The organism is Streptomyces sp. NPDC059718 (assembly GCF_042733315.1).
In the GTDB taxonomy this organism is placed as follows: domain Bacteria; phylum Actinomycetota; class Actinomycetes; order Streptomycetales; family Streptomycetaceae; genus Actinacidiphila.
In genome coordinates this window covers 166,068-214,786 of record NZ_JBHWGA010000012.1, presented here as the reverse complement: position 1 = coordinate 214,786, position 48,719 = coordinate 166,068, and the positions used below count along the sequence as shown (strand labels likewise).

General features: G+C 73.1%; 30 protein-coding genes and 1 rRNA gene. 14 read left to right on the top strand and 17 right to left on the bottom strand.

Annotated features, from left to right (window positions below):
* The first annotated feature begins 162 nt into the window (after positions 1 to 162).
* Positions 163 to 279 (top strand): 5S ribosomal RNA (gene rrf, locus ACFV3E_RS16625).
* 139 nt (positions 280 to 418) lie between these two features.
* Here the strand turns inward: rrf and ACFV3E_RS16620 are convergent.
* Genes ACFV3E_RS16620 through ACFV3E_RS16600 form a run of 5 tightly spaced genes read right to left on the bottom strand, consistent with a single transcriptional unit; the run spans position 419 to position 5,851 of the window.
* Positions 419 to 1,729, bottom strand: a complete 1,311-nt coding sequence (locus ACFV3E_RS16620; RefSeq protein ID WP_500535303.1) for a DUF58 domain-containing protein — start codon at positions 1,727 to 1,729, stop codon at positions 419 to 421.
* Between the two features lie 18 nt (positions 1,730 to 1,747).
* Positions 1,748 to 2,716, bottom strand: a complete 969-nt coding sequence (locus tag ACFV3E_RS16615) for an AAA family ATPase (protein ID WP_500369114.1) — start codon at positions 2,714 to 2,716, stop codon at positions 1,748 to 1,750.
* Entirely contained in the window at positions 2,713 to 3,939 is a 1,227-nt protein-coding gene (locus ACFV3E_RS16610) for a DUF4350 domain-containing protein (protein ID WP_500535302.1), read from the bottom strand. The genes ACFV3E_RS16615 and ACFV3E_RS16610 overlap by 4 nt, the downstream gene beginning before the upstream one ends.
* Positions 3,936 to 4,598 (bottom strand): DUF4129 domain-containing protein, encoded by a 663-nt coding sequence (locus ACFV3E_RS16605; RefSeq protein ID WP_500535301.1) that lies wholly within the window; start codon positions 4,596 to 4,598, stop codon positions 3,936 to 3,938. The genes ACFV3E_RS16610 and ACFV3E_RS16605 overlap by 4 nt, the downstream gene beginning before the upstream one ends.
* Positions 4,598 to 5,851 carry a DUF7847 domain-containing protein gene (locus ACFV3E_RS16600; protein WP_500535300.1) on the bottom strand — a complete coding sequence of 418 codons (1,254 nt, stop codon included), beginning with the start codon at positions 5,849 to 5,851 and terminating at the stop codon, positions 4,598 to 4,600. Before ACFV3E_RS16600 ends, ACFV3E_RS16605 begins: the two co-directional genes overlap by 1 nt.
* Before the next feature lie 143 nt (positions 5,852 to 5,994).
* Here ACFV3E_RS16600 and mtnA point away from each other — a divergent pair, with 143 nt between their 5' ends.
* From mtnA to ACFV3E_RS16565, 7 genes are all read left to right on the top strand, one after another.
* Complete coding sequence (gene mtnA, locus ACFV3E_RS16595) at positions 5,995 to 7,131, top strand: S-methyl-5-thioribose-1-phosphate isomerase (protein WP_500535299.1); 1,137 nt, start codon at positions 5,995 to 5,997, stop codon at positions 7,129 to 7,131.
* Entirely contained in the window at positions 7,128 to 7,817 is a 690-nt protein-coding gene (gene mtrA / locus ACFV3E_RS16590; protein WP_078620260.1) for a two-component system response regulator MtrA, read from the top strand. The genes mtnA and mtrA overlap by 4 nt, the downstream gene beginning before the upstream one ends.
* A 28-nt stretch (positions 7,818 to 7,845) precedes the next feature.
* Entirely contained in the window at positions 7,846 to 9,789 is a 1,944-nt protein-coding gene (gene mtrB / locus ACFV3E_RS16585; RefSeq protein WP_500535298.1) for an MtrAB system histidine kinase MtrB, read from the top strand.
* The gene (locus ACFV3E_RS16580) at positions 9,789 to 11,615 is read left to right on the top strand and encodes an LpqB family beta-propeller domain-containing protein (protein WP_500535297.1); all 1,827 of its coding nucleotides are present in this window, start codon (positions 9,789 to 9,791) and stop codon (positions 11,613 to 11,615) included. The genes mtrB and ACFV3E_RS16580 overlap by 1 nt, the downstream gene beginning before the upstream one ends.
* Before the next feature lie 198 nt (positions 11,616 to 11,813).
* On the top strand, positions 11,814 to 12,698 hold the full coding sequence (locus ACFV3E_RS16575; protein ID WP_500535296.1) for a ComF family protein: 885 nt from the start codon (positions 11,814 to 11,816) through the stop codon (positions 12,696 to 12,698).
* Positions 12,699 to 12,993: 295 nt separating this feature from the next.
* A complete protein-coding gene (gene hpf / locus ACFV3E_RS16570; RefSeq protein WP_500330120.1) occupies positions 12,994 to 13,677 on the top strand; it encodes a ribosome hibernation-promoting factor, HPF/YfiA family in 684 nt (227 codons plus the stop codon).
* A 171-nt stretch (positions 13,678 to 13,848) separates the two neighbouring features.
* Positions 13,849 to 14,601, top strand: coding sequence for a transcriptional regulator (locus tag ACFV3E_RS16565; protein WP_499512145.1), 753 nt, complete (start codon positions 13,849 to 13,851; stop codon positions 14,599 to 14,601).
* Positions 14,602 to 14,611: 10 nt separating this feature from the next.
* Here ACFV3E_RS16565 and ACFV3E_RS16560 read toward each other — a convergent pair whose 3' ends face one another.
* A complete protein-coding gene (locus ACFV3E_RS16560) occupies positions 14,612 to 15,775 on the bottom strand; it encodes a winged helix-turn-helix domain-containing protein (protein ID WP_500535295.1) in 1,164 nt (387 codons plus the stop codon).
* A 92-nt stretch (positions 15,776 to 15,867) separates the two neighbouring features.
* Complete coding sequence (locus ACFV3E_RS16555) at positions 15,868 to 16,458, bottom strand: GNAT family N-acetyltransferase (protein ID WP_500535294.1); 591 nt, start codon at positions 16,456 to 16,458, stop codon at positions 15,868 to 15,870.
* A gap of 207 nt (positions 16,459 to 16,665) precedes the next feature.
* Here ACFV3E_RS16555 and secA point away from each other — a divergent pair, with 207 nt between their 5' ends.
* Positions 16,666 to 19,458: a preprotein translocase subunit SecA gene (gene secA / locus ACFV3E_RS16550; protein WP_500535293.1), complete on the top strand. Its 2,793-nt coding sequence runs from the start codon at positions 16,666 to 16,668 to the stop codon at positions 19,456 to 19,458.
* A 65-nt stretch (positions 19,459 to 19,523) separates the two neighbouring features.
* Here the strand turns inward: secA and ACFV3E_RS16545 are convergent, their stop codons facing one another.
* Positions 19,524 to 19,943, bottom strand: a complete 420-nt coding sequence (locus ACFV3E_RS16545; RefSeq protein WP_500535292.1) for an Rv3235 family protein — start codon at positions 19,941 to 19,943, stop codon at positions 19,524 to 19,526.
* A 156-nt stretch (positions 19,944 to 20,099) separates the two neighbouring features.
* Here ACFV3E_RS16545 and ACFV3E_RS16540 point away from each other — a divergent pair, with 156 nt between their 5' ends.
* Both ACFV3E_RS16540 and ACFV3E_RS16535 read left to right on the top strand, forming a co-directional pair.
* Positions 20,100 to 20,606 carry a DUF6912 family protein gene (locus ACFV3E_RS16540; RefSeq protein ID WP_500535291.1) on the top strand — a complete coding sequence of 169 codons (507 nt, stop codon included), beginning with the start codon at positions 20,100 to 20,102 and terminating at the stop codon, positions 20,604 to 20,606.
* Positions 20,607 to 20,687: 81 nt separating this feature from the next.
* Complete coding sequence (locus ACFV3E_RS16535; RefSeq protein WP_500535290.1) at positions 20,688 to 21,341, top strand: HAD family hydrolase; 654 nt, start codon at positions 20,688 to 20,690, stop codon at positions 21,339 to 21,341.
* A gap of 113 nt (positions 21,342 to 21,454) precedes the next feature.
* Here the strand turns inward: ACFV3E_RS16535 and ACFV3E_RS16530 are convergent, their stop codons facing one another.
* Positions 21,455 to 22,021: a DJ-1/PfpI family protein gene (locus tag ACFV3E_RS16530; RefSeq protein WP_500369132.1), complete on the bottom strand. Its 567-nt coding sequence runs from the start codon at positions 22,019 to 22,021 to the stop codon at positions 21,455 to 21,457.
* A 357-nt stretch (positions 22,022 to 22,378) separates the two neighbouring features.
* Between ACFV3E_RS16530 and ACFV3E_RS16525 the strand changes: the two genes are divergently transcribed.
* Entirely contained in the window at positions 22,379 to 27,307 is a 4,929-nt protein-coding gene (locus ACFV3E_RS16525; protein ID WP_500535289.1) for an NAD-glutamate dehydrogenase, read from the top strand.
* Between the two features lie 69 nt (positions 27,308 to 27,376).
* On the opposite strand, the gene ACFV3E_RS16520 is transcribed toward ACFV3E_RS16525, so the two are convergent.
* The 3 genes from ACFV3E_RS16520 to ACFV3E_RS16510 all read right to left on the bottom strand — a co-directional run bounded on the left by ACFV3E_RS16520 (position 27,377) and on the right by ACFV3E_RS16510 (position 34,990).
* Positions 27,377 to 28,900, bottom strand: a complete 1,524-nt coding sequence (locus ACFV3E_RS16520) for a hypothetical protein (RefSeq protein WP_500535288.1) — start codon at positions 28,898 to 28,900, stop codon at positions 27,377 to 27,379.
* 100 nt (positions 28,901 to 29,000) lie between these two features.
* On the bottom strand, positions 29,001 to 31,283 hold the full coding sequence (locus tag ACFV3E_RS16515) for a bifunctional glycosyltransferase/CDP-glycerol:glycerophosphate glycerophosphotransferase (protein ID WP_500535287.1): 2,283 nt from the start codon (positions 31,281 to 31,283) through the stop codon (positions 29,001 to 29,003).
* Between the two features lie 17 nt (positions 31,284 to 31,300).
* Complete coding sequence (locus tag ACFV3E_RS16510) at positions 31,301 to 34,990, bottom strand: bifunctional glycosyltransferase/CDP-glycerol:glycerophosphate glycerophosphotransferase (protein ID WP_500535286.1); 3,690 nt, start codon at positions 34,988 to 34,990, stop codon at positions 31,301 to 31,303.
* A gap of 136 nt (positions 34,991 to 35,126) precedes the next feature.
* On the opposite strand from ACFV3E_RS16510, the gene ACFV3E_RS16505 reads away from it, so the two are divergent.
* Positions 35,127 to 37,223 (top strand): bifunctional glycosyltransferase/CDP-glycerol:glycerophosphate glycerophosphotransferase, encoded by a 2,097-nt coding sequence (locus ACFV3E_RS16505; protein ID WP_500535285.1) that lies wholly within the window; start codon positions 35,127 to 35,129, stop codon positions 37,221 to 37,223.
* Between the two features lie 4 nt (positions 37,224 to 37,227).
* Here ACFV3E_RS16505 and ACFV3E_RS16500 read toward each other — a convergent pair whose 3' ends face one another.
* The 5 genes from ACFV3E_RS16500 to ACFV3E_RS16480 form a co-directional block, all read right to left on the bottom strand.
* Positions 37,228 to 39,441, bottom strand: a complete 2,214-nt coding sequence (locus ACFV3E_RS16500; RefSeq protein ID WP_500535284.1) for a bifunctional glycosyltransferase/CDP-glycerol:glycerophosphate glycerophosphotransferase — start codon at positions 39,439 to 39,441, stop codon at positions 37,228 to 37,230.
* A 122-nt stretch (positions 39,442 to 39,563) separates the two neighbouring features.
* On the bottom strand, positions 39,564 to 40,484 hold the full coding sequence (locus ACFV3E_RS16495) for a carbohydrate ABC transporter permease (RefSeq protein WP_500535283.1): 921 nt from the start codon (positions 40,482 to 40,484) through the stop codon (positions 39,564 to 39,566).
* Entirely contained in the window at positions 40,481 to 41,758 is a 1,278-nt protein-coding gene (locus ACFV3E_RS16490; protein WP_500535282.1) for a carbohydrate ABC transporter permease, read from the bottom strand. The genes ACFV3E_RS16495 and ACFV3E_RS16490 overlap by 4 nt, the downstream gene beginning before the upstream one ends.
* 81 nt (positions 41,759 to 41,839) lie before the next feature.
* Positions 41,840 to 43,225, bottom strand: a complete 1,386-nt coding sequence (locus tag ACFV3E_RS16485) for an ABC transporter substrate-binding protein (protein WP_500535281.1) — start codon at positions 43,223 to 43,225, stop codon at positions 41,840 to 41,842.
* A 219-nt stretch (positions 43,226 to 43,444) separates the two neighbouring features.
* On the bottom strand, positions 43,445 to 46,531 hold the full coding sequence (locus ACFV3E_RS16480) for an FtsK/SpoIIIE domain-containing protein (RefSeq protein WP_500535280.1): 3,087 nt from the start codon (positions 46,529 to 46,531) through the stop codon (positions 43,445 to 43,447).
* 367 nt (positions 46,532 to 46,898) lie between these two features.
* Here ACFV3E_RS16480 and ACFV3E_RS16475 point away from each other — a divergent pair, with 367 nt between their 5' ends.
* The gene (locus tag ACFV3E_RS16475) at positions 46,899 to 48,680 is read left to right on the top strand and encodes a serine/threonine-protein kinase (RefSeq protein ID WP_500535279.1); all 1,782 of its coding nucleotides are present in this window, start codon (positions 46,899 to 46,901) and stop codon (positions 48,678 to 48,680) included.
* Positions 48,681 to 48,719 lie beyond the last annotated feature (39 nt).

Below are 48,719 nucleotides of genomic sequence, written 5' to 3'. Positions count from 1 at the left end.
TTAAGGCTCCCAGTAGACGACTGGGTTGATAGGCCGGATGTGGAAGCCCAGTAATGGGTGGAGCTGACCGGTACTAATAAGCCGAGGGCTTGTCCATAGGTTGCTCGCGTCCACTGTGTAGTTCTGAAACAACGAACCGTTGGTTCGATGGTTTCATAGTGTTTCGGTGGTTATAGCGTTAGGGAAACGCCCGGTTACATTTCGAACCCGGAAGCTAAGCCTTTCAGCGCCGATGGTACTGCAGGGGGGACCCTGTGGGAGAGTAGGACGCCGCCGAACAATTATTAGCCTCAGCCCCTGAGTTTCGACTCGGGGGCTGAGGCTTTTCTGCGTTGTCCCCCCAAAAGCAGAGAAGGCAGGAGACAGGAGAGAGCAGCCGTCCCCTCCTGTCTCCTGCAGAGCCCCTCGTCTTCGTCTCCTACAGTCGGCCGGCGGCCTTGAGGGCGAGGTAGGTGTCCGCCAGCGCCGGGGCGATGTCGGAGGGCGGGGCGTCGAGGACGGTGATGTTGTGCCGGGAAAGGCGCTGGGCGACGCGGCGGCGTTCAGCGCGTGCCTGCTCGGCGGCCGCGGCCGCGTACACGGCGTCGACGCTGTGACGGCCCTGCGCCATCTCTTCGATGCGGGGGTCCGCCACGGAGGCGATGAGGACCTCGTGGCGGTGGGTGAGCTGGGGGAGGACGGGCAGCAGGCCCTCTTCCATCGGCGCGGCGTCGAGCCCGGTGAGGAACACGACGAGTGAGCGCTGGGTGGCCCGTTGGAGGACCGTGGCGACCAGACCGCGGGCGTCGGACTCGACGAGTTCGGCCTCGAGCGGTGCCATGGCGTCGACCAGGGCGGGGAGCATGTCCCGGGCGGCACGGCCCTGGACGGAGGCGCGTACGCGGCGGTCGTAGGCCAGCAGGTCGACGCGGTCGCCGGCACGGCCCGCGAGGACGGCGAGCAGCAGGGCGGCGTCCATGGCGGCGTCGAGTCGGGGGGCGTCGCCGACGCGGCCGGCGGCTGTACGGCCGGTGTCGAGGACGATGAGGATGTGGCGGTCGCGTTCGGGGCGCCAGGTGCGGACGGCGACGGTGGCCCGGCGTGCGGTGGCCCGCCAGTCGATGGAGCGGGTGTCGTCGCCGGGGATGTATTCGCGGAGAGAGTCGAACTCGGTGCCCTGGCCCCGGATGAGCACGGACGTGCGTCCGTCGAGCTCTCGGAGGCGGGCCAGGCGCGACGGCAGGTGTTTGCGGCTGTGGAAGGGCGGGAGGACCCGGACCGTCCAGGGGACGCGGTGGGAACCCTGCCGGGCGGCCAGGCCGAGGGGCCCGTGGGAGCGGACGGTGACGCGTTCGGCGTGCCGGTCACCGCGGCGGGTGGGGTGCAGGGTGGTGGTGACGCGGCGGCGTTCGGCGGACGGGATGGTCAGCCGGTGACGTGACGCGGCCACCTCGGTACCCGGGTACCAGCTGCTGGGCGGCCAGGCGTCGCGGAGGTGGGCGCGCAGCGGGCGCCGGCTGGGGTTGGTCACGGTGAGCACGACCTCCGCCGTTTCACCGAGTCGAACGGATGTCTCACCGGATCGGGTGAAATGGAGCTTTCGTACTGGCGCGGCGAGCGCAAGGTCGCACAGAATTCCGAACAGAAGGATGCCTTCGACGAGCAGGATGCCGTTCCAGCCGGGGAGCAGCAGACCGACGGCGAGGGCGCCGAGGGCGGCCAGCAGGGCGGTACGTCCGGTGAGTGCCATGGTCGGTCACCGCCCGTCTCAGCGCGGTACGGGGACGCGGGCGAGGACCGAGGTGATGACCGAGTCGGGTGTGGTGCCCTCCATCTCGGCTTCGGGCCGCAATTGGATGCGGTGCCGGAGCGTGGGGAGGGCGAGGGCCTTGACGTCGTCGGGGATGACGTAGTCGCGGCCGGTGAGCCAGGCCCAGGCGCGGGCGGTGGCGAGCAGGGCGGTGGCTCCCCGGGGGGAGACACCGAGGGTCAGAGAGGGGGATTCACGGGTGGCTCGGCAGATATCGACGATGTAGGCCGTGATGTCGGCGGAGACCGAGGTCTTGGCGACGGCGGCCCGGGCGGCGTCGAGGTCGGCGGGGCCGGCGACCGGCCGCAAACCGGCGGAGTCCAGGTCCCGGGGGTTGAAGCCGTCGGCGTGGCGGGTGAGCACGTCGATCTCGGTCTCGCGGGACGGCAGGGGGAGGATCAGCTTCAGGAGGAAGCGGTCCAGTTGGGCCTCGGGGAGGGGGTAGGTGCCCTCGTACTCGACGGGGTTCTGCGTCGCCGCGACGAGGAACGGCTCGGGTAGCGGCCGGGGGATGCCGTCGACGGACACCTGGCGCTCCTCCATGGCCTCCAGGAGGGATGCCTGGGTCTTGGGCGGGGTGCGGTTGATCTCGTCGGCGAGCAGCAGGTTGGTGAAGACAGGGCCCGCCTGGAAGGAGAACTCGGCTGTGCGGGCGTCGTAGACGAGGGAGCCGGTGATGTCGCCGGGCATCAGGTCGGGGGTGAACTGGACCCGCTTGGTCTCCAGTTGCAGGGAGGCGGCCAGGGCGCGCACGAGGAGGGTCTTGGCGACTCCGGGCACGCCTTCCAGGAGGACGTGACCCCGGCAGAGCAGGGCCACGACCAGGCCGGTGACGGCCGGGTCCTGGCCGACGACGGCCTTGGCGATTTCGGTGCGCAGGGCCTCCAGGGAGGCACGGGCGCTGTCGGCGGTCGGGGCGGCGCTCACGGGGTTGCTTTCCTCTCGTTGAGAAGGACGCGGCGTTCCAGTGCGTCGAGGTCGTCGGCGAGACGCAGCAGGGCCGCGTCATCGGGGGGAGGTGGACCGTGGAGCAGGCTGTGCGGGTCGACGGAGGGGTCGTCCAGCCGGGCGGCCACCGCGGTGGGCAGGGCGGCCGGGTCGTGGGCCTGGGACGGAGGGATGCCGACCAACGGGGCCAGCCGGTCGCGTGCGGCGGCGCGCAGCACCTCCGCGGCCCGGCCACGGGCCCGGCCGTGGCGGTAGAGGCGGGCACGTCCCTCGGTGGTCTCCGCGGCACGGACGGTGGCGGGCAGCCGTTCGGCGACGACGGGGCCGAGGCGGCGGGCGCGCCAGAGGGCCGCGAAGGCGGCGGCGATGAACAACTGCAGGACGGCCCAGTTCCAGCCGTCGGGGATGAGGTCGAGGAAGCTTTGCTGTCCGCCGCCGAAGGCGGAGGCGTCGGTGAGTGAGGGGAGGTACCAGACGAGCTTCGGGTGGGCGCCGAGGGTCTGCATGGCGAGCGAGGCGTTGCCCTGCTCGGCGAGGTTCTCGTTCTGCAGGAGTGTGTGGGTGCCGAGGACGACGGTGTCGCCGCCGTTGGCCGCGGGCAGCCGTAGCAGGGTGAAGTCGCCCTGGGCGTTGGGGTAGCAGCGGTCGGCGTCCCGCGAGGACGTCGCATACCCGCCGCCGCCCATTGCGGCGGAGCCGGCCGCCCGGGCGGCGGCCAGGTCGCACCCGGGCTCGAGGACGTGGACGGGGACGGGCCCCGTGTAGCGGACGCCCGGGGCGAGCCGTCCGATGGAGGGTTCGCTGGGGGAGAGGAGGACGACACGGCCGCCCGCGCGCTCCATCGCGCCATGCATCGCGTCCTGCTGACGCTTCGTCAACAGGTCGGGCACGGTGACGAGGACGGTGGTGTCGGGTCCGGCGGCGGCCACGGCCTCGTCGGTGGTGGTGACGACCGTGGTGGTCACACCTTGGTCGTGGAGGAGTTGAGCGACGGCCCGGCTGCCGGACGGGTCGGGGGAACGGGGGTCGAGTGCGTCATGGTTCTCACCGGAACGCGCGGCGGCGTACAGGACGCCGAAGACGATCAGGGCGAGGAACGCCACGAGCAGGGCGCGCGAGCGCGTCCACAGCTGGCCCGCGGTCGGGGAGGCCGACGTGGTGGCGGGGGTGGCCGCCTGGGCCGGGGGCAGGGTGTCGGTCACGGGCGGGAACCTCCGCCGGCCGCGCCGCTGTCGGCCAACCGGGGCTTGGTGCCTTGCACTTCGGTGTCGAGTTCGCGCAGGGCCGCGTAGGCGTCAGGGGTGCCCGGGCGGTTCCCGTAGGTGACGTCGTCGAAGGTGCGGGCGGCGTCCGCGAGGCGGGCGGCGTGGTCGGGGAGGGGGCGGCCCGCCTCGGCGGCGGCCTCGTCCGCGGTCCGGCCGGGCCGCGGGTCGAGCAGGGCCCGTTCCTCCAGGGAGCGCACGATCGCGCGCATCCGTTCCTGGACGGCCTCGCTCCACCGGCCGTGGTGCGCGTGTTCCTCGGCGGCGGCCCGGTGCTCGGCGGCGGTCCGGGGGGCGTCCGCGAACAGCCCGGTGCCGGTGGTGGGTTGCGCGCGCAGCCTGCCGAGCCGCAGCCGCAGGGCGACGACCAGCAGCACGACCACGACGATGATCGCCACCAGGCCGACGCCGCCTCCGGGGGTGACCCCGGAGGCGGCGTCCATCAAGTGGGAGACCTTCTCCCAGAGCCAGTTCAGGGCGCGTTCGAACAGGCTCGGGTCGTCGCGGTGGTAGATGCCCTTGGACAGCTCGTCCTCGGCGGCCTCGCGGGCGGGGCCGCGGGGAATGGTGACCGGTACGTCCTCCCCCGACACCGGCATCAGCCCCCGGCGGCTGAGCTGTTGCCGGGTGCGCCGCTCCCGCCGAGGGCGTCGGTGTAGCCGGGGACGCCCGCGGCACGGGCCAGTTCGATGTCGAGGGCCTCGCGGCGGATCCGCTGATCCATGTAGAGCAGGGCGGTAACGCCGGCGTTGATGGGGAAGGTGATGGTGGATCCGATGACGGCGCCGATCCCGATGACGATCAGGTACGTCCAGCCGAGGTTCGCCTGGTCACCCGATGCGAAGGACGACAGGCCGTCGCTTCCGGTGAAGATGCCCGCCAGCACGAAGGGAATCTGGATGATCGACGAGACGATGTAGACGAGGATCATGGTGAGCAACTGGATGCCCAGAATGCGCCACCACGACCCGCGGACCAGCTTGGCCGACCGGGCCATGGACTTCAGGACGCCCTGCTTCTCCAGCATGAGGGCGGGTGAGGAGAGGCTGAAGCGGATCATCAGCCAGACGATCACGCCGAGGGCGACCGCGCCGCCGAGGAACGCCAGGCCGACACCAGCGGCCGTGGCGCCGCCGGCCGCGACGAGGACCCCGGGGACGATGCCGACGGCCATGATCCCGGCGCCGATCAGAGTGAGCAGCAGCGTCAGCCCGAACAGGCGCGGCAGCTGGCTGCGGGCGTCGGACCACGCCTCGGCCAGGGTCACCTCGCGACCGAGGACGGCCCGGCTGACGACCATGGTGAGCATCGCCGTGGCGATCACCGTTCCGAGGAGGGTGATGACCAGGGCGAGCCCCCCGGCGGCCAGCGTGCCGCCGACGGCGTTCATGACGTCGCTGAACGAGGGGTCGGCACGGCCGTCCAGGGAGTTGAGCGTCTCGCTGTCGTCGAGCATGAACCCCTGGAGCAGCAGCATGGCGCCCTGGGTCAGCAGCGAGACCGCGAAGGAGATGGTGAGCACGGTGCGCCAGTGCGCGCGCATCGTGGAGACCGCGCCGTCGAGGATCTCGCCGACGCCCAGCGGCCGCAGCGGGATGACACCGGGCTTGGGGGACGGCGGGGCACCCCAGTGCGGCTGCTGCCAGCCGGCGGGCGCGGGGCTGCCCCAGACCGGGCCGCTGGGCGGGGGCGGGGCGCCCCAGCCGTCTGCGGTCTTCCACTGGCCCGCGGGCGGCTGCTGCTCGGACCAGTTCTGCGGCGCAGCGTCCTGCGGCGCACCGGGGCCGTCGGTGCGGTCCGGTTCGCCGGAGGGGGAGGATCCGGGCGAGGCCCAGCCCGGAGAGTCGTTCATCGTCGCTCCTTCGCTACTGCGCTACCTACTCGTCCAACGGCGGGACGGTGGCCATCGTGCCATGGGCGAAGCGGGCTTGTACCTGCGGATGCGGAGTGCCGCAACCGTTCAAAACGTGCTGCCGTTCACGGCAGACTGAGCAGATGGGTGATCAGTACGTGGTAACTCTGGCCAATGATTCCAAGGGCAACCCTGACGAGCCCCTGCCGGCGCTGCGCTGGGAGGAGCCGCCGGAAGGCCCCGTCCTCGTCCTCCTCGACCAGACCCGGCTGCCCGCGGAGGAAGTGGAGCTGGTCTGCACCGACGTCCCCGCCCTGGTCGAGGCCATCCGCGGCCTCGCCGTGCGCGGCGCCCCGCTGCTCGGCATAGCCGGCGCGTACGGCATCGCCCTCGCCGCCGTCCGCGGCTACGACGTGGACGAGGCCGCCGAATCCCTCGCCCACGCCCGGCCCACCGCCGTCAACCTGGCCTACGGCGTCCGGCGGGCCCTGGCGGCCTACCGGGCCGCCCTCACCGGGACCGCCGGGGGCGACCCGGAACGCGCCGCCGCGGCGGCCCTGGCCGAGGCCCGCAGCCTGCACGCCGAGGACAGGGAGGCCAGCGCAGCCATGGCCAGCCACGGCCTCCAGCTGCTCGCCGAGCTCCTCCCCGGCGGCGGCTACCAGATCCTCACCCACTGCAACACCGGCGCCCTCGTCTCCGGCGGCGAGGGCACCGCGTTCGCCGTCGCACTCGCCGCCCACCGCCAGGGCCAGCTGCGCCGCCTGTGGGTCGACGAGACCCGCCCCCTGCTCCAGGGCGCCCGCCTCACCGCCTACGAGGCCGCCCGCTCCGGCATGGCGTACACCCTGCTCACCGACAACGCCGCAGGCTCACTCTTCGCCGCCGGCAATGTCCACGCCGTCCTCATCGGCGCCGACCGCATCGCCGCGGACGGCTCCGTCGCCAACAAGGTCGGCAGCTACCCACTCGCCGTGCTCGCCCGATACCACAACGTGCCCTTCATCGTCGTCGCCCCCACCACCACCGTCGACCAGGGCACCGCCGACGGCCCGTCGATCGACATCGAGCAGCGCCCCGGGCACGAGGTGACCGAATCGGCCGGAGACCCGGTGGCACCCCTCGGCACCCAGGCGTACAACCCTGCGTTCGACATCACACCCGCAGGCCTGATAACGGCAATAGTCACCGAAAACGGCGTGGTTTCGCCGGTCACACCCGATGCCCTGGCAGCTTTGTGCCCGTCTCGTGCTCCAGGTCACGATCAGGTAATGGGATGATGGTCGCTATGAAGGGACGCGTCCTGGTCGTCGACGACGACACCGCACTGGCAGAGATGCTTGGCATCGTGCTGCGCGGAGAAGGTTTTGAGCCGTCGTTCGTGGCCGACGGTGACAAGGCCCTCGCCGCATTCCGTGAGACCAAGCCTGATCTGGTCCTCCTCGACCTCATGCTCCCCGGACGGGACGGCATCGACGTATGCCGCCAGATCCGGGCCGAGTCCGGGGTCCCCATCGTCATGCTCACCGCGAAGAGCGACACGGTCGACGTCGTCGTAGGCCTGGAGTCCGGGGCCGACGACTACGTCATCAAGCCGTTCAAGCCCAAGGAGCTCGTCGCCCGCGTGCGGGCCCGGCTGCGCAGGGCCGAAGAGCCCACGCCGGAGCAGCTCACCATCGGTGACCTGGTCATCGACGTGGCCGGCCACTCGGTCAAGCGGGACGGACAGCCCATCGCGCTGACCCCCCTCGAGTTCGACCTGCTGGTCGCGCTCGCCCGCAAGCCCTGGCAGGTCTTCACCCGCGAGGTGCTGCTGGAGCAGGTCTGGGGCTACCGGCACGCCGCCGACACCCGCCTGGTCAACGTGCACGTCCAGCGGCTGCGCTCCAAGGTCGAGCGGGACCCCGAGCGCCCCGAGATCGTGGTGACCGTCCGCGGCGTCGGCTACAAGGCCGGGCCGGGCTGACGTGGCCACCGCGTACGAGCGTGAGCGGATGGAGAGCCGGCACGCGGACCCCCTGACGGGTCTGCTGCCGGTGCTCCGCTCGTTCGTGCGCTGGGCCCGGCGGCCCCTCCAGCCCGCCTCCCGGCTCTGGCGCCGCAACATCCAGCTGCGCGTGGTCGCCACCACCCTGCTGATGTCCCTCGGCGTCGTCCTGCTCCTCGGCGTCGTCGTCATCGGGCAGGTCAAGAACGGACTGCTCGACGCCAAGCGGCAGACCGCCCAGAGCCAGGCCGTCGGCGGCTTCGCCGTCGCCAAGGAGACGGCCCGCAGCGCCCCCGACACCGGGGGCGCCGGAACCGACAGCCAGCACAGCCCCGACACCGCGACCTGGCTCAACGACCTCGTCGACGGGCTCGCCAGCAGCGGCCAGGGCGTCTACTCCGTCGTCGCCCTCAGCTCGGACACCTACAGCGCCAAGGCGGACAGCCCCGGCACGCACGCACCCCGCGGCTCCGGCGGCGTCTGGCCCGAGGAGAGCGTGCCCGCGGACCTGCGTCAGGCCCTCGACGAGCGGTCCGACGTCTTCGAGCGCTACATCTCGATGAAGAGCGACGGCGAGCCCGACGGCGAGCCCGCCCTCATCGTCGGCCAGCGCCTCAGCGACCCCAACGGCAACCCCTTCCAGCTGTACTACCTCTTCCCCTTCGACCAGGAGGAGAAGACCCTCGGCCTGGTCAAGGGCACCCTGGCCACCGCCGGGATCTTCGTCGTCGTGCTGCTCGGCGCCATCGCCTGGCTCGTCGTCCGGCAGGTCGTGACGCCCGTCCGCATGGCCGCCCGGATCTCCGAGCGGCTCGCCGCCGGGCACCTCCAGGAACGCATGAAGGTCACCGGCGAGGACGACATCGCCCGCCTGGGAGAGTCCTTCAACAAGATGGCGCAGACCCTCCAGGTCAAGATCCAGCAGTTGGAAGACCTGTCCCGGATGCAGCGCCGCTTCGTCTCGGACGTCTCCCACGAGCTGCGCACCCCGCTGACCACCGTCCGGATGGCCGCCGACGTCATCCACGAGGCCCGCGAGGACTTCGACCCCGCCACCTCCCGCTCCGCCGAGCTGCTGCAGAACCAGCTCGACCGCTTCGAGTCGATGCTCTCCGACCTCCTGGAGATCAGCCGCTTCGACGCGGGCGCCGCCGCCCTGGAGGCCGAACCCGTCGACCTGCGCGACGTCGTGCGGCGCGTCGTCGACGGCGCCGAACCGCTCGCCGAGCGCAAGGGCAGCCGCATCGTCGTCCACGGGGACGACCAGCCCGTCACCGTCGAGGCCGACGCCCGCCGCGTCGAACGCGTCCTGCGCAACCTCGTCGTCAACGCCGTCGAACACGGCGAGGGCCAGGACGTCCACGTCCGCATGGCCTCCGCCGGAGGCGCCGTCGCCGTCGCCGTGCGCGACTACGGCGTCGGCCTCAAGCCCGGCGAGGCCACCCGCGTCTTCAACCGTTTCTGGCGCGCCGACCCCGCCCGCGCCCGCACCACCGGCGGCACCGGCCTCGGCCTGTCCATCGCCCTGGAGGACGCCCGCCTGCACGGCGGCTGGCTCCAGGCCTGGGGCGAGCCCGGCGGTGGCTCCCAGTTCCGGCTGACCCTGCCCCGCACCGGCGCCGACAGCCTGCGCGGATCACCGATCGCCCTCGAACCCGAGGACTCCCGCCGCAACCGCGACCTCGCCTCCGCGCTCTCCCACCGCGGCATGCCCGCCGGTGCCACCGCGCTGGATGCCGTCGCGTCCCCGGCCTCCGCACACCACGGCTTCCCGGCACCGCGCTTCGCCGCGCCTGCCATCCCCTCGATGCCGCTCAGCCCACCGCGGCCCCCGGCCGCCGACCCCGCGGCCCTGCCCGGCAACGGCGCACGGGTCGTCGGGCACCGCGCAGGCAGCGGGACGGTCACCCACCCCACGACAGCAGACCAGGCGCGGGAGGACGACGACTGATGCGTGCGAAGGGGGGCGGCCTTCCGAGGCCGGCCGCTGCGGGCGTGCTCCTGTGCGGACTGGTGCTGCTCACGGGCTGCGCCTCCATGCCCAGCAGCGGCGAGGTGCACAAGGTCGGCGGCGGCGAGAAGCACGCCGACACCGACGCCCAGGTCCGGGTCTTCGGCGTCAAACCGCAAGGCGGCGAGAACCCCCGCGACATCGTCAACGGCTTCCTCGAGGCCACGACGAGCGACGAGGCGGACTACGCCACCGCCAAGCTCTACATGACCAAGGACCAGGCCAAGCGCTGGAAACCCGAGTCCGGGATCACCATCCTCGCCGGCGGACCCTCCCAGGTGCAGGAACCCGGCGCCATAGCCGACGGCAAGGACGGCGGCAGCACGCAGATCACCCTCACCGGCGACAGGGTCGCCACCGTCGACGGACGGCACGCCTACCGCGCCGAGGACGGCTCCTTCAGCACCGGCATACGCCTGACCAAGGAGAAGGGCGAATGGCGCATCGCCGGCGTCGGTGACGGCCTGGTGCTGAGCGAGGCCGACTTCCAGCGTTTCTACCGCTCCGTCGACACGTTCTACTTCGCCTCCCCCGGGCCGGGCCCCGAGGAGGCCACCGTCGGCCGGAACGCCCTCGTCGCCGACCCGATCTACCTGCGCAAGCGCATCAACGCGCTCAGCACCACCGTCAACGCCCTGCTCGCCGGACCCACCGACTGGCTGGAACCGGTCGTCGTCTCGGCCTTCCCCACGGGCATCCGGGCCACCAAGGTCGAGATCGACGACTCCCAGCGCGTGACGGTGACGCTCAACCGGTCCCCCGGCGGCGACGGTGCGCGGTGCGAACGGATGGCCGCCCAGCTGATCGAGACCGTCCAGGGCATGTCCTCCACACCCGTGCCCTCGGTCGAACTCCAGGGCCCGCACGGCCGCACCCTGTGCTCGCTCCGGCGCGACGACGCCGGTGCGTACGCACCGGACAAGCTCGTGGGCGAAAGCCGGGAGCAGTACTTCATCGACGCGGACCACCACCTCGTCAGCCTCAGCGGCGCGGACACCCAGCCCACCGCGGTGGCGGGCCCCCTCGGCACCGGCCCGTTCAAGATGGGCTCCGCCGCCGTGCGGCGCGACGAGCAGTACGCCGCCGCCCTCAGCGAGGACGGCGGGAGCCTCTACGTGACCGCGCTGAGCGCCGACGCCCAGCTCGGCCCCGTCGTCCTGCGCAGCCAGGCCACCGACCCGAAGAACCGCCTCACCACGCCCAGCTGGGACGGCTACGGCGACCTCTGGATCGCCGACCGCAACCCGAAGCAGCCGCAACTGCTGATGCTGCGCGACGGCGCCGGCACCCCTGTGCCCGTCGCGGTGCCGGAACTCGGCGACGGGCGCATCGAATCGCTACGGGTCGCGGCCGACGGCGTGCGCATCGCCCTGCTGGTCCGTGACGGCAACCACACCACACTGCGGCTCGGACGGGTCGAGCGCACCGGGACCGCCGACGACCCGCGGATCACGGTGGCGGAGCTGCGCAGCGTCGCGCCGCAGCTCGAGGACGTCAAGGCGGCGTCCTGGGCCGGGGTCAGCCGGGTGGTCGTCGTGGGACGCGAGGCCGGGGGAGTGCCGCAGATCCAGTACGTGGACGCGGACGGCTCGGGCGCGTCCACGCCGAGCCTGCCGGGCATCAGCGGCGTGACGTCGGTCGCGGCCTCGGAGCGCCAGGACAAGCCGCTGCTCGCGGAGCTCGACGGCGGGGTCTTCCGGCTGCAGCCCGACTCCAACTGGAAGGAAGTCGCGCCCAAGGCCAGCTCGCCCGTCTACCCGGGCTGACCGGCCGGGGCGCCCTCCTCGGGCGTCTGCGTCGAGCGGCGATCGTGCGCGGATCGTGCGGCGGCGGAAGTTATCCACAGGCTGGGGACGGGCCTGGTGGTCATCGCCCTTTCCCGGGATCGTTGAGTCATGCGGGGAGCACGGGCAGCACGGCGGCGGGGGCGCGGGGGACGGCGGAGCCGGTGGGGTGCCCGTGGGGTGCGGTCATGGTGGCGGGAGATCTCGGGGCTGCTGCTGCCGGCCGAGTGCGCGGGGTGCGGGACGCCGCGGACCGTGCTGTGCGACGAGTGCGGCGCCGCGCTGCACGAGCCCGGCGCCCGGCAGGTCTGGCCGGACGCGCCGCCCGATGGGCTGCCCGCCGTGTGGGCGGCGACCGTCTACGCCGACCAGCCCCGCGCGGTGCTGCTGGCGCACAAGGAGCGCGGCGCGCTGGGTCTGGCCCGCCCGCTGGGCGAGGCCCTGGCGGGCGCGGTCTACGCCGCGGTGCGGGGAGGGGGTGGGGGAGGGGCCCCCGAGACGCGGCACCCGGAAGGCGCCCTCACCCTCACCCCCGCCCTCCCACCGCTCCTCCTCGTCCCCGTCCCTTCATCCCGCCGGGCCGTCGCGGTCCGCGGCCATGACGCGACCCGCCGCCTCGCCCTCGCAGCCGCCGCGGACCTGCGGCGCGACGGGCTGCCCGTCCGGGTGGCCGCGGTGCTGCGGCAGCGGCGCGCGGTGGCCGACCAGTCGGGCCTCGGCGCCCGCGACCGGCCCGCGAACCTCTCCGGCGCCCTGACGGCCGTGCGCGGTGCCGGCCGCCTCCTGGGGGCCGCGCCCGTGGTGCTGGTGGACGACCTGATGACCACGGGCGCCTCGCTCGCCTCCGCGGCCCAGGCGGTCGAGGACGCCGGGGGCCGGGTCCTGGCGGCGGCCGTGGTCGGCGGCCCGGCGCCGCTGTCCCGACGCGGAAAGCCGGAGCGGGCGAGGCCCCCACCGCGGGCCGGGCGGACGGTCGAACAGGTGGCCGAACGGGAAGCGGAATCCGAAGGTCAGAGCGGATCTCGCAGGTCGCACAAGGGGCATTTCACCCGAAGGGAGGTATAGCGCTTCTGGGGGTGCCGACCCCGGGTCCGCGGGTCTATGTTCGGTGGTGAGGGGCGGCGGCGCCCGCTGCGGGCCGCCGTTTCACGGACCGCGGGACGTGGTTCACCCATAGTTCAGTGGGTGAAGATCTGTCTCGCGGGGGAGGAGGAGGTGAGAGTCGCGGCTTCGCCGCCCGGGAGCCTCCGAGCGCGCGGAGCGGCAACGAACGTCGACGCCGGCCGGGACCTGGTGCCCGCCGGCCTCAGCGCAAGGGATCGTCCCGTGAGACCGAGGCGATCCGGGAACGGAGTTCTGCGTGGACATCGTCGTCAAGGGCCGCAAGACCGAGGTGCCCGACCGGTTCCGGAAGCACGTGAACGAGAAGCTGGAGAAGATCCAGAAGCTCGACGGCAAGGTGATGAGCCTCGAGGTCGAGGTGTCCAAGGAACCGAACCCCCGGCAGGCAGACCGTTCCGACCGGGTGGAGATCACGCTGCGCACCCGTGGCCCGGTGATCCGGGCCGAGGCCGCCGCGACCGATCCCTACGCGGCGCTCGACGTCGCGGCGAACAAGCTTGAGGCGCGGCTGCGCAAGGCGGCCGACAAGCGCCGGGTGCACCGCGGCGGCAGCCGTACGCCCATGAGCGTGGCGGAGGCGACGGCCGGACTGGCCATGACCGAGTTCAACGGCACGCCGACCGGCGGGGAGACGTCCACAGGCGTGCCCACCACCAAGATCGGCGGCTGTCTCGAGGTCCAGGGTGAAGGGCCCCTGGTGGTTCGCGAGAAGACGCACGCGGCAGCACCGATGACGCTCGACCAGGCCCTCTACGAGATGGAACTGATCGGGCACGACTTCTACCTGTTCATCGACTCCGACACGGAACAACCGAGTGTCGTCTACCGGCGGCACGGCTACGACTACGGCGTCATCCACCTCAAGGCGGACCCTTCCGTCGAGGATGCGCCGGCCGGCGCGGGCGGAGCGCTCAGCCGGTGAACTAGGGGTCAGGGGCGGCGCTCCCGGGCGGGAAACGACCATCGCCTGGGGGCGCTGCCGTGCTCGGGCATGGAATCATGGCCGGGCAGCCAATGTACGGGCCGCAGCGCCCGGTTGGCCTGGCACGGACAGTGCGACTACCACGGGCGCCGGCCCGAGGGGGAGGAACCGATGGCGGACAGCTTCGAGCCCGCGCCGGCCGTTGGCGCGGAGCCCGGTCCGGGCGCCGCGGGGGAGGCGGGCGTCGCCGGTGCGCCGCGCAAGGAGCCGATCAGGGTGCTGGTGGTGGACGACCACGCCTTGTTCCGCCGGGGTCTGGAGATCGTGCTCGCGCAGGAGGAGGACATCCAGGTCGTCGGCGAGGCGGGGGACGGCGCGGAGGCGACGGAGAAGGCCGCCGACCTGCTGCCGGACATCGTGCTGATGGACGTGCGGATGCCGAGGCGGGGGGGTATCGAGGCGTGCACCTCCATCAAGGAGGTGGCTCCCAGCGCGAAGATCATCATGCTGACGATGAGCGACGAGGAGGCGGACCTCTACGAGGCCATCAAGGCCGGGGCGACCGGTTACCTCCTCAAGGAGATCTCCACCGACGAGGTGGCCACCGCGATCCGCGCGGTGGCGGACGGGCAGTCGCAGATCAGTCCGTCGATGGCGTCGAAGTTGCTCACCGAGTTCAAGTCGATGATCCAGCGCACGGACGAGCGCCGGCTCGTGCCCGCCCCCCGGCTGACGGACCGTGAGCTGGAGGTGCTGAAGCTGGTCGCCACCGGCATGAACAACCGGGACATCGCCAAGGAGCTCTTCATCAGCGAGAACACGGTGAAGAACCACGTGCGGAACATCCTGGAGAAGCTGCAGCTGCACTCGCGGATGGAAGCGGTGGTGTACGCGATGCGGGAGAAGATCCTCGAGATCCGCTGAGTTCGCCCGGTCAGGAGAGGGCTTCGACCAGGGCCGCGGCGAGCTTGGGGTCGTCGAGCCGTTCGACGCGGACGCTGTCGCAGCCGACCCATGCGGCGGCCTCGCGCAGCGCCTGCGCCATGGGCTCGACGGCGCGCGCGGAGTCCAGCGAGACCTGACGGGCGATCAGGGTGCTTCCCTCGCGGGCCGGGTCGGCGCGGCCGACCAGCCGGCCACCGGCCAGCAGGGGCATCGCGAAGTAGCCGTGTATGCGCTGGGGCTTGGGGACGTACGCCTCCAGGCGGTGGGTGAAGCCGAAGATGCGCTCGGTGCGGGGCCGGTCCCAGATCAGGGAGTCGAAGGGGGAGAGCAGGGTCGTGCGGTGCCGGCCGCCGCGGGAGGCTTCGGCGAGGGCGGTGGGGTCGGCCCAGGCGGGCTTGGCGCCCCAGCCTTCGACCTGGACGGGGACGAGCCCGGTGTCGGCGATGACCGAGTCGACCTGCTCGCCCTTGAGCCGGTGGTAGTCGGCGAGGTCGGCCCGGGTGGCGACGCCCAGCGCGGCGCCGGCCTGGGCGACCAGGCGGCGCAGGCATTCGGCGTCGTCGATGTCGTCGTGGAGGAGGGCGTCGGGAACGGCCCGCTCGGCGAGGTCGTAGACGCGTTTCCAGCCGCGGCGCTGGGTGCAGACGACCTCGCCGGTGTCGAGCAGCCACTCCACCGCGATCTTCGTCTCCGACCAGTCCCACCAGGGGCCGCCGTTCTTGGCGCCGCCGAGTTCGGTCGAGGTCAGCGGGCCGTCGGCCTTGAGCCGGTCCAGGACGGCGGCGGTGGAGCGGTCGGCGTCCTGCAGCACGTGCCAGCGGTGGCCGCGGGCCCGCCGGGCGCGGCGGCGGAAGGCGAAGTGCGGCCATTCCTCGACGGGGAGGATGCAGGCGGCGTGCGACCAGTATTCGAAGGCGTGGTTCTCGGTCCAGTACGCGGTCTCGACCGCGGTGCGGCCGACGGCGCCGAGGCGGGCGTACGGGATGAGCTCGTGGGAGCGGGCGAGTACGGAGATGGTGTCGAGCTGCACCGCGCCCAGCCGCCGCAGGACGCCGCGGACTCCGCCGCGGCGGTCGGGGGCGCCGAGGAAGCCCTGGGCGCGCAGGGCGGTCCGGCGGGCGTCGTCGGCGGAGAGGGCCACGGGCGTCGTCATGGGCCCACCCTAGAAGGCGCCACCGACAATCCGGTCCGTGCCGGGTCCGCGGGCCCCGTCCCGGGGGCCCGCGGGCCGGCCCGCCGCCGCGGTCACTCGCCCTGGTGCGGGAGGTAGGCGGCCCCGCCGCTCAGGCCGAGGTCGGAGGGGAGCAGGGAGCCGATCCACGCGTCCCGCCGGGTCCCCTGGTGGACGATCTTGGCGCGCATGGTGCCCTCCATCCGGAAGCCCGTCTTGAGGGCGACCGCGCGGGAGCCGGCGTTGCCCGCCTCGGCGTACCACTCCAGGCGCTCCACGCCGAGCTCGTCGAAGGCCCAGCGGGCGACGGCGCGGGCGGCTTCGGCGGTGAGGCCGCGGCCGCGCTGTTCCTTGGCGGTCCAGTAGCCGAGTTCGGCCTGCCGCTCCGCGGTGTTGAGCTGGGCCAGCCGCACCAGCCCCATGGCTCCCACCAGGCGTCCCTCGTCGCGCGTGGTGACGGCGAAGTTGTAGACGGTGTCGTCGCGCCAGCCGTCGGGGCAGGTGCGGGTGACGAACTCCTGCGCGTGCTCGTGGGTGTACGGGGACGGGACCGGTGTCCAGCGCGGGATCTCCGGGTCCTGGCAGGCGACGCGGACGGCCTCGGCGTCGTCCGCTCCGAAGGGGCGCAGGACGAGGCGGTCGGTGGTGAGGGTTATCGGCTCCATGCGTCGGAGTATCCCCGAGGCGGGGGTGCGGTCTCGACCGGAAAAGACCGGATCGGGACGATGGTCGGTGGGGAGAACCGCCCGGCTTGGCGACGGACCTCCCGGCCCGCTGGTGTCCTCGCTTACGATGGCCGTTGCAGCGGGGTGTGACCTGCTGTGCCAGCGCGCGAAACCGTGCCAGGCCCGACCGGCAAGGAGCCAGCCTACGTGTCCGTCCTCAACAAGATCCTGCGTGCAGGCGAAGGCAAGATCCTGCGCAAGCTGCACCGCATCGCGGACCAGGTCAATTCCATTGAAGAGGACTTCGTCAATCTGACGGACGCCGAGCTGAGGGCCCTCACGGACGAGTACAGGGAGCGCTACGCCGACGGCGAGAGCCTGGACGACCTGCTCCCCGAGGCGTTCGCCACCGTCCGCGAGGCCGCCAAGCGCGTCCTGGGTCAGCGGCACTACGACGTCCAGCTCATGGGTGGTGCGGCGCTGCACTTCGGCCACGTCGCCGAGATGCGCACCGGCGAGGGCAAGACCCTGGTCGGCACGCTGCCCGCCTACCTGAACGCGCTGTCCGGCAAGGGCGTGCACCTGATCACCACCAACGACTACCTCGCCGAGCGCGACTCGGAGTGGATGGGCCGGGTGCACCGCTTCCTGGGCCTGCAGGTGGGTTGCATCCTCGCGAACATGACCCCGGGGCAGCGCCGCGAGCAGTACGCCTGTGACATCACCTACGGCACCAACAACGAGTTCGGCTTCGACTACCTGCGCGACAACATGGCGTGGTCGCAGGAGGAACTGGTACAGCGCGGTCACAACTTCGCGATCGTGGACGAGGTGGACTCGATCCTCATCGACGAGGCCCGTACGCCGCTGATCATCTCCGGTCCGGCGGACCAGGCCACGAAGTGGTACTCGGACTTCGCCAGGCTGGTGACCCGCCTGAAGCCGGGCGAGGCCGGCGCCATGGGCAAGGCGGAGACCGGTGACTACGACTTCGACGAGAAGAAGCGCACCGTCGCCATCCACGAGTCCGGTGTGTCCAAGGTCGAGGACTGGCTGGGCATCGACAACCTCTACGAGTCGGTGAACACCCCGCTGGTGGGCTACCTGAACAACGCCATCAAGGCCAAGGAGCTCTACAAGAAGGACAAGGACTACGTCGTCATGGACGGCGAAGTCATGATCGTCGACGAGCACACCGGCCGCATCCTGGCCGGCCGCCGCTACAACGAGGGCATGCACCAGGCGATCGAGGCGAAGGAGGGGGTGGACATCAAGGACGAGAACCAGACGCTCGCCACGATCACCCTCCAGAACTTCTTCCGCCTGTACTCCAAGCTCTCGGGCATGACCGGTACGGCGATGACCGAGGCCGCGGAGTTCCACCAGATCTACAAGCTCGGCGTGGTCCCGATCCCGACCAACCGCAACCTGCAGCGCAAGGACCGGGCGGACCTGATCTACCGCACCGAGGAGGCGAAGTTCGCGGCGGTCGTCGACGACATCGTCGAGAAGCACGAGAAGGGCCAGCCGGTCCTGGTCGGCACCACCTCGGTCGAGAAGTCCGAGTACCTGTCGCAGCAGCTGAACAAGCGCGGCGTGCCGCACGAGGTGCTGAACGCCAAGCAGCACGAGCGTGAGGCGTCGATCGTCGCGCAGGCCGGCCGCAAGGGCGCCGTCACGGTGGCCACCAACATGGCCGGCCGTGGTACGGACATCAAGCTCGGCGGCAACCCGGACGACCTGGCCGAGGCGGAGCTGCGGCAGCGCGGCCTGGACCCGGTGGAGCACGTCGAGGAGTGGGCGGCGGCCCTGCCGGAGGCGCTGGAGCGTGCCGAGGCGGCGGTCAAGACCGAGTTCGAGGAGGTCAAGGAGCTCGGCGGCCTGTACGTGCTGGGCACCGAGCGCCACGAGTCGCGGCGCATCGACAACCAGCTGCGCGGCCGCTCGGGCCGTCAGGGCGACCCGGGCGAGTCCCGCTTCTACCTCTCCCTCGGTGACGACCTGATGCGCCTGTTCAAGGCGCAGATGGTGGAGCGCGTGATGGCGATGGCCAACGTGCCCGACGACGTGCCGATCGAGAACAAGATGGTGACCCGGGCCATCGCCTCCGCCCAGTCGCAGGTCGAGCAGCAGAACTTCGAGATCCGCAAGAACGTCCTGAAGTACGACGAGGTGCTCAACCGGCAGCGCGAGGTCATCTACGGCGAGCGCCGCCGCGTCCTGGAGGGCGAGGACCTGCACGAGCAGGTGCGTCACTTCATGGACGACACGATCGACGACTACATCGCGATCGAGACGGCCGAGGGCTTCGCCGAGGACTGGGACCTGGACCGGCTGTGGGGCGCCTTCAAGCAGCTCTACCCGGTCACGGTGACCGTGGAGGACCTGGAGGACGCCGCGGGCGACCGGGCGGGCATCACCGCGGACTTCATCGCGGAGATGGCCAAGGACGACATCCACGAGCAGTACGACGGGCGCGAGCAGCAGCTCGGCTCGGAGATCATGCGCGAGCTGGAGCGGCGCGTGGTGCTGTCGGTGCTGGACCGCAAGTGGCGCGAGCACCTGTACGAGATGGACTACCTGCAGGAGGGCATCGGCCTGCGGGCGATGGCGCAGCGCGACCCGCTGGTGGAGTACCAGCGCGAGGGCTACGACATGTTCAAGGCCATGATGGACGGCATCAAGGAGGAGTCCGTCGGCTACCTGTTCAACCTGGAGGTCCAGGTCGAGCAGCAGGTCGAGGAGGTGCCGGTGGAGGCCGGTGCCCCGCAGGACTCGGCTCCGACGCTGGTCAAGCAGGACGCCCGTCCGGAGATCCGGGCCAAGGGCCTGGAGGCCCCGAAGCGGGCCGACCGGCTGCACTTCTCCGCTCCCACGGTGGACGGCGAGGGCGGTGTCGTCGAGGGCGACTTCGAGAGCGACGCGGGCCCGGAGTCGGACGGCATGACGCGGGCGGAGCGCCGCCGCGCGGCCAAGGGCGGCCGGCGCCGCAAGAAGTAGCGTCCGCGCGTTCCGGGGCCGGACTCCTGCTGGGGTCCGGCCCCGGGCTTTTGCCCCGGCGAGGGTCACCGCGCCTCGACGGCGGCGCAGCGCCACCCGGTGCCCGTGCCCGTGAGGGTGCCGGCGCCGCCACCGGCGCGTGCCGGTCCCTGGCGGCCCGCGCGCTCCAGCCGGAAGGCGAGGGCCCGCACGACGTGCGGGGTGAGCAGCACGACGGCGCTGACCTCGACGGCCGTCCCGTCGGGGACGGGGCAGACGCGCGGCGGCCCGAGCAGCCGCGGCAGGTGGCCCCGGGAGACGTAGCGCCAGTCGGCGCGGGCGCCCACGAGGTCCCAGAGCCGGTCGTAGGCCTCGGGCTCCATCCGTCCGGCGAGGCTGGTGATGGGCCGCCGTCCGGTGAGGACCTCCAGCAGCCGTCCGGCGAACCAGACGTGCGGTGGCAGGGCGGTGACGTGCCGCGTGGGTGCGGGCGTGGACGTGGGCATGGGTGTGAAGACAGGCATGGTGTGGACCCCCGTGGTCTACCGACTGGTAACCGGGTTCTACGGGGACGGGCGCCGCTGCGGGAAGCCGGGCCCGCGATGTCCGGGAGGCGGTGCGGGATTCACCTATCAGGGGTGGTGCGCCCGTATGCTGACGCCATGCGCGTCTACATCCCCACGACCCTCCCAGGCCTGGCCGAGGCGCACAAGGCGGGTGAGCTGGGCCCTGCCCCGCTGGACGCCTTCGCCGTCACCCCGAGCCTGCGCGAGTGGTACGTCTCCGACGACATCGAGGAACTGGAGTACGCCGCGCTCACCCGCGCCGCCCAGGCCTCCCTGCGGCAGCTGGCGGCCACCCCGGACGCGCCCAGGCGGCGCGTCGTGGTGGCGGTGGACGTCGCCGACGGCGCCGTCTCCTTCGACCCCGACCGCGGCCTGGACCCCTCCGCGCTGGGCGCGGTGCGCCTGGCCGCGCCCGTGCCGATGGCCCGGGCGGCAGCCGTCCACGCCGACGCCGACGAGGCCGAGCAGGACGTCACGGCGGCCGCCGACGCCCTCGGCGCGGCCGACGCGGGCGACGACGACGCCCGCTTCACCGTCGACGGCGCCGAGGACCACGAGCTGCTCTGGTACGCCACCCAGGAGATCCCCTCGCTCGTTGCGTGAGGTGACCGTACGAATACGCCGCGAGTGGATTTGACCTGGGCACTTGCCTTGAGGACATGGGGTCTGGGTACGGTTTCGGGTGTGAACGCGCATCTCGTGTGGGACTGGAACGGCACGCTGCTCCATGACATCGACGCGGTGATCGAGGCGACCAACGCCTCCTTCGCCGAGATCGGGCTGCCGCGGATCACGCTGGAGCGTTACCGCGAGCTGTACTGCGTGCCAGTCCCCCTGTTCTACGAACGGCTCATGGGCCGGCTGCCCACCGAGGAGGAGTGGGAGGTGATGGACGACATCTTCCATCGCCACTACTGGACCCTCGCCGGTACGTGCGGCCTCGCCGAGGGGGCGGCGGAGATCCTGGCGAGGCGCCGCTACGAGGGGCTGACGCAGTCGCTGTGCTCCCTGGCGCCCCACGATCAGCTGATACCGATCCTGCGCACGCACGGCATCGAGCACCACTTCCTCCGGGTGGACGGCCGTACCGAGGGCAGCCACAGCGGCAAGTCCGAGCAGATGGCGCGGCACGTCGCCGCGATGGAGGGCATAGCGGCGGACCGCATCGTGGTGATCGGCGACGCCGTCGACGACGCGGTGGCCGCCAAGCACGTCGGGGCCATGGCGGTGCTCTACACCGGCGGCTCGCACAGCAGGGCCAGCCTGGAGACCGCGGAGGTGCCCGTCGTGGACAGCCTGGAGCAGGCGGTCGAGACCGCCGAGGCGCTCGTCGCCTGAGCCTGAGCCTGAGCCTGAGCCTGCGCCTGCGCTGAGCCCGAGTCCGCGCCCCAGCCCACCCCCGGCCCGGCCGCGCGCCCCGGGTCCCCGCCGGGGACCCGGGCGGCCGTCCGTCAGGTCACCGGCGCCTTGGAGCGCAACACCGTGAGGAACTCGCGCATCCACGCCGGGTGGTCCGGCCAAGCGCGCGCGGAGACCACGACGCCGTCGACGACGGCCTCGGAGTCCTGGAAGCTCGCTCCGGCCGCCTCCATGTCCATCTCCAGCGCCGGGTAGGCGGTGACGCGGCGCCCGCTGAGGGCGCCGACGGCGGCCGTCAGCAGGGGGCCGTGGCAGATCTGCGCGACGGGCTTGTCGGCGTCGAAGAAGGCCTTGAGGACCTTGCGCAGCTCCGGGTCGTTGCGCAGGTACTCCGGGGCGCGTCCGCCGGGGACGACCACGGCCGCGTACGCGCCGGGGTCGACGTCCGCGAAGGACAGGTCGGCCTGCCAGGTGTACCCGGGCTTCTCGGTGTAGGTGTCGAAGCCCTCCTCGAAGTCGTGGACGACGAACCTGAGCTTCTTGCGGCTGGGGGCCGCGATGTGCACCTCGTACCCCTCCTCGAGGAGCCGTTGGTACGGGTACATGACTTCCAGCGATTCCGCCGCGTCGCCGGTCACGATCAGGATCTTGGTGGCCATGGCTGGGTGTCCCGCCTCTCGCCGTCTGCTGTCCGTCCGCTCTGCTGTCCGTCCGCTGCGTGCTGCTGCTGCGCCGCCCTGCCGTCTCGGCCCGTGGTCTCGCCCCGTGGTCTCGCGCCGCCGTCCGGCGCCGCCGTCGTGTGAACGTCTCGATACATCTCCGCGACGTTCCCCTCCTCAACCTGCACCCGCCCGGCCGGACTGTCCAGTTCGTCAAAGATTGGTTCGTGGTTTTGTACACAAAGAGCCCCTGACAGCCCCCCCGGACGTAGCGATAGCCTTACATCGTGATCAGCGCTGATCCACCGATCACCATCACCTACGTCACGCAATGGCGCGCGACAGGAGCATGAGGACATGCAGACCAAGCTGGACGAAGCAAAGGCCGAGCTGCTCGCACGGGCGGCCCGGGTAGCTGAGAACAGCCCGGCGGGGGGACAACCTGGCCAGGGCCTCGAGAAGGAGGCGCTGGAAGCCTTCCTTCAGCGCTACTACCTGCACAGCGCCCCGGAGGACCTGCTCGACCGCGACCCGGTGGACGTCTTCGGCGCCGCCGTGTCCCACCACCGTCTCGCCGAGGTGCGCCCGCAGGGGACGGCCAACGTCCGCGTGCACACCCCCTCGGTGGAGGAGAACGGCTGGACGTGCAGCCACACGGTCGTCGAGGTGGTCACCGACGACATGCCGTTCCTGGTCGACTCCGTCACCAACGAGCTGTCCCGGCAGGACCGCGCGATCCACGTCGTCGTCCACCCGCAGATGCTGGTGCGCCGTGACGTGACCGGGAAGCTGCTGGAGGTGCTGGACGCCGCGCCCGGCGACGGCGCCGGTGTGCCGCACGACGTGCTGACCGAGTCCTGGATCCACGTGGAGATCGACCGCGAGACCGACCGCGAGGACCTGAAGCAGATCACCACGGACCTGCGCCGCGTCCTGTCCGACGTCCGCGAGACCGTCGAGGACTGGCAGAAGATGCGCGACGCCGCGCTGCGCATCGCCGACGAGCTGGCCGCGACGCCGCCCGCGCTGCCCGAGCAGGAGGTCGGCGAGGCCTGGGAGCTGCTGCGCTGGCTGTCCGAGGACCACTTCACCTTCCTCGGCTACCGCGAGTACGCGCTGACCACGGAGACCACCCCCGAGGGCGAGGAGGACGTGCTCACCGCCGTCCCCGGCACCGGCCTGGGCATCCTGCGCTCCGACCCGCAGCACCGCGTGGAGGAGTCCGAGAGCGGCCAGGCGGTCTCGCCGTCCTTCAACCGGCTGCCCGCGGACGCCCGCAAGAAGGCCCGCGAGCACAAGCTGCTGATCCTCACCAAGGCCAACAGCCGCTCCACCGTGCACCGCCCGTCCTACCTCGACTACATCGGGGTGAAGAAGTTCGACGCCGACGGCAACGTCGTCGGCGAGCGCCGCTTCCTCGGCCTGTTCTCCTCGGCCGCCTACACCGAGTCGGTGCGCCGGGTGCCGGTGATCCGCCGCAAGGTCCAGGAGGTGCTGGACGGCGCCGGGTTCTCCCCGGACAGCCACGACGGCCGCGACCTGCTGCAGATCCTGGAGACCTACCCGCGCGACGAGCTCTTCCAGACCGGCCCGGACGAGCTGCGCGAGATCGTCACCAGCGTGCTGTACCTGCAGGAACGCCGCCGGCTGCGGCTGTTCCTGCGCCAGGACGAGTACGGCCGCTACTTCTCGGCGCTGGTCTACCTGCCCCGGGACCGCTACACCACGGGCGTGCGGCTGCGGCTGACCGACATCCTCAAGGAGGAGCTGAACGGGGTCACCGCGGACTTCACGGCCTGGAACACCGAGTCGGTGCTCTCCCGGCTGCACTTCGTGGTCCGCGTCGCGGCCGGCACCACGCTGCCGCACCTGACCGACCGCGACGTCGAGCGGATCGAGAGCCGGCTCGCCGACGCCGCCCGCTCCTGGGCCGACGGCTTCGCCGAGGCGCTGACCTCCGAGTGCGGCGAGGAGCGCGCGGCCGAGCTGACCCGCCGCTACGCGCACGCCTTCCCCGACGGCTACCGTGCCGACTTCACGCCCCGCGCGGCCGTCGCGGACCTGCAGCACCTGGAGCGGCTCAACGGCGAGGACTTCTGCCTCAGCCTGTACGAGCCGGTCGGCGCCGCCCCCGACGAGCGCCGCTTCAAGATCTACCGCACCGGCGCCCCCGTCTCGCTGTCCGCGGTGCTGCCCGTGCTGCAGCGCCTGGGCGTCGAGGTGATCGACGAGCGTCCCTACGAGATGCGCCGCGCCGACGGCACCCGCGCCTGGATCTACGACTTCGGGCTGCGCATCGACCCGTCGCTGGGCGACCTCGGCGACGACGCCCGTGAGCGCTTCCAGGACGCCTTCACCGCGACGTGGACCGGGCAGGCAGAGAACGACGGCTTCAACTCCCTGGTGCTGCGCGCCGGGCTGACCTGGCGCCAGGCGATGGTGCTGCGGGCGTACGCCAAGTACCTGCGGCAGGCCGGCACGGCCTTCTCGCAGGACTACATGGAGGACACCCTCCGCAACAACGTCCACACCACCCGGCTGCTGGTCAACCTCTTCCAGGCCCGGCTCTCCCCGGACCACCAGCGGGCCGGCAGCGAGCTGACCGACGCGCTGCTGGAGGAGGTGGACGCCGCCCTGGAGCAGGTCGCCAGCCTGGACGAGGACCGCATCCTGCGCTCCTTCCTCACGCTCATCAAGGCGACGCTGCGCACCAACTACTTCCAGCGCGCCGACGGCGGCAAGCCGCACGCCTACGTGTCGATGAAGTTCGACCCGCAGGCGATCCCGGACCTGCCCGCGCCGCGCCCGGTGTACGAGATCTGGGTGTACTCCCCGCGCGTGGAGGGCGTGCACCTGCGCTTCGGCAAGGTCGCCCGCGGTGGCCTGCGCTGGTCCGACCGGCGCGAGGACTTCCGCACCGAGGTCCTCGGCCTGGTCAAGGCGCAGATGGTGAAGAACACCGTCATCGTGCCGGTCGGCGCCAAGGGCGGTTTCGTCGCCAAGCAGCTGCCGGACCCGGCCGCCGACCGCGAGGCGTGGCTGGCGGAGGGCATCACCTCCTACAAGACCTTCATCTCCGGTCTGCTCGACGTCACCGACAACCTGGTCGGCGGGCAGGTCGTGCCGCCGGCCGACGTGGTCCGCCACGACGGCGACGACACCTACCTGGTGGTCGCGGCCGACAAGGGCACCGCGTCGTTCTCGGACATCGCCAACGAGGTCGCCACCTCGTACGGCTTCTGGCTCGGCGACGCCTTCGCCTCCGGCGGCTCGGTCGGCTACGACCACAAGAAGATGGGCATCACCGCCCGCGGCGCCTGGGAGTCGGTCAAGCGGCACTTCCGCGAGACGGGCCACGACACCCAGAGCGAGGACTTCACCGTCGTCGGCGTCGGCGACATGTCCGGTGACGTCTTCGGCAACGGCATGCTGCTCAGCGAGCACATCCGGCTGGTCGCCGCCTTCGACCACCGGCACATCTTCATCGACCCCGTGCCGGACGCGGCGACCTCGTACGCCGAGCGCCGCCGGATGTTCGAGCTGCCGCGTTCCTCGTGGGCGGACTACGACACCAAGCTGATCTCGCACGGCGGCGGTGTCTTCCCGCGCAGCGCCAAGGCGATCACGCTCACCCCGCAGATCCGCAAGGCGCTCGGCATCGAGCAGCCGGTGGCGAAGATGACGCCGGCGGACCTGATGAAGGCGATCCTCAAGGCCCCGGTGGACCTGCTGTGGAACGGCGGCATCGGCACCTACGTGAAGGCCGCCACCGAGTCCCACCTGGACGTCGGCGACAAGGCCAACGACTCGATCCGCGTGGACGGCGGAGACCTGCGCGTCACGGTCGTCGGCGAGGGCGGCAACCTGGGCCTGACCCAGCTCGGCCGGATCGAGTTCGCCCAGACCGGCGGGCGGGTCAACACCGACGCCATCGACAACAGCGCCGGCGTGGACGCCTCCGACCACGAGGTCAACATCAAGATCCTGGTCAACGCGGTCGTCGCCGAGGGCGACCTGACGGTCAAGCAGCGCAACTCGCTGCTGGCGCAGATGACCGACGAGGTCGGCGCCCTGGTGCTGCGCAACAACTACGCGCAGAACGTGGCCCTGGCCAACGGCATGGCCCAGTCCGCCAGCCTGCTCCACGCCCACCAGCGCTACCTGCGCAGGCTGGTCCGCGACGGCAAGCTGGACCGGGCCCTGGAGTTCCTGCCCTCCGACCGGCAGATCCGGGAGCGGCTGAACGCCGGCCACGGCCTGACCCAGCCGGAGCTGGCCGTCCTGCTCGCCTACACGAAGATCACCGTGGCGGAAGAGCTGCTCGGCACCGGCCTGCCCGACGACCCCTACCTGCGGCAGCTGCTCGACGCGTACTTCCCCAAGGCGCTGCACGAGCGGTTCCAGGCGCAGATCGCCGGGCACGCGCTGCGGCGCGAGATCGTGACGACGGTGCTGGTCAACGACACCGTCAACACCGGCGGCACCACCTTCCTGCACCGCTTCAAGGAGGAGACCGGGGCCACCACCGAGGAGATCGTCCGGGCGCACACCGCGGCCCGCGCCATCTTCGGCCTGGGCGGCATCTGGGACGAGGTGGAGGCGCTGGACACGGTCGTCGCGGCCGACGTCCAGACCCGGATCCGGCTGCACTCGCGGCGGCTGGTCGAGCGGGGCACCCGCTGGCTGCTGAACAACCGGCCGCAGCCGCTGGCCATCGCGGAGACGATCGACTTCTTCCGCGAGGGCGTCGCCACGGTGTGGGCGGTGCTGCCGAAGCTGCTGCGCGGCGCCGACCTGGAGTGGTACGAGTCGATCCGCGACGAGCTGACCGGGGCGGGCGTGCCGGAGGAGCTGGCGACGCGGGTCGCCGGGCTCTCCTCGGCCTTCCCGGCGCTCGACATCGTCGACGTCGCCGACCGGACCGGCAAGGACCCGCTGGCGGTCGCCGAGGTCTACTACGACCTCGCCGACCGGCTGCAGATCACGCAGCTGCTCGACCGGATCATCGAGCTGCCGCGCGCCGACCGCTGGCACTCCATGGCCCGCGCGTCGATCCGCGAGGACCTCTTCGCGGCGCACGCGGCCCTCACCCAGGACGTGCTGTCCGTCGGCAACGGCTCCTCCACCCCGGAGCAGCGCTACCAGGCGTGGGAGGAGTCCAACAGCGCGCTGATCGGGCGGGCGAGGACGACGCTCGACGAGATCCAGGGCTCGGAGAGCTTCGACCTGGCGAACCTGTCGGTGGCGATGCGGACGATCCGCTCGCTGCTGCGGGCCCGCCGCTGACGCCGGACGGCGACCGCAGACGGCAGGGGCCGGGGAGCACGCTCCCCGGCCCCTGCCGCGTGGGCGGGCTCAGCCGACCCGGTACAGCCGTTCGCCGGTGCGGGGGCCCTGGGCGACCTGGACGCCGCCGGGCGGGGCCGGGTCGCCCGGCTCGGTCATCACCCACTTCACGTGGTAGCGGCGGGCGATGGCCAGGCGCTGGTCCATGGGCGTCGCGGGGGCCAGGTAGGCGCGTACGTCGGCTTCGCGGCGCTCGCGGTCGGCCGCTGTCGTCGACGGGTCGGGCCAGGCCGGTGACACCAGGAACACGCCGTAGGCGGGCATGACGTGCTTGGGGTTGTACCCGTCGGTCAGGAGGACGTCGCCGACGGCGGTGTGCGCTTGCGCCCACAGGTAGCCGGGCCAGGTGCCCAGCCGCTGCAGGTGCAGCGCGGGCGGCACGTAGCGCGCCGGTACGACCGCGCCCGCCTGCGCCAGCAGTCCCGCGCAGGCCGCCACCGCCGCCAGCGGGGCCAGCACGGTGCGCAGCGCGGTCCACGGCGGGGCCTGCGCGAGCTCCACCGCCAGCGCGAACTGCAGCGGGACCAGCAGCAGCCCGAAGATCCGCCCGAAGGAGTAGGAGCCGCTCAGCCAGCCGTAGGCGGCGACGGCGCAGTCCGCGGCGAACATCAGCACCAGCGGGTCGAAGCGGTTCAGCCGCAGCCGGCACAGCAGCGCCGGCAGCCCGGCAAGGGCCAGCCCGTACCACTGCCACAGGTCCGCGTACAACCGCCGGTGGACGTCGTCGACGGTGGGGTCGCCGAGCAGCGCGGAGAGGCTGAAGTACGGCCACCAGGCGGCGACGGCGAAGGCGACGGCCGCGGTCAGCGCCCACCGGCCGATGACCCCGGCGGCGACCGGCATGCGCTGCATGCCGATGACGATGGCGACCACGCCGATGAGGGTGCCCATCGCCGTGAAGGGGTGCACGAGCAGCACGGTCCCGATGAGCAGTCCGAGCCCGGCGTGCAGCCACGTCCCTGCCACGCCGCGGCGGGCCGCCCGCGCGGTCAGCGCCCACACCCAGAACGTCACGCCGACGGCGAAGGCACTGGGGTAGGTCAGCCCCCGGATCATCGACTGCAGACCGAGGAAGCCGCTCCACTCCTTGTGCTGCGGCCCCCACAGCAGGACGAACGCGGCGAGCGCCAGCACCGGCGCCCAGCGCCGGTTGCTGAGCACGCGGGTGAAGGCGCCGATGCCGGTGACGACCAGCGCCAGGTTGACCGGGCCGCACCCCTTGAGCAGCTGCCAGCCCGGTACGCCCGTCAGGTGCGACAGGATCCCCAGCACCACGGTGTACGGGGTGAAGTAGGGGCTGCCGGTGCCCGGCACGTCGAGCAGCGGGTTGGCCGGGTGCCGCCAGTCCGCGGCGATCCGCTCGATCGCGGCGGCGTGCTGCCCGAAGTCGGAGGCGACCGGCGACTGCCAGGTGCGGTAGGCCACCACCGCCCAGAAGAGGGTGCCGAGGATCAGGTACGGGGAGGGCCTGCGCACGTCCCGCAGCTCGTACGCCCGGATCCGCCAGTCCCGCTGGGTCAGCACGCCGGTCACCGCAGCCCTCCCGGCCGTCGTCCGCTCGTCACCTCGTTCCCCTCGATGCTTGATCGTGACGGACGCGGCTGCATCCCGGCGGGGCCCGTACGGGGCGTCGCTACGGCCGTGCGGCGGCCTCCTGCGGACCGGGGCGCGGTCCCTGCGGCGGGGTGCCGGCCAGGAGCGCGGGAGCGGGCGCGGGGGTGCGGGCCTCCAGGGGTACGACGGGCAGCGGCTCGCTCTCGCCGAGGAAGACCCGCCGCACGACCCGCTCGGCGGCCCGGCCGTCGTCGAAGGCGCAGAAGCGGCGGCGGAACGCCTCCCGCAGCCCGGTTGCCTCCGGGCTGTTCCAGGCGCCGTCGCGGAAGACCGCGATCAGCTCGTCGTCGCTGGTGGAGACGGCGCCGGGGGTCTCGCCGGGGGCGCCGGACAACAGGTCGAAGTAGACGCCGCGGCTGGCCCGGTAGACCGGCCAGTCGTCGGCGTGGACGACGATGGGCCGGTCGAGGAGCGCGTAGTCGAACATGATCGACGAGTAGTCGGTGACCAGGGCGTCGGCGGCCAGGCACAGCTGTTCGACCGACGGGTGCCGGGACACGTCGACCAGCAGCCCTTCGTCGTGCAGCGCCTTCAGCCGGGCGTCCTCGCCGTGGAAGTAGTGGATGCGGGTGAGCAGGACGAAGCCCTCGCCGAGCGCCCGGCACACCCGTTCCACGTCCAGCCGCGGCACGAAGTTGCGCTGGTAGTCGCGGGTCGTCGGCGCGTACAGGACCGCGGTGCGGCCGGGGGCGATGCCCAGTGCCGCGCGGGCGTGGGAGACCTCGGCGGCGCCGGCGGTCAGGAAGACGTCGTTGCGCGGGTAGCCGGTCTCCAGGTGCTGCCAGGAGGAGGGGTACACGCGCTCCCAGATCTCGCTGGAGTGCGGGTTGGAGGACACGCTGTAGTCCCAGCGGTCCACCCGCTCCAGCAGCCGGCGGAAGCTCATGCCCTTGGCGGAGGCGGGGTAGCGCTGCTGGTCGATGCCCATCTTCTTCAGCGGGGTGCCGTGGTGGGTCTGCAGGTGGACGCTGCCGGGCCGCTTGCGGACGTCGTTGGGGAAGTTGACGTTGCTGATCAGGTACGTGGCCCGGGCCATCAGCCGCCAGTAGCGCCGGGTGCGCGGCACGACGTAGTCCACGCCCTTGGGCACCCGGGGGACGTCGGACTTGCGGACCAGCCACACCCCGTGGACGCCCGGGGCGATCTCCCGTGCCTTGTGGTAGATCGCGGCCGGGTTGCAGAACACCCCGCGGTCCCAGTACGCCGAGTATACCGCGAGGTTGGGGTCGAGCGGCCGCCGCAGGTGGTAGGCGTACAGCGCGGCCTTGGCCCGCTGCGCGACCTGCCGGCGCAGCCGCCGCCTGCGCCGGGTCAGTTCCTTGCGGGCCTCGCGCGGTACGTCGCCCAGCCGGGCCAGCGGCCAGCTGCCGCGGGCCAGCCGCCGGTAGGCGGTGGCCTTGTCCGCGGGCGGCACGAACCCCTCCGGCAGGTGGCGGGCGTACCAGCGGGCCGCGAGCCGGAAGAACGCGCCGCGCAGCCGCGGCGGGATCCGGTCGGGGTTGCCGAGGCAGAACAGGAAGTGGCTGACGGCCCGCTCGAACAGCATCGGCCGCAGCGGCGCGAGGTGTTCGCGGCCGGGCGCGTCGAGGAAGTCGAAGAGCCGGGTGTACTGGTCGAGGATGACGAAGTGGTTGCGGCCCGGGCTGCGGGTGCTGGCGCCGCTGCGCCGCTGCCGGTACTCCAGCACCGCCCGGGCCAGGCAGGAGATCCGTTCGGCGCTGAGCATCGTCACGTACGAGACGAGGGCGTCCTCGTAGATGCCGTCGCTGAAGGAGAAGCCGTGCCCCCGGTAGAAGGCGCGGCGGTAGACCCGGTTGGAGGTCATCGCGAACAGCCGCAGGAACTCGGGGCGTTCGGTGATCCGGAAGACGTCGGTGCCGGCCGAGGCGAGCAGGTCGCCGAAGACGCTCTTCTCGGCCGCCTCCCACCAGTAGGTGCGCACGTGGTCGAAGTAGAGGATGTCCGGGTCGCCGTCCTGCTTCAGCCGCTCGGCGACCGCCTCCAGCGAGCCGGGGGCGAGGGTGTCGTCGCCGTCGAGGAAGAGCAGGTAGTCGCCGGTGGCCCGCTCGGCACCGGTGTTGCGGGCCCGCCCCACCCCCAGGTTCTCCTCGTGGTGCAGCGCGATCACCCGGCAGTCGCGGGCCGCGTACTCGTCGAGGATGCGGCCGCAGTGGTCCGGCGAGCGGTCGTCGACGGCGATCACCTCGACGTCGGGCAGTGACTGCGACAGCACCGAGTCGAGGCAGGCGCGCAGATAGCCCTGCACCTGGTGGACCGGGACGATGACGGAGAAGCGGGGCATGTGGATCCTGGGTTCCCTCAGGGGCGGTGACGGTCGGGTTCGAGCAGCCGGTCGACGGCGCGGGCCGCCGCACCGCCGTCGTCGAGGTGGCAGAAGGTCGCGCGGAAGTGCGCGTACGCGTCGGCGCTGTGCCGTGCCACGGTGCCGAGGTCGCGCAGCGCGCCCGCCAGGTCGGCGGTGGACTGCAGCAGCGGGCCCGGGGCCTGGGCCTCGAAGTCGGGGTAGAAGCCGCGCAGGGTGTCGCGGAAGTGCTCCAGGTCGGGGACGAGGAAGAGCATCGGGCGGCCGGTGTTGGCGAAGTCGGCCGCGGGGGAGGCGTAGTCGGTGACCAGGACGTCGGCGACCAGCAGCAGCTCCGCCACGTCCGGGTGGCAGGACACGTCGCGCACGAACCCGGAGCGCGGGGTGCGGACGCGGTCGGCGACCAGGGGGTGGGAGCGGAAGAGCAGCACGTGGTCGGTGCCCAGCGCGCGTTCGGCCTCCGCCAGGTCCAGGTGGGGCGACATGCGGTAGTGCTCGGCGTCGTACGCCAGGTCGTCGCGGCGCGTCGGCGCGTACAGCACGACGGTGCGGTCCCTGGGGATCCGCAGCCGGTCGCGCAGCGCGGCGGCCACCTTGCCGCGGTCGTCGGCGAAGAGCACGTCCGTGCGGGGCAGTCCCGTCTCGGCGACCGGGCCGTCGTAGCCGAGCGCGGCCCGCAGCAGCGGGGTGCTGTACGCGTTCGGCGACAGCAGCATGCTCCACTGGGCGCCCGGGTCGCGTGGCGGGCGGGGCAGGTGCACCAGGTCCGCGCACAGGGTGCCGGCGAGGTCCCGGCCGGTCCGCTTGAGGGGGGTGCCGTGCCAGGTCTGCAGCACGGTCTGGTCCGGGCGGCGCACGAACCACTCCGGCAGGTGCGTGTTGGTGACGACGTAGCGGCTGCGGGCGAGCGCCTCGTACCAGGCGGCGCTGTGCAGCACGACCGGCCGCGCGGACGCCGGCGGCGGGGCCTGGCCGTCCCTGACCACCCACAGGTGCTCCAGGCCGTCCGCGGCGCGGCGGCGCAGCAGCTCCTCGTGGACCGCGCGCGGCGAGTCGCCGTACGCCCGCCCGTCGAAGGCGCTGTAGAGCACCGAATCGCGGCGCGGCAGACCGCGGGTGCGCGGATGGTGGCTCTCGCGCAGCGCCCGCTGCCGGTACGGGCCGCGCTGCGGCTCCGGAACGGTGGGCCGGGCGTCGAGGAACAGCCGGTCGTGGAAGCGCCGGTCGACGGAGAAGGACTTGCCGCCCGCCTCCGCCGCCATCGGCAGCGCCTCGAACACCCCGGGCGCGACCCGCACCGGAGCTTCCGTGCCGGCGCCGTCGCGCAGGTGCAGGTACCAGCGGCCGGCGGGCAGCGGGACGGTGCCGGCGAGGGACTCCAGCGTGCCGGGGCGCAGGGTGGCGGTGAAACGGCGCCCCTCGTGCGGGCCCGGCCCCGCGGCGTCCTCCGGCGCGGACGGCAGCGGCGGGATCGCGCTGGACGGCGGCGGGAAGCCGGGGCGGCGTCCCGGTACGCCGTCGGCCTGGACCGGGACGGCGTGCTCCACGCGGTGCGTGCCGTGGCGCAGCACCAGCTCGGCCGGCCCGGGGGCGGAGCCGGGCGCGAGGCGGCCGGCCACGACCAGGGCGCCCTCGGCGGTCCAGCCGATGGCGTCGGCCACCGGCTGCGGGGTGCGGTCGCGCAGCACGAGCTTCCCCGACGCCTTCGCCTCGACCAGCAGCCGCCGCGGCGTCCCGCCGAGCCGGGGGTCGGTGCCCAGGTCGTAGTGCCCGGCGGGCAGCGCGCCGTCGAGGTGGACGGGGTCGGCGTGCCCGGGGCGCAGCAGCGCGACGTCCCAGCTGTCGGTGTCCTCCGGGCGGATCTCCTTGGGCCCGGCGTCCAGCGCGGGCCGGGCGGCCGCCAGGCCGGCGAGGGGCACGCGGGCCCGGCGGACGCCGTCGTCCGCCTCCCCGGGGACCGCCGGTTCCAGCGGGTACTCCAGCACGGTGGGCGTCGCGGAGTGCGTCAGCCGTGCCGCCGTCGCCTGTGGCGCGCCCGTGAAGTCCAGTTCCACCGCGGTGCCGTCGCCGGTCGCCCGGTGGCCGGTCAGCCGCCGCACCTCCGGCTCCACCGACAGGTGCAGCCGCCCCTGCCGGTAGTACGGCACGAGCCGCATGCCGCCGCCGGCCGCGTACGACGGCGGGGACGCCCCCGAGCCCGCGTCCGCGGCCCGCAGGCCCGCCTTGCGGATGACCCCCTTCGCCGCGACGACCACCCCGAGCTGCCAGCGGCCGGCCCGTGGTTCGCCCTGGCGGCGGCCGGTGGTCAGCCGCGCCGGGTCGATGGTGATCTCGAAGCCCGACCAGTCGTAGCAGTGTTCCTCCTGGCGCGAGTTGAGGGTCGCGGCGGGCTCCTGCCGGATCCTGACCGGCAGCAGCACCACCTTGGCCCGGCGGCCGTGGCCGTGGACGGCGACCGCGGTGATGTGCGCGGCGCCCTTGCGGTCGGCGTCGATGTTGCGCAGGTAGGCGTAGCCGCGCAGGACGAGCCGGCCGTTCTCCCGCACCACCTCGCGCACCCGCGCCCGGACGGGGAAGTCCGCGCGCCGCAGCCGGGCCGCCGAGGCCGGCAGGGCGATCGGGCCGCCGTCGGCGCCGCGCAGTACCGCGCGCTTGCGCAGCGGCGGGCCGGTGACGCCGAAGCCGGCGGAGTTGCGCTGCTCGTGGTCGAGCACCGTCAGCAGGTCGTCGAGGCGGTCCTTGACGATCAGGTGCCACTTGATGCGCAGCCCGGCGGGCAGCTCGGGGAAGAGGGTGGGGTCGACCCGGGTGAGCCAGTCGCGGCAGCGGTCCATGAAGACCCGCCGGTACTCGGGGCCGGCCATCGGCAGGGCGTCGATGAAGTACAGCAGGTCGTCGGTGAGGACCGAGCGGTCGTAGGCCCGTTTGAAGGAGGTCCAGCGCGTGCGGGCCGGGTCGCCGAGGAAGCGGCTGACGTGGTCGACGGCGGCGATCCGGTCGCGCACGCCCTTGACGTCGGTGCGGCGCCGGGTGATGGAGCCCTCGCGGATCCGCCAGTAGTAGACGTGCTCGTGCGTCACGTCGACGGCGTCGGCGAGGAAGTGCGCGGGGATGGTGAGCGGGGTGTCCTCGTAGAGCACGCCCTCGGGGAAGGCGAGGCGGTGCCGCTCCCAGAAGGAGCGGCGGAAGACCTTGTTCCAGGCGACCCGGTCGGACAGCAGGCTCAGGTCCCGGGTGATGTGGGTGCCGGTGACGGTGCGGGTCATGTCCCGGTGCTGCCAGGCCTGGCTGCGGCCGTCGGCGGTCAGCCGCCACACGTTGCCGGTCGCGAAGTCCGAGCCCGAGCCGTCCAGCAGGCCCACCAGCCGCTCGTAGGCGCGCGGCGGCAGGATGTCGTCGCTGTCGAGGAAGCACAGGTACTCGGTGCGCGGGTCGGCGTGGCGGGTGCCGGTGTTGCGGGCGTGGCCCAGTCCGCCGTTGTCCTGCCGGACCAGGCGGAAGCGCGGGTCGCGGTCGGCGAAGCCCTGGGCGATCTCCGGGCCGGAGTCGGTGGAGCCGTCGTCCACCATGACCACGTCGAGCGCGTCGAAGGTCTGTGCGGAGACCGAGCGCAGGCATTCCTGCAGCCAGCTCTCGACGTTGTGGACCGGGACGACGACCGTGAGGCGGGGCGTGCGCGACACCATGGTGACGTGGCCCTTTCCGGACGAGGGCGACAGGGGGCGAGGGGTTCAACTCGTGATCGCGTCCTCGGTCACCTCGCCTGCGCCTTTCGGGTGATCCACCGGGCGCCGGGGGCCGCTCCTGCCTACGCTCGGCGCTATGCCTCGGTTCAGTGTGATCGTCCCGGTATGGAAGACCCAGGGTTACGTCCGTGCGTGCCTGGAGTCGGTGCTCGGGCAGCGGTACGCGGACCTGGAGCTGATCGCGGTCGACGACTGCTCGCCCGACGGGTCGGCCGCCGTGGTCGACGAGGTCGCCGCCGCCGACCCCAGGGTGCTCCCGCTGCGGCGGCCCCGCAACGCAGGGCCCGGCCCGGCCCGGAACGCGGGGGCGGCCCGGGCCAGCGGCGACTACCTGCTCTTCCTCGACTCCGACGACCTCCTCGCGCCCGGCGCCCTGACCGCCCTCGACGCGAGGCTGCGGGCCACCGGTGACCCGGAGGTGCTGCTCTTCGACCACGACCGGCTCGACGTGTGGGAGCACCGTACGGAGAGCGGGGACGGCGACTTCCTGCAGGCGGCCGCGCTCGCCGGGCACGCCGTCTTCCGGGCCACCGAGCGCCCCGAGTGCCTGACCGTGTTCCCCGCCGCCTGGAACCGGGTAGTGCGGCGCGACTACTGGTCCGGGTTCGGTTTCGGCGCCGGGCCGTACGAGGACGTCCCGGTGGCGTACGAGATGCTGCTCGCCGCCCCGCGGATCGCCTGCCTGGACCGGGTCTGCGTCACGTGGCGCGGGCGCCGCCGCGGCAGCTTCTCCAGTACGCCGGGCCCGCGGCACCTCGTCCTGGCCGACCGGTACGACACGCTGCTGGCCCGGCACGACCTGCCGGTGCTGCGCGCCGAGCGGGACCGGCGGCTCACGGCCGTCCTGGACGACCCCGGGCGGCTGCGCCCGCAGGACCGCGCCGCCTTCTTCCGCCGCGCCGGGCTGCCGGGCACCTTCGCCGCCCACCGTGCCGCGGAGCTGGGCACCCGGGCCGCCCGGCGGCTGCGCACGCACCGCAACGCGGCCGCCCGCGAGGTGTACCGCCGCTGGTACGCCCTGGAACGCCGCCGCCCGCTCGACGACGACCTGGTGGTGTACGCGGCGTACTGGAACCGGGGGGTGCTGTGCAGCCCCGCCGCGATCCACCGCAAGGCCCGCGAGCTCGCCCCGCACCTGCACGGGGTGTGGGTGGTCCGGCGCGGTGCGCAGGACGCGGTCCCCGAGGGCGTCGACCGGGTGGAGGCGAACTCCCGCCGCTACTGGGAGCTGCTGGCCCGTGCCCGCTTCCTGGTGAACAACGCCAACTTCACCGGGGAGGTCGTCAAGCGCCCGGGCCAGGTCTACCTGCAGACCCACCACGGCACCCCGCTCAAGCACATGGGCATGGACCTGCGCGCCCACCCCGCGGTGGCCAAGGGCATGAACTTCCGCCGCCTGCTGGACCACGCCGACCAGTGGGACTACTCCCTGTCCGCCAACCCCCACTCCAGCGAGGTCTGGGAGCGGGTCTACCCCGGCGACTACCTGACGCTGCCGACCGGCTACCCCCGCAACGACGTCTATTTCACCGCGGGCGCCGACGACGTGCGGCGGATCCGGGCCCGGCTGGGCATCCCGGACGGGGTCAGGGCGATCCTGTACGCCCCCACGCACCGCGACTACCAGCGGGAGTTCGTCCCGCAGCTGGACCTCGCCCGGCTGTGCCGGGCGCTGGGGCGGGAGTACCTGGTGCTGGTCCGCGCGCACTACTTCTACCCCGGGGCCGGCCCGGTGGCGCTGCCGGAGGGGGCGCTGGACGTCTCCGCGCACACACCGCTGGAGGACCTGTGCCTGGCCTCCGACGCGCTGCTCACCGACTACTCGTCGCTGATGTTCGACTACGCCAACCTCGACCGCCCGATCGTGGTCCACGCCGCCGACTGGGAGGTGTACCGGGCCGCCCGCGGGGTCTACTTCGACCTGGTCTCCGGGCGCCCCGGCGACACCCCGGGCGTGGTCGCCCGCGACGAGGCCGCGATCGCCACCGCCTTCCGCTCCGGCGCCTGGGCCTCACCGGAGGCGGCCGAGCTGCGGGCGGCCTTCCGGGCCCGCTTCTGCCCCTGGGACGACGGCCGCGCCGCCGAACGCGCCGTACGGCGGGTGCTGCTCGGCGAACCGGAACTGCTGCCCGTCCTCAAGCCGGACGAGCGCAGCCCCGCGCCGCCGCCGTGAGCCGTCAGGGGCGGGCCGCCGGGGCGGGGGCGCGGCGCTCCGGGGGGAGGGGGGCCGGCTGGCCGCCGTCCTCGCCGAGGAAGACCCGCCGTACGACCCGCTCGGCGGCGTGGCCGTCGTCCCACGGGCAGAAGTGGGCCCGGAACGCGGCCCGCGACTGGGCCGAACGGGGGCCGCGCCAGGTGTCCGTGGTGAGGATGGACAGGAGTTCGTCCTCACTCCGGGCGACCGGCCCGGGGGCTTCGGCGGTGATGTCGAAGTAGGTGCCGCGGGCGGCCCGGTAGGCCGTCCAGTCCTCGGCGTGGACCACGATCGGGCGGTCGAGGCCGGCGTAGTCGAACATCAGGGGGGAGTAGTCGGTCACCAGGGCGTCCGCCGCCAGGCACAGCTCCTGGACCGACGGGTGGGCGGAGACGTCCAGCACGGTGTCCGGCAGCCCCTCGGGGAGCGTGCCCGAGCCGCCGTGGCCGTCCGGTGCCCGGTACAGGACCACGTGGCCGGGGCCGAGCTCACGGGCCAGCCGGACCAGGTCGACGGGCGGGTGGAAGCCGCGCCGGTAGTCGCGGTGCGCGGGCGCGTACAGGATCGCGGTGGACTGCGGCGGGATGCCCAGCCGGGCCCGGATCCGCCGCACGTCGTCGGCGTCGGCGCGCAGCAGGACGTCGTTGCCGGGCCGCCCGTGCTCCAAGGTGGTGTAGCCGGCGGGGTAGGCCCGCTCCCAGACCACCGTCGAGTGCGGGTTGGCGGACAGGCAGAAGTCCCAGCGGTCGGTGTGGGCCAGCATCCGGGCGAAGTCCCGGCCCGCCGAGGCGGCCGGGTGTCCCTGGACGTCCAGGCCCGTGCGGCCGAGCGGGGTGCCCTGGTGGGTGTGGAGGTTCACCTGGCCGCGCCGCTTGCGGTAGGCGTGCGGGAAGTTGACGTCGTTGACCAGGTAGGTGGCGCGCGCCAGCGCCGTCCAGTACGCGGGCGAGCCGGGCTGGAGCCGGCGTACGCCGCGCGGCAGGGTGGCCGCGTACGCCGGGGTCGTGATCCACGCGGTGCGCAGGTGCGGGGCCAGGTCGCGGACGGCGGCCTCCAGGGCGGCGGGGTCGCCGCCGTAGCCGGCGTAGCGGCGGGCCGCGAAGACGGCGAGGTCCGGGTCGAGACGGCGCCGCCGCTGGATCCGGTAGTGCAGCCGCAGGCCCGCCTCCCGGGCCGCCCGGGCGGTGTCCTTCACCAGCCGCCGCAGTCTCCTGCGCAGCGCGTTGGCGGTGCGCACGGCGTCGAAGACCTGCCGCGCGCCGAGCCGCACGAGCAGCCGCCGGGTGCCGCCGGGGACGCCGTGCGGACGGGAGCCGGGCTCCTGCGGGCGGTAGCGGCGGAAGTGGACGCTGCAGCGCTGGAAGTAGACGCCCCGGGCCGAGCGGGGCAGCCGGCCGGGGGTGTTGTAGACCGCCAGCAGGTGGTCGGTCATCCGGCTGAAGAGGGCGGCCCGCCAGCCGTCGAGGGCGGGGTTGCGGTCGAGGAAGGCGAAGACCCGGTCGTACTGGTCGAAGACGTCGAAGTGCCGGCTGCTGGTGGTGCGCAGGATGCTGCCCCGGCGGCGCTGCCGGTAGTGCACGCAGACCCGGTCGAGCACCGCGATGCTGCGGGCGGACAGCAGCAGGGGGTAGGTCCAGGGGACGTCCTCGTACCAGCCGGGCGGGAAGGCGAGGTCGCGGCGCTGGACGAACTCCCGCCGGTACGCCTTGTTCCAGGCCACCGGCAGCAGCCGCAGCAGCTCGGGCCGGTCGTCGAGGGGCCCGGCGGGGCGTGCGTCCTGGGCGAGCAGGGGGGCCCGCTGGTTGCGCACGACGCGGCCGTCCCAGTAGGTGCGGGCGTAGTCGTAGACCAGCACGTCCGGCTCGGCGGTCTCCTTCAGGCGGTCGGCGACGGCCTGCAGGGAGCCGGGCGCGAGGGTGTCGTCGCTGTCGAGGAAGAGCAGGTAGTCCCCGGTGGCGCGGGCCATCCCGGCGTTGCGGGCCGGGCCGAGGCCCACGTTCTCCTTCAGGTGCAGGACGGTCACCCTGCGGTCGCGGGCCGCGAAGCCGTCGAGGATGGCACCGCTCGCGTCCGGGGAGCGGTCGTCGACGGCGATCACCTCGAAGTCCGAGAAGCTCTGCCCGAGCACGGACTCCAGGCACTCGTGCAGGTAGGCCTGCACCTTGTGGGCGGGCACGATGACGCTGAACCGGGGCAAGGCAGCACATCCGTAATGTCGGCTTACGCGGCGTATGCCCGTTATATCCCGGGCATACGTCGCGTACGGCGACCCGTCCGACGACGGAGTGTTGCCCCTCTGGCCTGCGGAGGGTTACGGGGTCACTTCACGGCGCCCGCCATGACGCCGGAGACGAACTGGCGCTGGAAGGCGAAGAAGACGACCAGCGGGACCACCATCGACACGAAGGCCCCCGGTGCCAGGACGTCGATGTTGTTGCCGAACTGCCGGACCTGCTGCTGCAGCGCGACCGTGATGGGCTGCGAGCCGCTGTTGGAGAAGATCAGCGCCACCAGCATGTCGTTCCACACCCACAGGAACTGGAAGATGCCGAGCGAGGCGATCGCCGGGCCGCCCAGGGGCATGATCACGGTGGCGAACAGCCGCAGCTCGCCCGCGCCGTCCAACCGGGCCGCCTCCAGCAGCTCCCGCGGGATCTCCGCGAAGAAGTTGCGCAGCAGGAAGACGGCGAACGGCAGGCCGAAGCCGACGTGGAAGAGCACCACGCCGATGATGTCGCCGAAGATCCCGATCTCCCCGAACAGCTTCGCCACCGGGATGAGCGCGATCTGCACCGGCACCACCAGCAGCCCCACCACCACGAGGAACAGCCAGTCCCGGCCCGGGAACTCCATCCAGGCGAAGGCGTAGCCCGCCAGCGCCCCGATCACCACCACCAGCAGCGTGGCCGGCACCGTGATCAGGGCGGTGTTGACCAGAGAGGAGGTGACGGCGTCGTTGCCGAGCAGTTTCCGGTAGTTGGTGACGGTCAGCTGCGAGGGCGTGGTGAGCACCTTCCACCAGCCGGAGTCGGCGATGTCCACCGGCCCCCGGAAGGAGGAGATCAGCAGCCCCACGGTCGGCATCAGCCAGAACAGGGCCACCAGCACCAGGACCACCCGCAGCACCCCGCCGCCGGTGCGGGCCGCCACCCGCGAGGCGAAGGACTGCCGGGCGGCGGCCGCGGTGGCCCGGGCCTCGGCGGGGCCCGCCGGTTCCGCTGTGCCTGCGACGGTCGTCATCGTCGGGCCTCCCTGCGCAGTCGGCGGATGTTGAAGACCATGACCGGGACGACCAGCAGCAGCAGGACCACACCGATCGCGCTGCCCACGCCCTGGTCGTTGCCGGCCCCGAAGGAGGACAGGTACAGCTGCAGGGCCAGGACGTTGGCCTCGTCCTTGGAGGTGTCGGGCGCGACGATGTAGACCAGGTCGAAGATCTTCATCACGTTGATCATGAGTGTCACGACGACCACGACCAGCACCGGCGCCAGCAGCGGCACGGTGATCCTGCGGAAGACCTGCCACTCGTTGGCGCCGTCGATGCGCGCCGCCTCCATCAGCTCCCGCGGCACCCCCGCCAGGCCCGCCGCGATGAGCACCATGGCGAAGCCCGCCCACATCCACAGGTACGACCCGATGATGGCGGGCGTCACCAGGGTGGGGCCGAGCCAGTCGACACCGTTGTACGGCTCCGCGAAGTTCGACGCCGGCAGCCGCAGTCGGGCCCCGGCCGCCGAGGCGGGCAGCGCGAAGGTGCCGTCCGTGCCGGAGGTGGCCGAGGCCACCACCCGTCCGTCGCGCACGGCCTCGACCTTGACGCCCTCCAGCGCCTTCTCGCCGGCGTCGATCACCCCGGGCTCGCCGCCGCCGCCCGGCTTGAAGTCCAGCCACACGGTGCCGGTCACCCCGGGGCCCGCGGCGGCCTGCCGGGCGTCCGCGGTGCCCGCGGGCAGCTTCGCCGCGGGGATGCCGATCAGCGGCAGCCCGACCGCCGTCCCCTGCCCGGCGGTGTCCCGCGTGGTGTACGAGCCCCCTCCCGAGGCCGCCAGCGAGCCGTTCGGCCGCGGCCGGGCCCCGGGGTACGCCGAGGACTCGGCGAAGGTGTCGTGGACACCGACCACGACCGCGTTGGCCGCGCCGCGCGCCGGGTCCTGCTCGTACACCAGCCGGAAGATGATCCCGGCCGCCAGCATCGAGATCGCCATCGGCATGAAGACGACCAGCTTGAAGGCGGTGCCCCAGCTCACCCGCTCGGTGAGCACGGCGAAGACCAGCCCGAGGGCCGTGGCCAGCACCGGCGCCACGACCACCCAGACCGCGGTGTTGCGCAGTGCCGTCAGGGTGCTGTCGTCGCTGAAGACCGAGGCGTAGTTGTGCAGGCCGACGAAACCCGAGCCGGCCCTGTCGAACAGGCTGCGCCAGGTGGTGTACCCGATCGGGTACACCACCAGCGCGCCCAGCAGCACCAGCGCGGGCAGCAGGAACAGTCCCGCCACCCAGCGCCGGGTGCCCATGACGCTCCTGCCCGGGGCGGAGGGAGCGCCGCCGGGAGCGGCCGGCCCCTTCGCCGTGGCCGCCGTCGCCATCGTGGCCGCCTATCCGGCGTACGCCTTGGCGGCGTCCGCTTCCAGCTTGGCCTGCGTGCCGGCGACGTCGGAGGGGTTCCTCAGGAAGTCCTGCAGGTCCTTCCACTCGCCCTTGCCCGCGGTGCCGCCGAAGGCCGCCGGGGCCTGGTCGGACATGTCAAAGCGGAAGTCGTCGCCCGCCGCGACCAGGCCCTGGGCGATCGACCGCGAGACCTCGTCCGGGTACGCCGACAGGTTCAGCGACTTGTTCGGCGAGACGAAGCCGCCCGAGGAGGCCCACACCCGCGCCGCGTCGGTGGAGGCGAGGAAGGTCAGCAGCGCCTGCGCGCCCTTGTTGTCCTTCAGCGCCACGGCGACGTCACCGCCGCTGACCACCGGCGCCTTGCCGGAGCCCACCGCGGGGAAGGGGAAGACCTTGGCGTCCTCGCCCACCTTCGCCTTGGTGTTGTCGCCGATGAACGCGCCGACGAAGTCGCCCTCGTAGACCATGCCGGCCTTCGGCGGGTTGCCGGTGAAGGTCTGCGTCACGGACTTCGGGAAGTCGGTCTTGAGCGCGCCGCTCTGCCCGCCGGCGATCAGGTCCTTCTTGCCGAAGAGCTGGGCGAGGGTGGTGAGCGCGTCCTTCACCGAGGGATCGGTCCACTTGATCTTGTGCTCGGCCAGCTGGTCGTACTTCTCAGGCCCGGCCTGGGAGAGGTAGATGTTCTCGAACCAGTCGGTGAGGGTCCAGCCGTCCGCGCCGCCGACCGATACCGGGGGAGTGCCCGACTCGAAGAGGGTCTCGGCGGTCTGGAGGAAGTCGTCCCAGGTACCCGGCGGTTCGGAGACCCCGGCGTTCTCGAAGGCCGCGGTGTTGTACCAGACCAGCGACTTGTTGGCGGCCTTGGCGTAGACGCCGTACTGCTTGCCCTCGTACGCGCCCAGGTCCTTCCAGCCCGTGGTGAAGTTCTTGTCGAGCTGCGCCTGGACGTCGGAGGAGAGCGGCTTCAGCCAGCCCTTCTGCGCGAACTGCCGTAACACGCCGACCTGCGGGAGGAACGCCACGTCCGGCGGCTGGCCGCCCTCGATCTTCGTGCCGAGGAAGGTGGAGACGTTGTCGCCGGTGGGCACGAAGCCGACCTCGGCCCCGGTGCGCTGGGTGAACTCGTCCAGCACCTTCTGGAAGTTCTTCTGCTCCGGCCCGGTCCACACCGCCGCGACCTCGAGCTTCTGGCCCTTGAGGTCCGGCAGCGAGACGCTCCCGCTGCCACCGGAACTGCTCTGGCTCCCACCGGGGTCGCCCTTGTCGTCGTCGCCTCCGCCGCACCCGGCGGCCGTCAGCGCCAGGGCGGCCGTCGCCACGGCGGCGATGACCGCTTCGCGTGTACGTCGCGTGCGCCTGCTGGATGTCCGCATCTGCCTGCCCATCCCCTCAGCGCGGACCCGCGCCGCGGTGGCAGCCCGCCGCATGGCCGTGGCAGCTGCGCCGGGCGTCCCGTCCCCGCGTCATCCGCTGTTCCGCGTTCAGTCCTACGCCCTGTCTGATAACCGCCGCAATAGCGCCTCAGCGCACGGCGGTTGGATCGTGACCTTCATGTGACCGGCGGTGCGGCCGGCGCAGGGGACCGGGAGGGCTCAGAGCAGCGGCGGCACCGGATCGGCCGCCGCGGACTCCGCGGCACGCTGCAGGGCGCTGGCCAGCAGGGCGAGGTCGGTGGGGCCGTTGCCCAGTTCGCGGACCGGGCGGCGGGTCGGCGGATCGCCCATGCGCTCCCATTCCAGCGGGACCACCGTGGGCCGCAGGGTCGCCGTACGCGGGATCCGGCCACTGACCCGTCCGGCCTGGAAGGCCGTGACCGCTCCGTCCGGCCGGCGCAGGTAACCCCGGCCCGGCAGGGCGTCGTCGACGGTCGCCGGCTCCTCGACGGCGACCAGCAGCGCGGCCGACTCCGGCTCCTCGGTGCGCAGCGCGATCCGCAGCCGCGCCGCGTCGTCGGTGTCGGTGCCCGCGGTGCGCTCCGGGCGGCCGGTCGCGGCGACCAGGTGGACGCCGAGACGCTCGCCGTCGCGCGCCACGCCCTCCAGGGCGCGGACCACCGAGCCCGCGGCGGGCCGGCCGGGACTGCCCAGCGCGGGGGCGACCAGGACGTCGAAGTCGTCCACCACGACGACCAGCCGGGGCAGCGGCTCGGTGGTGCGGGTCCGTACCCGCACCGCACCGCGCACCTGCGGGTCGGCGGCACCGGCCGGGGCGTGGCCCGGCTCCACCTGGCGGGGCACCGCGGGCAGCCGGCGGCGCTCGTGCCACTGCGCGAAGTCGCCCCCGTCCAGCAGCTCGTCACGGCGCCTCAGCTCCGCCGTGAGCGCCTGCGCGAACTCGCGCATCCGCACCGGGTCGGAGGCGGACAGATAGGTGGAGACGTGCGGGAGGTCGGTGCAGGTGCGCAGCCCCTCGCCGCGCTCCGACCCGGCGCCGTCGACGAGGACCAGGGCCAGCCGGTCCGGCCGCTCGCCCGCGGACAGGGCGGCGGCCACCGAACGCAGCAGTTCGGTCTTGCCGGAGCCCGCGGCGCCGCCGACCAGCAGGTGCGGTCCCTCGCCGACCAGGTCGACCAGGACCCGGCCCTCCGGGCCGGCGCCCAGGACCGCCGCGGCCGCACCGCCGGAGGGAGCGGGCTCGGCCCAGCGGGTCGCGATCTTCGCCGGGGTGGCGAGCGCCAGGTCCAGCTCGTCCAGCAGCCGGGCCGTGGGCGGCAGCGCGGAGCGCGTACGGCGGGGCGCGGCGGCGTCGCCCTCGCGCAGCGGGGCGAGGGCGCGCGCGAAACGCTCGGCCCAGGCCGCCGACACCGCCTCCATGGTCATGTGCTCCGGCCCGTGCGGCTCCATCCGCAGCGTCGTCGCGACGTCGCCCTCCAGTACGGCGACGGCACCGCACCCGGCGGCCAGCCGCTCCGGGCTCTCGGCCAGGCACAGCAGGTGCACCCCGACCGACGGGCCGGCGGCCGCGATGCGGCCGGTGGCCTCGCGCAGATAGGCCGAGCCCGGGTCGCCGTCCACCACCAGCAGGGTGTACGGGCCCTCGCGGCGTGCCGCGGCCTCGGCCACCTCCTCCGGGGAGGCGGTCGCCCAGCCCGTGCCGAGCGGGCCCTCCTCGATGCGCCGGACCACCTCGGAGACGCGGGCCTCCGCCTGCTCCCGGTCCGTGGCGGTGAGCAACCGGCAGTCCTGGCCGTGCGCCGGGCGCAGATGCGGCAGCCAGTTCAGCCACCCCCACTCCTCGGCCCGCTGTTCGGCGGGACGGGAGCGGTCGGCGTTGACCAGGACGACCTCCAGCACGCCGGGCGGGTGCAGGGCGCACAGCTGGGCGATCACCGCCCGGGCCAGCCCGGACAGCCGGGGACGCGGTCCGGCGAGGCCCAGCACATGGGTGTGCGGGTCGCGCAGGTCGACGGTGAACGGCACGGCGGGCAGCGTCCGGAAGCCGTCCTCGGCGGTCAGGTCGGCGGTGCCGAGCCGGACCGTGAGCAGGTCGGGATGGCCGAGGGCGCGCTCCCACAGCCGCGGGCCCGGCCCGAGCGCGGTGAGCAGGACGGCCGCGGGATCGGGCCAGCGCTCGCGCAGCGCGGCGGCGTCGGCCTGGTCGTACGTCGTCCCGCCGCCCCCGGGGCCGTCGGCGCCCGGGGCGCCGCGTCCGGCCGCCAGGCGCCTGGCCCAGCCCCCTATGGCCCCGGCCATCCGGCTGCCGGCCTCCGCGGCCTTCCCGCCGCCGCGCCGGCCCTGGGGCAGCGCGACCGTGCGGGTCTGCTCGGACAGGCCGCGCTGCGGGGTGTCCCGCCGGGCCGGGGTGCCCGGCGCGCCCTCCGCCGGCCCCGGTCCGGGCGCGGGAGCGGCCAGGGCGTCCACGCCGACGTTCCCGGCGCCGGTGCCGGTGGTCGTCGGACCGTCGGCGGGCACCGCGTCCCGGGCGGTGGGCCGCTCCCGGGTGCCGTCGGCGGGACGGGCGGGACGCCAGATCGCCACGGGGCCGCTGTCCGGCCAGGAGGTCGGGGGGAGGGACACCTGGAGGTGCCCCTCGGCGTCGGGGACGGCGGGGACGGAGGCGGGCGGCGGGGGGACGGCCGAGCCCGGGGGCGTCGGCTCCAGCCGGAGGGTCGACTCGCCGATCCGCAGCAGCGTGCCGGCGGGGAAGGGGACCGCGCGCTCGCCCACGGGAGCCCCGTCGAGGGTGGTGCCGTTGGTGGAGCCGAGGTCGACGACGGTGACCCGGCCCTCGCCGTCCACCGTGATGGCACAGTGCAGCCGTGAGACATCGGGGTCGTCCAGCGGGACGTCCGCGTCCGCGGACCGGCCGACCCGGATCCGGCCGCCCTGCAGCAGGTGGACGCCGCCCGCGTCGGGCCCGCCGACGACGTGCAGCCGGGCGGCGGCCGTGGGACGGCCGCCGTCGTGCCCGTCGGCGGGGGAGTGCAGCGACAGGACGGCGCCGTCGAGCAGGGGCGGTACGCCGAGGACGGCGGTGGCCGGGTCCAGGCGCTCGGCGCCCGCGTACAGCGGGGGCGTGGACTTGCCGGCCCGCGCGGGCTGGCCGGAGCCGCCCGAGCCGGACGCGAGGGCGCCGGCCACGGCGCTCAGAGGAGTGCCCGCGGGCGCGGTGACCAGCACGTCGCAGGAGCGCGCCGCGCGGCCGCCGCGCGGCCCGAGAACGGTCAGCCGGATCTGCATCTCCGTCCACGGTCCCTTCTGCCCGGATCCACCGCGGTGCGGGCCCCCGACCCCACCCCGCCGTGCCCGGGACGTCGACACGTACAAGAACGGACCGGCGGGCTCCCCTTGCTCGGCTGACCCAGCCGGCTCGGCGATGCGCGTTCCGCGACACGCATCCTCCCACCCGCCGCCGACAGCTCGCCGCCGGTGCCCACCTTTGCGATCTTGAATGGTCAGCATTGGGCGGAAAAAGCAACCAAACGACCGTACCCCGCGTCCTAACCCCACACCCGCCCCGTACCGGAACGCAGCCCCGCTCCCACGTGGCGGCACTACAGTGGGCGAAACAGGCCACGGACCAGGCCAAGATCCAGGGAGCGCGAACGTGCGGCCGGTAGGCAGCAAATACGAACTGGTGGAGCCGCTCGGGCGCGGAGCCACGGGCACCGTGTGGCGGTCCCAGGTGCGGGACACCGGCGAGGTCGTCGCGATCAAGGTGCTCAAGGAGGAGCTGGCGGGCGATCCCGACATCGTCATGCGCTTCCTCCGGGAGCGGTCGGTCCTGCTGAGGCTGCGCCACCCGCACATCGTCCGGGTCCGCGACCTGGTCGTGGAGGGTGAGCTGCTCGCCCTGGTGATGGACCTGGTCGAGGGTCCCGACCTCTACCGCTACCTGCGCGAGAACGGCCCGTTCTCGCCGGTCGGCGGCGCCCTGCTGACCGCCGCCGTGGCCGACGCGCTGGCCGCCAGCCACGCCGACGGCGTGGTCCACCGCGACCTCAAGCCCGCCAACGTCCTGCTCGCCACCGTCGCCGGCCCGGACGGCACCCAGCAGATGCACCCGATGCTGACCGACTTCGGCATCGCGCGGCTGGCGGACTCGCCCGGCGTCACCCGCACCCACGAGTTCGTGGGCACGCCCGCCTACATAGCGCCGGAGTCGGCCCAGGGCCGTCCGCAGACCTCCGCGGTGGACATCTACGGCGCCGGCATCCTCCTGTACGAACTGGTCACCGGCCGCCCGCCGTTCCGGGGCGAGAGCGCGCTCGAAGTGCTGCACCAGCACCTGAGCGAGGAGCCGCGCCGTCCCTCCATCGTGCCCGAACCGCTGTGGACGGTGATAGAGCGCTGCCTGCGCAAGGAGCCGGGCGAGCGCCCGAGCGCCGAGAACCTGGCGCGCGCCCTGCGCGTCGTCGCGGCGGGCGTGGGCGTGCACTCCTCCCCGGCGCAGTCCGAGGCGGCGCTCGGCGTCGCCGCGCTGCTCGCGCCGGACCCGGCACCGGCCACCGTCCCGGACACCCCGCTCGTCCCGCCGGGCACCGCCGACCCCACCCAGGTGCTGCCGAACCGGTCGCCCGTCGGCGCGTACGACGCGTACGACCCCAATGCGGCCACCAGCGTCCTGCCCGCCTCGGCGGGGGGCGCCGCCGACGCGACCCGGGTGATCCCGGGGGGCTCGGCACCGACCGCGTCCGGCGACGGCACCCGGGTGATGCCGCCGGTGCCGGACGGACCGTCGGACTCCGGTGTCCCGCAGGGCCCGCATCCGTGGGAGTCGCAGCTCAACCGCGCCCGTGCGCGCGCCGAGCAGACCGAGATCCAGTACCTGGACCCGGAGCAGGACCCGCTGCGCCGCAGGCCGCGCCGGCAGCCCGCCCAGCAGCCGCAACAGCCTCAGCAGCCTCCCCAGGCGTACCAGCAGCGGCCGCAGCAGCCCCCTCAGTACCGGCAGCCCTCGCAGCCCGCCTACGCCCCGCAGCCGCATCCGCAGCAGTACGGCCAGCAGCCGCAGCCCCAGCAGTACGCGCCGCGGCCGCAGCAGCCCGCGCCGCGCTACGAGCAGCCGCAGCACCAGCGGTACGAGCCGCAGCGCCCGCCCGCGCCCGAGCCGGCCCCGCGCCGCGAGCCGCGCCCCCGCAGCGCCAACCCGATGAAGATCCCGGGACTGGGGTGCCTCAAGGGCTGCTTCACGATGATCGTCGTGCTGGTCGTGATCTTCATGCTGGCCTGGTACCTCACCCCCCTGCAGGACTGGCTGAACACGGGCAAGGGCCTGTGGGACACCGTGACCGGCTGGATCAGCGAGGTGTGGAACTGGGTCTCCACCATCGGTGACACCGCCAACAGCGCCCCGGACGTCCCGAACGTCCCCGGCGGCAACCAATAACGGCGTGCGGCGGCGCCCCCGGCCGGGGGCGCCGGCAGC

Excerpts from the sequence above, each read along its gene's own strand:
- ACFV3E_RS16620 (WP_500535303.1), bottom strand. The coding sequence starts at position 1,729 with ATGGCACTCACCGGACGTACCGCCCTGCTGGCCGCCCTCGGCGCCCTC.
- ACFV3E_RS16605 (WP_500535301.1), bottom strand. The coding sequence starts at position 4,598 with ATGCCGGTGTCGGGGGAGGACGTACCGGTCACCATTCCCCGCGGCCCC.
- ACFV3E_RS16600 (WP_500535300.1), bottom strand. The coding sequence starts at position 5,851 with ATGAACGACTCTCCGGGCTGGGCCTCGCCCGGATCCTCCCCCTCCGGC.
- mtnA (WP_500535299.1), top strand. The coding sequence starts at position 5,995 with ATGGGTGATCAGTACGTGGTAACTCTGGCCAATGATTCCAAGGGCAAC.
- mtrA (WP_078620260.1), top strand. The coding sequence starts at position 7,128 with ATGATGGTCGCTATGAAGGGACGCGTCCTGGTCGTCGACGACGACACC.
- mtrB (WP_500535298.1), top strand. The coding sequence starts at position 7,846 with ATGGAGAGCCGGCACGCGGACCCCCTGACGGGTCTGCTGCCGGTGCTC.
- ACFV3E_RS16580 (WP_500535297.1), top strand. The coding sequence starts at position 9,789 with ATGCGTGCGAAGGGGGGCGGCCTTCCGAGGCCGGCCGCTGCGGGCGTG.
- ACFV3E_RS16565 (WP_499512145.1), top strand. The coding sequence starts at position 13,849 with ATGGCGGACAGCTTCGAGCCCGCGCCGGCCGTTGGCGCGGAGCCCGGT.
- ACFV3E_RS16560 (WP_500535295.1), bottom strand. The coding sequence starts at position 15,775 with ATGACGACGCCCGTGGCCCTCTCCGCCGACGACGCCCGCCGGACCGCC.
- ACFV3E_RS16555 (WP_500535294.1), bottom strand. The coding sequence starts at position 16,458 with ATGGAGCCGATAACCCTCACCACCGACCGCCTCGTCCTGCGCCCCTTC.
- ACFV3E_RS16545 (WP_500535292.1), bottom strand. The coding sequence starts at position 19,943 with ATGCCCACGTCCACGCCCGCACCCACGCGGCACGTCACCGCCCTGCCA.
- ACFV3E_RS16540 (WP_500535291.1), top strand. The coding sequence starts at position 20,100 with ATGCGCGTCTACATCCCCACGACCCTCCCAGGCCTGGCCGAGGCGCAC.
- ACFV3E_RS16530 (WP_500369132.1), bottom strand. The coding sequence starts at position 22,021 with ATGGCCACCAAGATCCTGATCGTGACCGGCGACGCGGCGGAATCGCTG.
- ACFV3E_RS16525 (WP_500535289.1), top strand. The coding sequence starts at position 22,379 with ATGCAGACCAAGCTGGACGAAGCAAAGGCCGAGCTGCTCGCACGGGCG.
- ACFV3E_RS16515 (WP_500535287.1), bottom strand. The coding sequence starts at position 31,283 with ATGCCCCGCTTCTCCGTCATCGTCCCGGTCCACCAGGTGCAGGGCTAT.
- ACFV3E_RS16510 (WP_500535286.1), bottom strand. The coding sequence starts at position 34,990 with ATGGTGTCGCGCACGCCCCGCCTCACGGTCGTCGTCCCGGTCCACAAC.
- ACFV3E_RS16505 (WP_500535285.1), top strand. The coding sequence starts at position 35,127 with ATGCCTCGGTTCAGTGTGATCGTCCCGGTATGGAAGACCCAGGGTTAC.
- ACFV3E_RS16495 (WP_500535283.1), bottom strand. The coding sequence starts at position 40,484 with ATGACGACCGTCGCAGGCACAGCGGAACCGGCGGGCCCCGCCGAGGCC.
- ACFV3E_RS16490 (WP_500535282.1), bottom strand. The coding sequence starts at position 41,758 with ATGGGCACCCGGCGCTGGGTGGCGGGACTGTTCCTGCTGCCCGCGCTG.
- ACFV3E_RS16485 (WP_500535281.1), bottom strand. The coding sequence starts at position 43,225 with ATGCGGACATCCAGCAGGCGCACGCGACGTACACGCGAAGCGGTCATC.
- ACFV3E_RS16480 (WP_500535280.1), bottom strand. The coding sequence starts at position 46,531 with ATGCAGATCCGGCTGACCGTTCTCGGGCCGCGCGGCGGCCGCGCGGCG.